Annotated in this window: 56 protein-coding genes and 1 tRNA gene (2 of these 57 cut by a window edge); 39 read left to right on the top strand and 18 right to left on the bottom strand. The window is 68.2% G+C overall.

Annotated features, from left to right (window positions below; genetic code table 11):
- The 3 genes in view from AACL56_RS26330 to AACL56_RS26320 are tightly spaced (each overlapping or abutting the next) and all read right to left on the bottom strand, a layout consistent with a single transcriptional unit that may run on beyond the window.
- Positions 1-1095 carry the 5' portion of an MBL fold metallo-hydrolase gene (locus tag AACL56_RS26330; protein ID WP_339092738.1) on the bottom strand. 132 nt of this gene lie to the left of the window's left edge, so 1095 of the gene's 1227 nt are visible here — the first part of the coding sequence; it begins with the start codon at positions 1093-1095; its stop codon lies off the left edge, out of view.
- Positions 1092-1400, bottom strand: coding sequence for a YbeD family protein (locus tag AACL56_RS26325; protein WP_339092737.1), 309 nt, complete (start codon positions 1398-1400; stop codon positions 1092-1094). Before AACL56_RS26325 ends, AACL56_RS26330 begins: the two co-directional genes overlap by 4 nt.
- Complete coding sequence (locus tag AACL56_RS26320; RefSeq protein ID WP_339092736.1) at positions 1397-1720, bottom strand: hypothetical protein; 324 nt, start codon at positions 1718-1720, stop codon at positions 1397-1399. The genes AACL56_RS26325 and AACL56_RS26320 overlap by 4 nt, the downstream gene beginning before the upstream one ends.
- 158 nt (positions 1721-1878) lie before the next feature.
- On the opposite strand from AACL56_RS26320, the gene AACL56_RS26315 reads away from it, so the two are divergent.
- The 20 genes from AACL56_RS26315 to AACL56_RS26220 all read left to right on the top strand — a co-directional run bounded on the left by AACL56_RS26315 (position 1879) and on the right by AACL56_RS26220 (position 23785).
- On the top strand, positions 1879-2364 hold the full coding sequence (locus AACL56_RS26315; protein WP_339092735.1) for an ATP synthase subunit I: 486 nt from the start codon (positions 1879-1881) through the stop codon (positions 2362-2364).
- Between the two features lie 4 nt (positions 2365-2368).
- Complete coding sequence (atpB, locus tag AACL56_RS26310; protein WP_339092734.1) at positions 2369-3238, top strand: F0F1 ATP synthase subunit A; 870 nt, start codon at positions 2369-2371, stop codon at positions 3236-3238.
- 60 nt (positions 3239-3298) lie between these two features.
- On the top strand, positions 3299-3562 hold the full coding sequence (atpE, locus tag AACL56_RS26305; protein ID WP_019657641.1) for a F0F1 ATP synthase subunit C: 264 nt from the start codon (positions 3299-3301) through the stop codon (positions 3560-3562).
- Positions 3563-3646: 84 nt separating this feature from the next.
- On the top strand, positions 3647-4117 hold the full coding sequence (locus AACL56_RS26300) for a F0F1 ATP synthase subunit B (protein ID WP_339092733.1): 471 nt from the start codon (positions 3647-3649) through the stop codon (positions 4115-4117).
- Between the two features lie 8 nt (positions 4118-4125).
- On the top strand, positions 4126-4656 hold the full coding sequence (locus tag AACL56_RS26295) for a F0F1 ATP synthase subunit delta (protein WP_339092732.1): 531 nt from the start codon (positions 4126-4128) through the stop codon (positions 4654-4656).
- Positions 4657-4694: 38 nt separating this feature from the next.
- A complete protein-coding gene (atpA, locus tag AACL56_RS26290; RefSeq protein ID WP_339092731.1) occupies positions 4695-6248 on the top strand; it encodes a F0F1 ATP synthase subunit alpha in 1554 nt (517 codons plus the stop codon).
- Between the two features lie 33 nt (positions 6249-6281).
- On the top strand, positions 6282-7157 hold the full coding sequence (atpG, locus tag AACL56_RS26285) for a F0F1 ATP synthase subunit gamma (protein ID WP_339092730.1): 876 nt from the start codon (positions 6282-6284) through the stop codon (positions 7155-7157).
- Positions 7158-7246: 89 nt separating this feature from the next.
- Positions 7247-7630, top strand: a complete 384-nt coding sequence (locus AACL56_RS26280) for a hypothetical protein (RefSeq protein WP_339092729.1) — start codon at positions 7247-7249, stop codon at positions 7628-7630.
- Positions 7631-7752: 122 nt separating this feature from the next.
- Positions 7753-9153, top strand: a complete 1401-nt coding sequence (atpD, locus tag AACL56_RS26275; RefSeq protein ID WP_339092728.1) for a F0F1 ATP synthase subunit beta — start codon at positions 7753-7755, stop codon at positions 9151-9153.
- Positions 9154-9165: 12 nt separating this feature from the next.
- Positions 9166-9585 (top strand): F0F1 ATP synthase subunit epsilon, encoded by a 420-nt coding sequence (locus AACL56_RS26270; protein ID WP_339092726.1) that lies wholly within the window; start codon positions 9166-9168, stop codon positions 9583-9585.
- A gap of 225 nt (positions 9586-9810) precedes the next feature.
- Positions 9811-10980 carry an ROK family protein gene (locus AACL56_RS26265; protein WP_339092951.1) on the top strand — a complete coding sequence of 390 codons (1170 nt, stop codon included), beginning with the start codon at positions 9811-9813 and terminating at the stop codon, positions 10978-10980.
- A complete protein-coding gene (locus AACL56_RS26260) occupies positions 10977-12584 on the top strand; it encodes a sugar ABC transporter ATP-binding protein (RefSeq protein WP_339092725.1) in 1608 nt (535 codons plus the stop codon). Before AACL56_RS26265 ends, AACL56_RS26260 begins: the two co-directional genes overlap by 4 nt.
- Before the next feature lie 161 nt (positions 12585-12745).
- Positions 12746-13756, top strand: coding sequence for an ABC transporter permease (locus tag AACL56_RS26255; RefSeq protein WP_339092724.1), 1011 nt, complete (start codon positions 12746-12748; stop codon positions 13754-13756).
- Positions 13757-13914: 158 nt separating this feature from the next.
- Entirely contained in the window at positions 13915-14877 is a 963-nt protein-coding gene (locus tag AACL56_RS26250) for a substrate-binding domain-containing protein (protein ID WP_339092723.1), read from the top strand.
- A 182-nt stretch (positions 14878-15059) separates the two neighbouring features.
- Positions 15060-16223, top strand: coding sequence for a Gfo/Idh/MocA family protein (locus AACL56_RS26245; protein ID WP_339092722.1), 1164 nt, complete (start codon positions 15060-15062; stop codon positions 16221-16223).
- A gap of 25 nt (positions 16224-16248) precedes the next feature.
- Positions 16249-16947 carry a phosphatase PAP2 family protein gene (locus tag AACL56_RS26240; protein ID WP_339092721.1) on the top strand — a complete coding sequence of 233 codons (699 nt, stop codon included), beginning with the start codon at positions 16249-16251 and terminating at the stop codon, positions 16945-16947.
- 76 nt (positions 16948-17023) lie between these two features.
- A complete protein-coding gene (locus tag AACL56_RS26235; protein WP_339092720.1) occupies positions 17024-17563 on the top strand; it encodes a DUF3617 domain-containing protein in 540 nt (179 codons plus the stop codon).
- A 72-nt stretch (positions 17564-17635) separates the two neighbouring features.
- Positions 17636-18766, top strand: a complete 1131-nt coding sequence (locus AACL56_RS26230) for a ligase-associated DNA damage response exonuclease (protein ID WP_339092719.1) — start codon at positions 17636-17638, stop codon at positions 18764-18766.
- On the top strand, positions 18763-20418 hold the full coding sequence (locus AACL56_RS26225; RefSeq protein ID WP_339092718.1) for an ATP-dependent DNA ligase: 1656 nt from the start codon (positions 18763-18765) through the stop codon (positions 20416-20418). The genes AACL56_RS26230 and AACL56_RS26225 overlap by 4 nt, the downstream gene beginning before the upstream one ends.
- A 718-nt stretch (positions 20419-21136) precedes the next feature.
- Complete coding sequence (locus tag AACL56_RS26220; protein WP_339092717.1) at positions 21137-23785, top strand: ligase-associated DNA damage response DEXH box helicase; 2649 nt, start codon at positions 21137-21139, stop codon at positions 23783-23785.
- Positions 23786-23820: 35 nt separating this feature from the next.
- Here AACL56_RS26220 and trxC read toward each other — a convergent pair whose 3' ends face one another.
- Complete coding sequence (gene trxC, locus AACL56_RS26215; RefSeq protein WP_339092716.1) at positions 23821-24270, bottom strand: thioredoxin TrxC; 450 nt, start codon at positions 24268-24270, stop codon at positions 23821-23823.
- Positions 24271-24347: 77 nt separating this feature from the next.
- Between trxC and pdeM the strand changes: the two genes are divergently transcribed.
- Positions 24348-25025 carry a ligase-associated DNA damage response endonuclease PdeM gene (gene pdeM / locus AACL56_RS26210; protein ID WP_339092715.1) on the top strand — a complete coding sequence of 226 codons (678 nt, stop codon included), beginning with the start codon at positions 24348-24350 and terminating at the stop codon, positions 25023-25025.
- A gap of 46 nt (positions 25026-25071) precedes the next feature.
- Here pdeM and AACL56_RS26205 read toward each other — a convergent pair whose 3' ends face one another.
- The 3 genes from AACL56_RS26205 to AACL56_RS26195 form a co-directional block, all read right to left on the bottom strand.
- Positions 25072-25605 carry a TPM domain-containing protein gene (locus AACL56_RS26205; RefSeq protein ID WP_339092714.1) on the bottom strand — a complete coding sequence of 178 codons (534 nt, stop codon included), beginning with the start codon at positions 25603-25605 and terminating at the stop codon, positions 25072-25074.
- Between the two features lie 10 nt (positions 25606-25615).
- The gene (locus AACL56_RS26200; protein ID WP_425337078.1) at positions 25616-26539 is read right to left on the bottom strand and encodes a TPM domain-containing protein; all 924 of its coding nucleotides are present in this window, start codon (positions 26537-26539) and stop codon (positions 25616-25618) included.
- 114 nt (positions 26540-26653) lie between these two features.
- Positions 26654-27253: a LemA family protein gene (locus tag AACL56_RS26195; RefSeq protein WP_339092713.1), complete on the bottom strand. Its 600-nt coding sequence runs from the start codon at positions 27251-27253 to the stop codon at positions 26654-26656.
- 70 nt (positions 27254-27323) lie between these two features.
- Between AACL56_RS26195 and AACL56_RS26190 the strand changes: the two genes are divergently transcribed.
- The 4 genes from AACL56_RS26190 (at position 27324) to AACL56_RS26175 (ending at position 30387) form a co-directional block, all read left to right on the top strand.
- On the top strand, positions 27324-28100 hold the full coding sequence (locus AACL56_RS26190; RefSeq protein WP_339092712.1) for a hypothetical protein: 777 nt from the start codon (positions 27324-27326) through the stop codon (positions 28098-28100).
- 103 nt (positions 28101-28203) lie between these two features.
- On the top strand, positions 28204-28656 hold the full coding sequence (locus AACL56_RS26185; protein ID WP_339092711.1) for a YybH family protein: 453 nt from the start codon (positions 28204-28206) through the stop codon (positions 28654-28656).
- A 65-nt stretch (positions 28657-28721) separates the two neighbouring features.
- Complete coding sequence (locus AACL56_RS26180; protein ID WP_339092949.1) at positions 28722-29708, top strand: YheT family hydrolase; 987 nt, start codon at positions 28722-28724, stop codon at positions 29706-29708.
- A gap of 118 nt (positions 29709-29826) precedes the next feature.
- Positions 29827-30387: a DUF2946 family protein gene (locus tag AACL56_RS26175; protein WP_339092710.1), complete on the top strand. Its 561-nt coding sequence runs from the start codon at positions 29827-29829 to the stop codon at positions 30385-30387.
- Between the two features lie 79 nt (positions 30388-30466).
- Here the strand turns inward: AACL56_RS26175 and AACL56_RS26170 are convergent, their stop codons facing one another.
- From AACL56_RS26170 to AACL56_RS26155, 4 genes are all read right to left on the bottom strand, one after another.
- Complete coding sequence (locus tag AACL56_RS26170) at positions 30467-31096, bottom strand: c-type cytochrome (protein ID WP_339092709.1); 630 nt, start codon at positions 31094-31096, stop codon at positions 30467-30469.
- Positions 31097-31209: 113 nt separating this feature from the next.
- Positions 31210-32649, bottom strand: a complete 1440-nt coding sequence (locus tag AACL56_RS26165) for an efflux transporter outer membrane subunit (RefSeq protein WP_339092708.1) — start codon at positions 32647-32649, stop codon at positions 31210-31212.
- Between the two features lie 160 nt (positions 32650-32809).
- Positions 32810-35971, bottom strand: a complete 3162-nt coding sequence (locus AACL56_RS26160; protein ID WP_339092707.1) for an efflux RND transporter permease subunit — start codon at positions 35969-35971, stop codon at positions 32810-32812.
- Between the two features lie 17 nt (positions 35972-35988).
- Complete coding sequence (locus AACL56_RS26155) at positions 35989-37281, bottom strand: efflux RND transporter periplasmic adaptor subunit (RefSeq protein WP_339092706.1); 1293 nt, start codon at positions 37279-37281, stop codon at positions 35989-35991.
- 177 nt (positions 37282-37458) lie between these two features.
- On the opposite strand from AACL56_RS26155, the gene AACL56_RS26150 reads away from it, so the two are divergent.
- The 4 genes from AACL56_RS26150 to AACL56_RS26135 all read left to right on the top strand — a co-directional run bounded on the left by AACL56_RS26150 (position 37459) and on the right by AACL56_RS26135 (position 39474).
- The gene (locus tag AACL56_RS26150; RefSeq protein WP_339092705.1) at positions 37459-38133 is read left to right on the top strand and encodes a TetR family transcriptional regulator; all 675 of its coding nucleotides are present in this window, start codon (positions 37459-37461) and stop codon (positions 38131-38133) included.
- A gap of 43 nt (positions 38134-38176) precedes the next feature.
- Positions 38177-38251, top strand: a tRNA-Arg gene (locus tag AACL56_RS26145).
- Between the two features lie 326 nt (positions 38252-38577).
- Complete coding sequence (locus tag AACL56_RS26140; protein ID WP_339092704.1) at positions 38578-38832, top strand: hypothetical protein; 255 nt, start codon at positions 38578-38580, stop codon at positions 38830-38832.
- A gap of 315 nt (positions 38833-39147) precedes the next feature.
- Entirely contained in the window at positions 39148-39474 is a 327-nt protein-coding gene (locus AACL56_RS26135; RefSeq protein ID WP_339092703.1) for a hypothetical protein, read from the top strand.
- Positions 39475-39962: 488 nt separating this feature from the next.
- On the opposite strand, the gene AACL56_RS26130 is transcribed toward AACL56_RS26135, so the two are convergent.
- The gene (locus AACL56_RS26130) at positions 39963-40727 is read right to left on the bottom strand and encodes an AraC family transcriptional regulator (protein WP_339092702.1); all 765 of its coding nucleotides are present in this window, start codon (positions 40725-40727) and stop codon (positions 39963-39965) included.
- Positions 40728-40857: 130 nt separating this feature from the next.
- Between AACL56_RS26130 and AACL56_RS26125 the strand changes: the two genes are divergently transcribed.
- Positions 40858-41676, top strand: coding sequence for a sulfite exporter TauE/SafE family protein (locus AACL56_RS26125; RefSeq protein WP_339092701.1), 819 nt, complete (start codon positions 40858-40860; stop codon positions 41674-41676).
- 71 nt (positions 41677-41747) lie between these two features.
- Complete coding sequence (locus tag AACL56_RS26120; protein ID WP_339092700.1) at positions 41748-42476, top strand: glutathione S-transferase; 729 nt, start codon at positions 41748-41750, stop codon at positions 42474-42476.
- On the opposite strand, the gene AACL56_RS26115 is transcribed toward AACL56_RS26120, so the two are convergent.
- Positions 42473-42988, bottom strand: a complete 516-nt coding sequence (locus AACL56_RS26115) for a hypothetical protein (protein WP_339092699.1) — start codon at positions 42986-42988, stop codon at positions 42473-42475. The genes AACL56_RS26120 and AACL56_RS26115 overlap by 4 nt on opposite strands.
- 105 nt (positions 42989-43093) lie before the next feature.
- Here AACL56_RS26115 and AACL56_RS26110 point away from each other — a divergent pair, with 105 nt between their 5' ends.
- Both AACL56_RS26110 and AACL56_RS26105 read left to right on the top strand, forming a co-directional pair.
- Positions 43094-43987 (top strand): LysR family transcriptional regulator, encoded by an 894-nt coding sequence (locus AACL56_RS26110; protein ID WP_339092698.1) that lies wholly within the window; start codon positions 43094-43096, stop codon positions 43985-43987.
- Positions 43984-44520, top strand: a complete 537-nt coding sequence (locus tag AACL56_RS26105) for an RNA 2'-phosphotransferase (protein WP_339092697.1) — start codon at positions 43984-43986, stop codon at positions 44518-44520. Before AACL56_RS26110 ends, AACL56_RS26105 begins: the two co-directional genes overlap by 4 nt.
- Positions 44521-44651: 131 nt before the next feature.
- Here AACL56_RS26105 and rsmI read toward each other — a convergent pair whose 3' ends face one another.
- Positions 44652-45602 (bottom strand): 16S rRNA (cytidine(1402)-2'-O)-methyltransferase, encoded by a 951-nt coding sequence (rsmI, locus tag AACL56_RS26100; RefSeq protein ID WP_339092696.1) that lies wholly within the window; start codon positions 45600-45602, stop codon positions 44652-44654.
- Positions 45603-45648: 46 nt separating this feature from the next.
- Here rsmI and AACL56_RS26095 point away from each other — a divergent pair, with 46 nt between their 5' ends.
- From AACL56_RS26095 to AACL56_RS26085, 3 genes are all read left to right on the top strand, one after another.
- Positions 45649-46026: a YraN family protein gene (locus tag AACL56_RS26095; protein WP_339092695.1), complete on the top strand. Its 378-nt coding sequence runs from the start codon at positions 45649-45651 to the stop codon at positions 46024-46026.
- A 99-nt stretch (positions 46027-46125) separates the two neighbouring features.
- Complete coding sequence (locus tag AACL56_RS26090; RefSeq protein ID WP_339092694.1) at positions 46126-46770, top strand: SIS domain-containing protein; 645 nt, start codon at positions 46126-46128, stop codon at positions 46768-46770.
- Positions 46767-47582, top strand: coding sequence for a BON domain-containing protein (locus AACL56_RS26085; protein WP_339092693.1), 816 nt, complete (start codon positions 46767-46769; stop codon positions 47580-47582). The genes AACL56_RS26090 and AACL56_RS26085 overlap by 4 nt, the downstream gene beginning before the upstream one ends.
- Positions 47583-48015: 433 nt before the next feature.
- Here the strand turns inward: AACL56_RS26085 and AACL56_RS26080 are convergent, their stop codons facing one another.
- Positions 48016-48924 (bottom strand): NAD(P)-dependent oxidoreductase, encoded by a 909-nt coding sequence (locus AACL56_RS26080; RefSeq protein WP_339092692.1) that lies wholly within the window; start codon positions 48922-48924, stop codon positions 48016-48018.
- An 88-nt stretch (positions 48925-49012) separates the two neighbouring features.
- Here AACL56_RS26080 and AACL56_RS26075 point away from each other — a divergent pair, with 88 nt between their 5' ends.
- A complete protein-coding gene (locus AACL56_RS26075; protein ID WP_339092691.1) occupies positions 49013-49495 on the top strand; it encodes a MerR family transcriptional regulator in 483 nt (160 codons plus the stop codon).
- Positions 49492-51045, top strand: coding sequence for an MFS transporter (locus AACL56_RS26070; RefSeq protein ID WP_339092690.1), 1554 nt, complete (start codon positions 49492-49494; stop codon positions 51043-51045). Before AACL56_RS26075 ends, AACL56_RS26070 begins: the two co-directional genes overlap by 4 nt.
- A gap of 31 nt (positions 51046-51076) precedes the next feature.
- On the opposite strand, the gene AACL56_RS26065 is transcribed toward AACL56_RS26070, so the two are convergent.
- Together AACL56_RS26065 and AACL56_RS26060 are read right to left on the bottom strand one after the other, a co-directional pair.
- Positions 51077-52213, bottom strand: coding sequence for a PilT/PilU family type 4a pilus ATPase (locus tag AACL56_RS26065; RefSeq protein WP_339092688.1), 1137 nt, complete (start codon positions 52211-52213; stop codon positions 51077-51079).
- Positions 52214-52277: 64 nt separating this feature from the next.
- A complete protein-coding gene (locus AACL56_RS26060) occupies positions 52278-53321 on the bottom strand; it encodes a type IV pilus twitching motility protein PilT (RefSeq protein ID WP_339092687.1) in 1044 nt (347 codons plus the stop codon).
- A gap of 52 nt (positions 53322-53373) precedes the next feature.
- Here AACL56_RS26060 and AACL56_RS26055 point away from each other — a divergent pair, with 52 nt between their 5' ends.
- Positions 53374-54075: a YggS family pyridoxal phosphate-dependent enzyme gene (locus tag AACL56_RS26055; RefSeq protein ID WP_339092686.1), complete on the top strand. Its 702-nt coding sequence runs from the start codon at positions 53374-53376 to the stop codon at positions 54073-54075.
- A 26-nt stretch (positions 54076-54101) separates the two neighbouring features.
- Here the strand turns inward: AACL56_RS26055 and AACL56_RS26050 are convergent, their stop codons facing one another.
- On the bottom strand, positions 54102-54524 hold the 3' portion of the coding sequence (locus AACL56_RS26050; protein ID WP_339092685.1) for an Lrp/AsnC ligand binding domain-containing protein. The gene runs 45 nt beyond the window's last position; only the last 423 of its 468 coding nucleotides appear in the window; the start codon falls outside the window, past its right edge; it ends in the stop codon at positions 54102-54104.

The following is a 54524-nucleotide window of genomic DNA, read 5'->3' as shown; positions in this document are numbered from 1 at the left end:
GGTGAGCGAGAAGGTCGCCCAGTGCACGCCCAGGCTGCGCTTGGCGTGCAGGTCGCGGTGGATGCGCACGCTCTCGTCGGGATTGGCGTGCTGGTCCGTCATGAACCAGCGCGGCTCGTAGGCGCCAACCGGCAGCAGGGCGAGGTCGAAGCCGCCGCCCTGGGCGCTGCCCTGGCGCGGCGCGAGGCGGGCCTGGATGTCGGCGAAGTCCTTCGAATAGCCGGTGTCGCCCGCATAGAAGAGGTGCATCTTCGGCGCGAGCAGCGCGAAGCCGCCCCAGAGCGTCTGCATCCTGTCGCCGAGGCCGCGCGCGCTCCAATGCTGGGCGGGCACGAGGAACACCTGTGGCGCGTCGGTCGCATCGGTGGCGATGCCCGCGCCGTTGCGCTGGATGCGGACCTGCGAGGCCTGCAGCGCGCCTGCGGTGCCGGTGGTGCCGGTCGAGGAAGGCAGCGTGATGCTGTCCCACCAGTCGAGTTCGACCGCGTTGGCAATGCCGCGCTCGGCGAGCCATGGCGCGATGCCCAGCGGCACCACGAACAGCGGCGGGCCGCCGGCCTGGGCGTTCAGCGCTTTCACGCTGCCTTCGTCGAGGTGGTCGTAATGGTTGTGGCTGATGAGCACCAGGTCGATGTGCGGCAGGTCCTTCAGCGCAATGCCCGGAGGCTGGAAGCGCTTCGGACCCGCGAACGAGAAGGGCGAGGCGCGTTCACCGAACATCGGATCGGTCAGCACGTTGAGGCCGCCGTTCGCGGTGGGCACCTGCACGAGCACGGTGGCGTGGCCGATGAAGGTAGCGGCGGGCTGCGTGGCGGGGCCGGCATTGGCGTTGATGAAGGCCATGTCGGGCGGCACCACCGGAGGCGGCGCGCTCGGAGGCGGCGGCAGCCCCTTGAACCACGACGGCAGTTGCCAGCCCAGCAGCACGTCGGTGAAGAAGTTCTTCGGCTTGAACGCGATGTAGTTGTCCTGGAAGCCGTCGGGCCGGTGGTGCCTGCGGCTGGCGTCGTAGTAAGGGTTGGGCGCCGTCGTGCAGGCGGCCGCGACGCTGCCGGCGCACAGCGCCGCCGCGACGAGCCGCCAGCGCAAGGTCAAAGCACGACCTTGACCATCGGGTGCGAGGACAGCGCGCGATAGATGTCGTCGAGCTGCTCGCGGCTGGTGGCGGTGACGGTGATCGTCACGCCGAGGTAGTTGCCGGCCTTGCTGTCGCGCAGCTCGACGGTGGTGGCGTCGAAGGTCGGGTCGAACCGCTCGGCGATCTGCGTGACCGCATGCACGAAGCCGTCGACCTTCGCGCCCATCACCTTGATGGGGAACTGCGAGGGGTATTCGATCAGCGATTCCTTGCGCGGATCGGGAATCGAGGTGGTCTCGGTGGTGGTCGTGTCGTCGGTCATGCCGGGGCTCCGTGTTTCTGTGCGTTGCGTACCTTGGCCTGCTTGCAGGCCTCGTACAAGCTGTCGTAGATGGGGTTGGGACGGCCATTGCCAATAGCCTGGACGCCGGGTGCGACGATGGACGCCAGTTCCTCGAGGCGCGCCATGTGCTCCTCGGAGCGGAACGGCTGTCTTAGGTGGAAGGAGGGGACATACTCCCGGATGCCGTCGCCGAGAATGAGGCCGCGACCCGACGCGTCGGTCCCGGCATCGCGAATCGCCGAGTGTTCGCCACCGAGGTAACAAAGCGTGGCGGGCGGGGCGCCGGTGATAGGGTGCATCCCGGGAATTATGGTTCCGGCCGCCACGTCGGGTTCGCGTCAGGGAATGCGGTGCCGATTTGCATGTGCGACAGCGCAACTGGCGGGACGGGTTGGGTTTTTACTTATAATCAATGGCTTTGTAGAAATTCTGGGTCGTCATCCGGGCTTCATTCAAAATGAAAACAATCGCCCGCCAGGACTCGGAGGTCGCTGAAGACCTCGACGCAGAATTCAAGCCGTTGACCGCCGAAGAGGCGCGTGAACTGCGAGCAAAGAACCCTTCGATCTCCCCGTGGCGGGTGATCGCGTGTCAGTTGGTTGTCGGTCTGGTGGTGGCTTTGGCCGCCTGGGGGCTGACTGGGAGGCAAAATCTGGGTTGGTCCGCCGCTTACGGTGCGATCGCGGTGGTTGTTCCATCGGCGGTCTTTGCACGCGGGTTGACCGGCCGGTTTTCTTCCTTGAATCCGGGTACTGCGGTGTTCGGATTCTTCCTGTGGGAAATGGTCAAGATGGCCTTGTCGATGGCGATGCTGATCGCTGCGCCAAGGTTGATTACGGCGCTGAGCTGGCCAGCAATGCTGATCGGCCTGGTGGTGACAATGAAGGCGGCGTGGTTGGCGGTGATGTTCTCGCCCCGGCGCCGGAAACAGAGAGACGAGTAACGGAATGGCTGCTGAAAACGCTGCGGAACATGGTCAGACCGCGGGTGAATACATCGTTCACCACTTGACGCACCTGCAAAGCTCCAAGCCTGGGGGTGTTGCGGACCTGACGGTTTTCAATTTCGACTCGCTGTTCTTCTCGATTCTGCTCGGCATCCTGGGGTGCTGGCTGTTGTGGCTTGCTGCCCGCAAGGCTACTTCGGGCGTTCCTGGTCGTTTTCAAGCGGCTGTCGAGCTGCTCGTCGAAATGGTCGACCAGCAAGCCAAGGGCATCGTCCACAACGCCACGAGCCGCAAGTTCGTTGCGCCGCTGGCACTGACGATCTTCGTGTGGATCTTCCTGCTCAACGCAATGGACTTGTTCCCGGTCGATTTGTTCCCGGCGATCTGGGCCAAGATCTTCGGCATCGCCGGCGAAGACCCGCATCACGCCTACCTGCGCGTCGTGCCGACCGCCGACCTGTCGGTGACCATGGGCATGTCGGTGGCCGTGCTGCTGATCTGCATTTACTACAACATCAAGATCAAGGGTGCCGGCGGCTGGGTTCACGAGCTGTTCACCGCACCCTTCGGCAACCACTGGGCGCTGTACCCCTTCAACTTCGCCATGCAGATGATCGAGTTCGTCGCCAAGACGGTCTCCCACGGCATGCGGTTGTTCGGCAACATGTACGCCGGTGAGCTGATCTTCCTGCTGATCGCCTTGATGGGCGGTGCCTGGTCCGTGTCGGCCACCGGCATCGGCCTGGCCATCGGCCACATCATCGCGGGCACGGCCTGGGCCATCTTCCACATCCTGATCATCACGTTGCAAGCCTTCGTGTTCATGATGCTGACGCTGGTCTACATCGGTCAGGCCCACGATCACCACTGATCATCAGTTTTCGTTTCTGTTTTTTGTTTTCTCTTCAACCAAAGTCCTCTAGGAGTCATCATGGAAGTTATTAGCTTTGTTGCACTGGCCGCCGGCCTGATCATCGGTCTGGGCGCTGTGGGCGCATGTATCGGCATCGGCATCATGGGCAGCAAGTACCTCGAGTCGGCCGCACGTCAGCCTGAACTCATGGGCGAACTTCAAACCAAGATGTTCCTGCTGGCCGGTCTGATCGACGCTGCTTTCATTATCGGTACCGGTATCGCCCTGTGGTTCGCAACGGCCAACCCGTTCCTGTCGCAAATCGCCAACCTGCCGAAGTAAGTCTTTCTCGTCGGACCTGCGTCGTCGTTCTCTAGTCCTTTGCTAGCGAATGGCTTCGATTCAATCCCATAGAGAGGGTGAAAAGTGAGCATTACCGGTACCCTGATCGTTCAGATGATCGTGTTCCTGATCCTGGTCGGGTTCACGATGAAGTACGTGTGGCCGCCGATCGCGAAAGCGCTGGATGACCGCGCTGCGAAGATCGCCGAAGGCCTCGCTGCCGCCGACAAGGCCAAGTCCGAGCTGACCGCCGCCAACAAGCGCGTGGAAGCTGAGCTGGGCCAGGCGCGCAACGAGTCCGCACAACGTCTTGCTGACGCCGAACGTCGCGCCCAGGCCATCGTTGAAGAGGCCAAGGCCCGCGCGACCGAGGAAGGCAACAAGATCGTTGCAGCCGCACGCGCCGAAGCCGAGCAGCAGGCACTGAAGGCCCGCGAAGCCCTGCGCGAGCAGGTTGCCGCGCTGGCCGTCAAGGGCGCAGAGCAGATTCTGCGCAAGGAAGTGAATGCGGGCGTTCACGCCGATTTGCTCGCCCGTCTGCAGACCGAACTCTGATAGAAGCCATGGCAGAACTCGCCACCATTGCACGCCCCTACGCCGAGGCGCTCTTCAAGGCTTCGTCGTCCGACGTCGCCGGCACCAGCGCATGGCTCGAAAAGATGGCCGTCATCGCGGCCAATCCGGAACTCCAGCAATTCGCCGACAACCCCAAGGCCACGGCCGAGCAGGTGATCGGCGTGGTTGCTGGTGCATTCGGTGCACCGCTGGCCGCTCCTGCCCAGAACTTCCTGGCTGCGCTCATCGAGAACGGGCGTTTTTCGGTGCTGCCGGAAATTGCGAAGCAGTTCCGGACACTGGCCAACGCGAAGAGCGGCTCGTCCGACGCCGTTGTCTACAGCGCCTTCCCGATCGACGCCGCGGCCCTGGCCGGTGTGTCGGCTGCGCTCGAAAAGCGTTTCGGTCGCAAGCTCCAGGTCACGGTTCAGCAAGAACCCGAACTGATCGGCGGCATTCGTGTGGTGGTCGGCGACGAGGTGCTCGACACCTCCGTCAAAGCGCGCCTTGAACAAATGAAAGTTGCGCTGGCGGCCTGACGGTTCCCAGCCCCTTACAAAGAAAGAAGGAAAGAGTCATGCAACTCAATCCCGCAGAAATTTCCGAACTGATCAAGAGCCGCATCGAGGGCCTCGGGGTCAGCGCCAACATCCGCAACGAAGGCACCGTGGTGTCGGTGACCGACGGCATCGTGCGCGTGCACGGCCTGTCGGACGCGATGCAGGGCGAAATGCTCGAGTTCCCGCCGAGCGCCGACGGCACGCCGTCGTTCGGCCTCGCCCTGAACCTCGAGCGCGATTCGGTCGGCGCCGTGATTCTGGGCGAATACGAACACATCTCCGAAGGCGACACCGTCAAGTGCACGGGCCGCATCCTGGAAGTGCCGGTCGGCCCCGAACTCGTGGGCCGCGTGGTGAACGCCCTGGGCCAGCCGATCGACGGCAAGGGTCCGATCAATGCCAAGCTGACCGACGTGATCGAGAAGGTTGCACCCGGCGTGATCGCACGGAAGTCCGTCGACCAGCCGATGCAGACCGGCCTGAAGTCCATCGACTCGATGGTGCCGATCGGCCGTGGCCAGCGCGAGCTGATCATCGGTGACCGCCAGACCGGCAAGACCGCCGTGGCGATCGACGCGATCATCAACCAGAAGGGCCAAGGCGTGACGTGTATCTACGTCGCCATTGGCCAGAAGGCTTCGTCGATCAAGAACGTGGTGCGCGCGCTGGAACAAGCCGGTGCCATGGACTACACGATCGTGGTGGCAGCCTCCGCTTCGGAATCGGCCGCCATGCAGTACGTGTCGGCCTACTCGGGCTGCACGATGGGCGAGTACTTCCGCGACCGCGGCGAAGACGCGCTGATCGTCTATGACGACCTGTCCAAGCAAGCCGTGGCCTACCGCCAGGTCTCGCTGCTGCTGCGCCGCCCGCCGGGCCGCGAAGCCTATCCCGGCGACGTGTTCTATCTTCACAGCCGCCTGCTCGAACGCGCAGCCCGCGTGAACGCCGACTACGTCGAAGCCTTCACCAAGGGTGAAGTCAAGGGCAAGACCGGTTCGCTGACCGCACTGCCGATCATCGAAACGCAAGCCGGTGACGTTTCCGCCTTCGTCCCGACCAACGTGATCTCGATCACCGACGGCCAGATCTTCCTGGAAACCAACCTGTTCAACGCCGGTATCCGCCCCGCCATCAACGCCGGTATCTCGGTGTCGCGCGTGGGTTCGTCGGCTCAGACGAAGATCATCAAGGGCCTGTCCGGCGGTATCCGTACCGACCTGGCGCAGTACCGTGAACTGGCTGCGTTCGCGCAGTTCGCTTCCGACCTCGACGAAGCCACCCGCAAGCAGCTCGACCGCGGTGCACGCGTGACCGAACTGCTGAAGCAGCCCCAGTACAGCCCGCTGCCGATCTCGCTGATGGGCGCCTCGCTGTTCGCTGTGAACAAGGGCTTCATGGACGACCTCGAGATCAAGAAGGTGCTGCCGTTCGAACATGGCCTGCATCAGTTCCTGAAGTCCAGCCACGCTGCCCTGCTCGACAAGATCGAGAAGGCGAAGGCGCTCGACAAGGAATCGGAAGCCGAATTGCTGGCCGCCGTCACCGCGTTCAAGAAGTCGTTCGCCTGATCGACGCCTTGACCGACGCAAGAAGGAGCTCTCATGGCAGCTGGTAAGGAAATCCGCGGCAAGATCAAATCGGTGGAAAACACCAAGAAGATCACCAAGGCCATGGAAATGGTCTCGGTTTCCAAGATGCGCAAGGCGCAGGAACGCATGCGCGCCGCTCGCCCCTACAGCGAAAAAATCCGCAACATCGCTGCCAACCTTGGCAAGGCGAACCCGGAGTACACCCACGCATTCATGAAGACGACCGAAGCCAAGGGCGTCGGTTTCATCATCGTGACCAGCGACAAGGGCCTGTGCGGCGGCTTGAACACGAACCTGCTGCGTGCCGTGACGGCCAAGCTGCGCGAAGCGCAGGCAGCGGGCAACGCGATCGAGTCCGTCGCCATCGGCAGCAAGGGTCTGGGTTTCCTGAATCGCATCGGCGCCCGCGTGGTGGCCCATGTGACGCAGCTGGGCGACACGCCGCATCTCGACAAGCTCATCGGGCCCGTCAAGACGCTGCTGGACGCCTATGCCGAAGGCAAGCTGTCGGCGGTGTACCTGTGCTACACGAAGTTCATCAACACCATCAAGCAAGAGCCGATGGTCGAGCAGCTGCTGCCGCTGAAGGCCGAGACGCTGCAGACCGAGTCGGGACATCATTCGTGGGACTACATCTACGAACCCGATGCTCAGAGCGTGATCGACGAACTGCTGGTGCGCTACGTGGAATCGCTGGTGTACCAGGCCGTGGCCGAAAACATGGCGTCCGAGCATTCGGCGCGCATGGTGGCGATGAAGGCTGCGACCGACAACGCGGGTAATGTGATCAGCGAATTGAAGCTGGTCTACAACAAGACCCGCCAGGCCGGCATCACCAAGGAACTGTCGGAAATCGTGTCCGGCGCGGCCGCTGCCGCAGGCGTTTGATCGAGGCAGTGCAACAGGCCGCATTGCTGACCGGGTGCGCGATGCGCGCCCGGTAACCCAAGGCCTTTTTTTAGGGGACTCTGCGCAAAATGAAGAAGATTCTTGCTCTGGTGGCGATTGCTGCTGCTCTGACTGCCTGCTCCAAGAAGGAAGAGGCGCCTGCGCCCGCACCGGCCCCCGCCGCTGCACCGGCTCCGGCACCCGCTCCTGCTCCCGCAGCAGCGCCGGCGGCACCCGCCGCAGCCCCGACGGCCTCGGCCGCCGACCTGCCGCAGGAATGCAACGACTACCTGGCCAAGGTCCAGGCGTGCGTGTCCGCACAGAGCGGTGCCGCAGCCGATGCGATGAAGTCGAGCCTCGACCAGACGAAGGCCACCTGGGCTTCGATGGGTGCCGACAAGGCTGCGCTGGGTCAGGCCTGCAAGGCCGCCTCGGACGCCTTCGCCGCGCAAGCCACGGCCATGAAGTGCTGATCTGAACGATTCAAGGGTGCCGGCCCGTCCGGCATTCTTGCAAAAGCGGCCCGTTTTGGCACCAGGACGCTTCTGCAAGAACCTGTCGCAAATTTATTGAGATCCATCCAGAAGGAAACGCCATGGCTGAAGGAAAAATTGTCCAATGTATCGGCGCCGTGGTCGACGTGGAGTTCCCGCGTGACCAGATGCCCAAGGTGTACGACGCCTTGAAATTCGAAGGCAGCGCGCTGACTCTCGAAGTCCAGCAACAGCTCGGCGACGGCGTGGTGCGCACGATTGCTCTGGGCTCGTCCGACGGCCTGCGCCGCGGCCTGGTCGTGACGAACACCGGTGCCCCCATCACGGTGCCCGTGGGCAAGGCCACGCTCGGCCGGATCATGGACGTGCTGGGTTCGCCCATCGACGAACGCGGTCCTGTCGGTCAGGAACTCACCGCTTCGATCCACCGCAAGGCTCCCGCGTACGACGAACTCTCGCCGTCGCAAGACCTGCTGGAAACCGGCATCAAGGTGATCGACCTGGTGTGCCCGTTCGCCAAGGGCGGCAAAGTGGGCCTGTTCGGTGGCGCCGGCGTGGGCAAGACCGTGAACATGATGGAACTCATCAACAACATCGCCAAGGCTCACTCGGGTCTGTCGGTGTTCGCCGGTGTGGGTGAACGTACCCGCGAAGGCAACGACTTCTATCACGAAATGGCCGACTCCGGCGTCGTGAACCTCGAGAAGCTCGAGGACTCGAAGGTGGCCATGGTCTACGGCCAGATGAACGAACCCCCGGGCAATCGTCTGCGCGTGGCGCTGACCGGCCTGACCATCGCCGAGTCGTTCCGCGACGAAGGCCGTGACGTTCTGTTCTTCGTGGACAACATCTACCGCTACACGCTGGCCGGTACCGAAGTGTCGGCTCTGCTGGGCCGCATGCCTTCGGCCGTGGGCTACCAGCCGACGCTGGCAGAAGAAATGGGCCGTCTGCAAGAGCGCATTACGTCGACCAAGGTCGGCTCGATCACCTCGATCCAGGCCGTGTACGTCCCTGCCGACGACTTGACCGACCCGTCGCCCGCAACGACCTTCGCCCACTTGGACTCCACCGTGGTGCTGTCGCGTGACATCGCCTCGCTGGGCATCTACCCCGCCGTGGACCCGCTGGACTCGACCTCGCGCCAGCTCGACCCGAACGTGGTCGGCGAAGAGCACTACAACGTGGCCCGCGCCGTGCAAGGCACGCTGCAGCGCTACAAGGAACTGCGCGACATCATCGCCATTCTGGGCATGGACGAACTGGCTCCGGACGACAAGCTGGCCGTGGCCCGCGCCCGCAAGATCCAGCGTTTCCTGTCGCAGCCGTTCCACGTCGCTGAAGTGTTCACGGGCTCGCCGGGCAAGTACGTGCCGCTGGCCGAAACCATCCGCGGCTTCAAGATGATCGTCAACGGCGAAGCCGACCACCTGCCGGAACAAGCGTTCTACATGGTCGGTTCGATCGACGAAGCGTTCGAAAAGGCCAAGAAGGTCGCTTAAGAAGGAATCACCATGGCAGGCACCATTCATGTGGACGTGGTCAGCGCGGAAGAGTCGATCTTCTCGGGCGAAGCCAGGTTCGTCGCGCTGCCCGGTGAAGCCGGTGAGCTCGGCATCTATCCGCGCCACACCCCGCTGATCACGCGCATCCGCCCCGGCGCCGTGCGCATCGAAACGGCCGACGGCAACGAGGAATTCGTCTTCGTCGCCGGCGGCATTCTCGAAGTGCAGCCGAACGCCGTCACCGTGCTGTCCGACACCGCCATCCGCGGCAAGGACCTCGACGACGAGAAGGCAAACAAGGCCAAGGCCGCTGCCGAGGAAGCGCTGAAGAACGCGAAGAGCGACATCGACATCGCGATGGCGCAATCCGAGCTGGCCGTGATGGCCGCCCAGATCGCCGCGCTGCGCAAGTACCGTCAGAAGAAGTAATCGGGTCTCCGGTTGCCTCGACAGCAAGCCGCCCTCGGGCGGCTTTTTTGCGTCTGGACGCTGTGCAGCCCGATGCTGGTTTGACCTGAATATGGTCGAAGTTCAGCCTTGTCCGGCTGAAGACCTCCGCCTAGTATTCGGCTTCGCCCGAACCCAGGGGCGGCAAAGACAAGAACACTGGAGACGAGACGCGTGGCACGTTGGAGTGGCATCACCGCCGATGAGATGCGGCTGCTGGAGACGACCTTCTGGTCGGCCGGCGGTTCGCGCCATGCCATGGCCGAGCAGCTCGGCTTCTCCAAGAGCAAGGCCAACGGGTTGATTGCCGGCCTTGTCGAGCAGGGCCTTCTGGCCGAAGCCGGCCTGCAGCGCTCCTCGGGCGGTCGTCGCGCCGAGAACCTCCAGCTGCATGCCGGGCTCGGCGTGCTCGTGGGCATCGACATAGGCGCCACCAGCCTGGACGTGGCGGTGCTGCGCCCCGACCTCACGGTGCTCGCGCAGCATGATGAATCCGCCGACGTGCGCGAAGGTCCGGCCGTGGTGCTGGCGCGTGTGCGCAGCCTCATGCGCGAACTGCTGGCGCGCTGCGGCGCTGGAGCCAAGGACGTGCTCGGCATCGGCATCGGCGTGCCGGGCCCGGTGAATTTCGAGATCGGCCAGCTCGTCAATCCGCCGCTGATGCCTGCCTGGGACAGCTTCTCGATCCGCGACTACCTGCGCGAGGACTACAGCGCGCCAGTGTTCGTCGACAACGACGTGAACCTGATGGCGCTCGGCGAACTCTGGCGTCTCAAGCGCTCGCTGACCAATTTCCTCGTCATCAAGATCGGCACCGGCATCGGCTGCGGCATCGTCTGCCACGGCGAGGTCTACCGCGGTGCGGCAGGCTCGGCCGGGGACGTGGGCCACATCTGCGTCGACCAGGAGGGCCCGCGCTGCCATTGCGGCAACCTCGGTTGCGTCGAGGCGATGGCGGCGGGTCCGGCCATCACGCGCATGGCAGTGCAGGCGGCCGAAGCCGGCGAGAGCGCCGCGCTGGCCGAATGCCTGCGCGTGCATGGGCGCATCGACGCCATCGACGTGGGCCAGGCCAGCCGCGGCGGTGACACTGCGGCCAACGGCATCATCCAGCGCGCCGGCAGCCTGATCGGGCAGATGCTCGCGTCGGTCGTCAACTTCTTCAATCCGTCGCACGTGTTCATCGGCGGCGGCATCACGCGCATCGGCCCGCTGTTTCTCGCGGCCGTGCGCCAGAGCGTCTACCAGCGCTCGCTCGCGCTGTCCACGCGGCACCTCGAGATCCAGTACACGCCGCTGGGCATGCAGGGCGGCCTGGTCGGCGCCGGTGTGCTCGCGATGCACGAGACGCTGAAGGTCCGCGGAGTGGCGCCATGAGCATCGACAGCGCAACAGGCAGCAAGGCCAGCGTGGCCGTCGAGTTCGACGGCGTGGTGAAGGCCTTCGGTCCGGTGCAGGTGCTGCACGGCGTGAGCTTCGCGCTCGCGCCCGGCCGCGTGTACGGCCTGCTCGGCGAGAACGGCGCGGGCAAGTCCACGCTGATGAAGATCCTGGCGGGCTACGAGCCGCTCACGGGCGGCACGCTGCGCATCAACGGCGAGCCGCAGCAGTTCGCCAGTTCGCGTGACGCCGAGGCGCTGGGCATCGTGCTGATCCACCAGGAGTTCAACCTCGCCGAGGACCTGAGCGTGGCGCAGAACATCTTCCTGGGCCACGAAAAGAAGATGTGGCCCCTTGGCCGTCGCTTCGCGCCGTCCGTCCCCCAAGGGGAGCAAGGAAGCCTGGGGCGGCGCGGCGCTTCCTCGAAAGGCTGGCTGCTCGACGACGCCTCGATGGAGCGCGATGCCGCCGCAGCGCTCGCCGCGGTGGGCCTCGACATCGACCCGCGCACCAAGGTACGCCGCCTCATCGTCGCGGAGAAGCAGCTCGTCGAGATCGCCAAGGCCATCGCCCGCCATGCGCGCCTGCTCGTCATGGACGAGCCGACCGCCACGCTCACGCCGGGCGAGACCGAGCGCCTGTTCAAGCTCATCGCGCAGCTGCGCGCCGACGGCGTGACCATCGTGTACATCTCGCACAAGCTCGACGAGGTGGAGCGCGTGACAGACGACGTCGTCGTCATGCGCGACGGCCGCTTCGTGGCGCGCTCGGCCACCGCCGACGTCACGCGCCAGCAGATGGCCAACCTCATGGTGGGCCGCGAGCTGGCCGACCTGTACCCGCCGCGCGATGCGGTGGTGGCGGCCGACGCGCCCGCCATGCGCGTTCGCAACTTCAGCGTGCCCGGCTGGGCGCAGGACGCGAGCTTCGAGGTGCGCCCCGGCGAGATCCTCGGCTTCGCGGGTCTCGTCGGCGCGGGCCGCACCGAACTCTTCGAAGGCCTGCTGGGCCTGCGCCCGGCGAGCGGCAGCGTCGAGATGCTCGGCCAGCCCGTGGCAGGCGGCAAGGGTTGGCGCAACCCTCGGGACGCTGCGAAGCACGGCCTCACCTACCTCAGCGAAGACCGCAAGGGCAAGGGCCTGCACGTCGGCTTCGGCCTGCGCCAGAACCTCACGCTGATGGCGCTCGAGCGCTACGCGCAGCCCTGGCTCAAGCCCGAGGCCGAGCGCGACGCGCTGGCCGAGGCGGTGAAGGACTACGGCATCCGCACCGGCTCGCTCGACGTCAAGGCCTCGTCGCTGTCGGGCGGCAACCAGCAGAAGCTCGCACTCGCCAAGGTGCTGCAGCCGCGTCCCAGGGTCGTGGTGCTCGACGAGCCCACGCGCGGCGTCGACGTGGGCGCCAAGCGCGACATCTATTTCCTGATCCAGCGACTCGCCCGCGAGGGGCTCGCCGTGATCGTCGTGTCCTCGGAGCTGATGGAGCTGATCGGCCTGTGCCACCGCGTCGCGGTGATGCGCGCCGGCCGGCTCGTCGCGACGCTCGACGCGGACCACCTGACAGAAGAGGAGCTGATCGCTCATGCCACCGGAACACGATGAGTTCACCTCCAGCCTGCTCGCACTTCGTGTCGCTGCGCCCACCCCCTTGCAGGGGGAAACGTCCGCGGCCCGGCCGAGCCGGCTCCCCGGTGTTCCCCGAACGAGCTTCGCTGCGCTCGCTGCCAGGTCGCAACTGCATGCCCTAACGAATCGATAAAGACATGGCTTCCCCCACCGATTCCGCCGAAACAACGCATCGCGCCGAGACCAGGCCGCGCTGGACCGAGCGCCTGCACGGCTTCGGCCCGGTCATCGGGCTGGTGCTGCTGTGCATCGCCGGCACGCTGCTGAACGGCGACTTCGCAACGCTCGACAACGCGATGAACGTGCTCACGCGCACGGCCTTCATCGGCATCATCGCGGTGGGCATGTGCTTCGTCATCATCTCGGGCGGCATCGACCTGTCGGTGGGCTCCATGGCCGCGCTCATCGCGGGCAGCGTGATCATGTTCATCAACTGGGCCGGCCCGGCCTCAGGCTCGCCGCTGCTGGCGGTGGTGATGGGCGCGGTGCTCGCTGTGGTGCTCGGCGCGGTGTTCGGGCTCGCACACGGCCTGCTCATCACCAAGGGCCGCATCGAGCCCTTCATCGTGACGCTGGGCACGCTGGGCATCTTCCGCGCGTACCTCACCTACTTCGCCGACGGCGGCGCGCTCACGCTCGACAACGACCTGTCGGACCTCTATGCGCCGGTGTACTACGCGAGCCTCGCAGGCATCCCGGTGCCGGTGTGGGTGTTCGTGATCGTCGCGGTCATCGGCGGCGTCATCCTGAACCGCACGGCGTACGGGCGCTACGTGCAGGCCATCGGCTCGAACGAGCAGGTCGCGCGCTACGCGGCGGTCGATGTCGACCGCGTGAAGATCCTCACCTACGTGCTGCTCGGCGTGTGCGTGGGCATTGCCACGCTGCTGTACGTGCCGCGCCTGGGCTCCGCCTCGCCGACCACCGGTCTGCTGTGGGAACTCGAGGCCATCGCGGCAGTGATCGTCGGCGGCACGGCGCTGAAGGGCGGCGCGGGCAGCATCACCGGCACCGTGGTGGGCGCCATCCTGCTCTCGGTCATCAGCAACATCCTGAACCTCACCAGCATCATCAGCGTGTACCTCAATGCGGCGGTGCAGGGCTTCGTGATCATCATCGTCGCGTTCCTGCAGCGCGGAAGAAGATGAGCTCGGCCCCAGTCTTCGCGCACTTCGTGTCGCTGCGCCAACCCCCTCGCCGGGGGCAACGCCAGCGGCCCGGCAAAGCAGGTTCCGCGGCGTTCCACGAACAAGCTGTTCACTCAGTTTTCCATTCCCGTTCCATCAACCACAAGGAGACATCCAGCATGACAAGCCTCACACGTCGTATCGCGCTCACGGCCGTTGCCGCCGCTGCGTTCGCCAGCCTGCCCGCGCTCGCCGCGGAGAAGGTCAACCTCGGCGTTTCGATTCCCGCGGCCACGCACAGCTTCATGGGCGGCATCAACTACTGGGCCAACCAGGCGAAGAAGGACCTCGAGAAGGAACACAAGGACCTGAAGATCACGATCAAGACGGCCGCCAACGCGCCCGAGCAGGCCAACCAGTTGCAGGACCTGTCGACCGTGACCAAGATCAACGCGCTGGTCGTGTTCCCGTTCGAGTCCGCCGCGCTGACGAAGCCGGTGGCGCAGGTCAAGGCCAAGGGCGCCTACGTGACCGTTGTCGACCGCGGCCTGACCGACACCAGCGCGCAGGATGCGTACGTGGCCGGCGACAACACCGCCTTCGGCAAGATCCCGGCCGAGTACATCGTGAAGCAGCTGAACGGCAAGGGCAACGTGGTGGCGCTGCGCGGCATCGCGACCACGCTCGACAACGAGCGCATGGACGCCTTCAACGCCGTGCTCAAGGGCAGCCCCGACATCAAGCTGCTGGACGCCAAGTACGCCAACTGGAACCGCGACGACGCCTTCAAGGTCACGCAGGACTACCTGACGCGCTTCAAGCAGATCGACGCCATCTGGGCGGCCGACGACGACATGGCCGTGGGCGTGCTCAAGGCCATCGAGCAGGCCAAGCGCGACGACATCAAGATCGTGTTCGGCGGCGCGGGCGCCAAGGGCATGGTCAAGACCATCATGGACGGCAAGGACAAGCGCATCGGTGCCGATGTGAGCTACTCGCCCAAGTTCATCTACGACGCGATCAAGCTCACGGCCGAGGCGCGCCTGAAGGGCGAGAAGCTGCCGGCGACCACGATCATTCCCTCGGTGCTGATCACCAAGGAAAACGCCAAGGACTTCTACCACCCCAACTCGCCGTTCTGAGGCGCTGACCCTCTGAAGAGCGGCGGCCCTGACTTGCTCCCTCTCCCCTTGGGGTGAGGGTTGGGGTGAGGGTCGGCGGCGATGGCAAAGGCGGTGCGTGTGCGAGTGCCGCGGCCCTCACCCTAGCCCTCTCCCCCAGGGGAGAGGGAACAGTCACCAAGCCAGGAACACCGAGGAGATCGATGAGCGATACACCGCTTCGCCAACTGCGCTACGCCATGGTGGGCGGCGGGCGCGACGCCTTCATCGGCGCCGTGCACCGCAAGGCCATGGCGCTCGACGGACAGATCGAGCTTGTCGCGGGCGCGCTCTCGTCGAGCCCGGAGAAGGCGCGCGCTTCGGGCCGCGACCTCGGCCTGGCCGAAGGACGCAACCACGGCGACTGGCAGGCGCTGCTGGCCGACGAACTGAAGCGGCCGGTGGATGAGCGCATCGACTTCGTGTCGATCGTCACGCCCAACCATGTGCACTTTCCGGTGGCCCAGGCCTTCGCCGACGCGGGCTTCCACGTGGTGTGCGACAAGCCGCTGGTGCACACGCGCGAGCAGGCCGACGCGCTGGTGGCCACCGTGGCCAGGCGCGGCACGGTGTTCGGCGTCACCTACAACTACACCGGCTACCCCATGGTGCGGCAGGCGCGCGAAATGGTGCGCTCGGGCCAGATCGGCGAGGTCCGAAAGATCGTCGTCGAATACAACCAGGGCTGGCTTGCCAGCCACGTCGAGGGCGGCACCAACAAGCAGGCCGACTGGCGCACCGACCCCGCGCGCAGCGGCGCGGCGGGCGCCATCGGCGACATCGGCTCGCATGCCGAGAACCTCGTGGCGACCGTCACCGGCCTCGAGCTCGAAAGCCTGTGTGCCGACCTGGGCGCGCTGGTGCCGGGCCGCACGCTCGACGACGACGGCAGCCTGCTCCTTCGCTTCCACGGCGGCGCGCGCGGCGTGCTCATCGCCTCGCAGATCAACACCGGCCTGGAGAACGACCTGCGCCTGCGCGTGTCGGGCACGCTGGGCACGCTCGAGTGGCACCAGGAGCAGCCGAGCCAGCTGGTGCACCTGCCGCACGACGGTCCCAAGCGCATGCTGACGCGCGGCGCGCCCTGGCTGTGCGAGTCGGCGCAGCGTGCGAGCCGCTTGCCGGCGGGGCATCCCGAAGGCTTCATCGAGGCCTTCGCGAATGTGTACGCGGGCGTGGCGGCGGACATCCGCGCGCGGCTCGCGGGCCGCACCGCCGACCCGCTGGATGCCGACTACCCCCGAGTGACAGACGGCGCGCGCGGCGTGCGGTTCATCGAACGCACGGTGGCTTCGGCGAAAAGCGAATTAAAGTGGACGCCCTGGTAGCGCGCGGCGCGCTGCCCAGGCTTCCATGACACCCTCTGCACCCGACCGACGGCCTTCCCGCGCGCCTGCATGGCCAGCGGCCCTCTGGCGCCGCTGCATCACGCTGCTGCCGCTGAAGCTGGTGGGCAACACGGTCGCCACGCTCGGCTTCTTCCCGCTCTACTTCTGGATCATGAAGAACGCCGGGCAGGCCCGGGTGCTGCCGCTCACGGCGGTCGACCATCTCATCGCGTTCCAGCCGGCGCTGCTGCCGGTGTACCTCTCGCTGTGGGGCTACATCGCGCTGCCGGTGCTGCTGGCCAAGGACAGGCGCGAACTGTGGAGCTTCTCGCTTGGCTGCGCAGCCATGACGGCGCTGGCGCTCGCGGTGTTCTGGTTCGTGCCCACCGCCATTCCCAACTTCGCGGTCGAGACCACGCCGGGCACGTCGCTGCAATTTCTCAAGATGGTCGATTCGGCCGGCAATGCCTTTCCCTCGCTGCACGTCTCGTTCTCGGTGTTCGCGTGCGTGGCGCTGGCGCGGCAGTTGCGCGCGGCAGGCGCGCCCGCGTGGCTGCGCATCGTCAACGTGGCGTGGGCCGCGGGCATCGTCTATTCGACGATGGCGGTGCGCCAGCATGTGCTGATCGACGTGATGGGCGGCTTCGCGCTGGGCGTGGCGCTCGGCGTCGCCACGCGGCAGCGCGCACCGGGGCCGATGGCTGCGCAGGCCCGTCCGGCGTAGGCCGATTGCGGTATTCCGCCGCCCCCGTGCGCGCGGTACAACCCGGGCATCACCGTTCACCGATGCGGAGCCTGCAATGAAGATCCGTCTGCGCGCCAGCCTGCTCTGCCTGCCGTGTGTTCTGGCCGGGGCCTTCGCATGCCCCGCCTTCGCGCTCGACTTCCCCTCGCGAAAGCCCGGCCTCTGGGAGATCCAGACCGGCGACGGCACCGCCAGGGGACCGGCCGGCGCGCACACCATGCAGCAGTGCATCGACGCGGCCAGCGACAAGGCACTGCGCGACATGGGCCAGGGCATGGGCAAGGACATGTGCTCGAAACAGGAGCTGCGCGCCGATGGCGGCAAGCTGGTGATGGACTCGGTCTGCAAGATCGGCAACACCACCGCCACCTCGCACGCCGTCATGAGCGGCGACTTCAGCACCGCCTACCGCATGGAGAGCAAGTCGAGCTACAGCCCGCCGCTCATGGGCCGGGCGGAGGGCACCAGCGTCATGGAAGCCAGGTGGATCGGCCCCTGCAAGGCCGACCAGAAGCCGGGCGACATGGTCATGCCCAACGGCATGAAGATGAACGTGCTCGAGATGATGAGCAACCGCCCCGGCCCGCGGAAGTAGGCGCCGGACCACAGCGCCTCGCGGCTCGCGCTCGGCGCCGCGGCAACCGGGCAGCGCCTACGATGGCGTGCCATGCCCGCACTGCGTGAAGAAGACCTTGTCGTCGCCCGGCCCGAGGGGCTGTACTGCCCGCCGGGCGATTTCTACATCGACCCCTGGCGGCCGGTGGAGCGTGCCGTCATCACGCACGCGCACTCGGACCATGCCCGCGTCGGCCATGCGCACTACCTGGCCCACACCGACAGCGAAGGCACCCTGCGCACGCGGCTGGGCGCCGACATCAACCTGCAGACGCTGCCGTACGGCAAGGCCATCGAGCACCACGGCGTGCGCGTGTCGCTGCATCCGGCGGGCCATGTGCTGGGCTCGGCGCAGGTGCGGCTCGAACACGGCGGCCGCGTCTGGGTGGCCTCGGGCGACTACAAGACCGAGCCCGACGGCACCTGCACGCCCTTCGAGCCGGTGCCCTGCGACACCTTCATCACCGAGTCGACCTTCGGCCTGCCGATCTACCGCTGGCCCACGCAACTGGCGCTGTTCGCCGAGATTGACGCATGGTGGCGCGCCAATGCCGAAGCGGGTCGCGCGTCGGTGCTGTTCTGCTACGCCTTCGGCAAGGCGCAGCGCATCCTGCATGGCGTGGACGCCAGCGTCGGGCCGATCGTGGTGCATGGCGCGGTCGAGCCGCTCAATGCGGTGTACCGCGCGGCCGGCGTGGCCCTGCCGCCCACCTTCCGCGTGAGCGACGAGGGCGTCGACGCCGCCATGCTGAAGCGCGCACTCGTGCTTGCGCCGCCTTCGGCGCAGGGCACGCCATGGATGAAGCGCTTCGGCAACTACGCCGATGCGTTCGCGAGCGGATGGATGCAGCTGCGCGGCACGCGCCGCCGCAGGGGCGTGGACCGCGGCTTCGTCATGTCCGATCACGCGGACTGGCCCGGCCTCCAGAAGGCCATCGCCGGCACGGGCGCCGAGCGGGTGTTCGTCACGCACGGCAGCGTGCAGGTGATGGTGCGGTGGCTGACCGAGAACGGGCTCGACGCACAGGGTTTCAAGACCGAGTACGGCGACGAGGACGACCAGGAGGCGCCTTCCGCTTCCGCGGGAGGGCAGGGAGCCGCGCCCGCGGCGCCGGATGGAGAGGCAGCCAGCGCCCGACCCGGCCTTCCCCCGGAAGGGGAGAGCGAAGAGGCAGGGACATGAAGGCCTTTGCCGCGCTGTACCGCGAGCTCGACGCGAGCACATCGAACCTTGCCAAGCAGGCCGCGCTGCAGCGCTACCTGCGCGAGGCCGGCGCGGACGATGCCGCATGGGCCGTGTACTTCCTGGCCGGCGGCAAGCCGCGCCAGCTCGTGCCCACCAAGCTGCTGCGCCTGCTCGCGCAGGAATCCGCGGGCCTGCCCGAGTGGCTCTTCGACGAAAGCTACGACGCCGTGGGCGACCTGGCCGAGACCATCGCACTGTTGTTGCCTCCGCCGAGCGAGGTGCACGACCTCGGCCTCGCGGCATGGGTCGAGCAGCACCTGCTGCCCTTGCGCGAAGCCGCGAAGGCCGCGCCCGAGCAGCTTGCGGACCGCCTGCGTGCGCAATGGCGGCAGTTGGCTGCCGAAGAACGGCTCGTGTACTTCAAGCTCATCACCGGGGCGTTCCGCGTGGGCGTGTCGAAGCTGCAGGTCACGCAGGCGCTCGCGGCGGTCGGCGGCATCGACGCCAAGCGCGTCGCGCAGCGCCTCATGGGCTACACGCACATCGGCGCGCGGCCGCAGCAGGGCGACTACCTCGCGCTGATCGCGCCCGAGTCGAGTTCCGAGCAGGTGCAGAAGACCAGCGGGCAGCCGTACCCGTTCTTCCTCGCGCATCCCTTCAACATTCCGGTCGGGCAGTTCGACGCGGTGCTCGGGCCTCCGGCCGGCTGGATCGTCGAGTGGAAGTGGGACGGCATCCGCGCGCAGCTGGTGAAGCGCGCCGGCGTGGCCTGGGTGTGGTCGCGCGGCGAAGAGCTGGTGACCGAGCGCTTCCCCGAACTTGCGGTGCTCGGCGAGGCCCTGCCCGACGGCACCGTCATCGACGGCGAGATCGCCGTGTGGCGCGAGGACAGGGTTCAGCCTTTCGCCGAGCTGCAAAGGCGTATCGGCCGCAAGACCCTCGGCCCCAAGCTGCTGCGCGAGATTCCCGTGGTGCTGCTGGCCTACGACCTGCTCGAATGGGAGGGGCGCGACCTGCGCGCGCTGCCTCAGTCGCAGCGGCGCGTGCTGCTCGATGAACTCGTCGTGCGCCTGCAGCATCCGTCGCTGCTGCCCAGCCCGATGCTCGAGGGCGCCGACTGGACCGATCTCGCCAGGCAGCGCGAAGCCGCGCGCAGCATGGGCGTCGAGGGCATGATGCTCAAGCGCCGCGACGCGCAGTACGGCGTGGGCCGCACCAAGGACGTCGGTGTCTGGTGGAAGTGGAAGATCGAGCCGCTGAGCATCGACGCCGTGCTGATCTACGCGCAGCGCGGCCACGGCCGGCGCGCGAGCCTCTACAGCGACTACACCTTCGCGGTGTGGGACGGCCCGCCCGGGCAGGAGGACCGCAAGCTCGTGCCCTTCGCCAAGGCCTACTCGGGCCTCACCGACGCGGAGATGGGGCGCGTGGACGCGGTCATCCGCAAGACCACCATCGAGAGCTTCGGGCCGGTGAAGAGCGTGAAGCCGACGCTGGTGTTCGAACTGGGCTTCGAAGGCATCGCGCGCAGCACGCGGCACAAGAGCGGCATCGCCGTGCGCTTTCCGCGCATGCTGCGGTGGCGCGAAGACAAGCCGGTGTCGGAGGCGGACACCTTGCAGACGCTCGCTGCGCTGCTGCCCGGATGACCGACCCCACGGATCCCGGATTTCTCCCTCCCCCTCTGGGGGAGGGCGGAAGTGGGGGCAAGCGGCGTCGAAGTCCGCGCGATGTCGAAGGCCGCGTGCCCCCATCCCAGCCTTCCCCCAGAGGGGGAAGGAGCAAGGTATCCGGGGGTGTTCAAGTGAGCGAGCCAGAGGATCCCGTATTGCTCCCTCCCCCTCTGGGGGAGGGCAGGGGTGGGGGCAAGCGGCGTCGAAGTCCGCGCGATGTCGAAGGCCGCGTGCCCCCATCCCAGCCTTCCCCCAGAGGGGGAAGGAGCAAGGCATCCGGGGGTGTTCAGTGACCGAGCCAGAGGATCCCGTATTGCTCCCTCCCCTCTGCGGGAGGGCGGGGTGGGGGCAAGCGGCGTCGAAGTCCGCGCGATGCCGAAGGCCGCGTGCCCCCATCCCAGCCTTCCCCCAGAGGGGGAAGGAGCAAGGCATCCGGGGTGTTCAAGTGACCGAGCCAGAGGATCCCGTATTGCCCCTCCCTCTGGGGGAGGGCGGGGTGGGGGCAAGCGGCCTCGAAGTCCGCGCGATGTCGAAGGCCGCGTGCCCCCTTCCCAGCCTTCTCCCAGAGCGGGAAGGAGCAAGACATCCGGGGTGTTCAAGTGAGCGAGCCAGAGGATCCCGTATTGCTCCTCCCCTCTGGGGAGGGCGGGGTGGGGGCAAGCGGCGTCGAAGTCCGCGCGATGTCGAAGGCCGCATGCCCCCATCCCAACCTTCCTCCAGAGGGGGAAGGAGCAAGAGCGTCAAGGCCGCCCTCGATGCATGGTTCGAGGTGCGCGGCTGGAAGCCGTTCAAGTTCCAGCGCGAGGTGTGGAAGGCCATCGCCGAAGGCCGGTCGGGCATGCTCCACGCGACCACCGGCGCAGGCAAGACCTATGCAGTCTGGCTCGGCGCGCTGCAGGCCTTCTCGCAGGCCCGCAAGACAACAGCGCGTCCTGCGCCGCCGCCGCTCACCGTGCTGTGGATCACGCCCATGCGCGCGCTGGCCGCCGATACGCTGCGCGCGCTGCAGCAGCCGCTCGAAGCCCTCGGCGATGAAGTGCAACCATGGAGCGCGGGCGCGCGCAGCGGCGACACATCTTCCACCGAGCGCAGCGCGCAGAACCAGCGGCTGCCCACGGTGCTCGTCACCACGCCCGAAAGCCTCTCGCTGCTGCTCGCGCGCGCCGATGCCCGCGAGGTGCTCGGCCATGTGCGCATGACGGTCGTCGACGAGTGGCACGAGCTGCTGGGCAACAAGCGCGGCGTGCAGGTGCAGCTCGCGCTGGCGCGGCTGAAGCGATGGAATCCGGGCCTGGCCGTCTGGGGCATGTCGGCGACGCTGGGCAATCTGCAGGAAGCCATGCACGCGCTGCTGGGCCACGGGGAGGGCGTGCTCGTGCAGGGCCAGGTGCCCAAGACGCTCGTCATCGATTCACTGCTCCCCGGCCGTGCCGAACGCTTCCCGTGGGGCGGCCATCTCGGCCTCACGATGCTGTCGCAGGTGATCGACGAGATCGCCGCGAGCAGCACCACGCTGGTCTTCACCAACACGCGTTCGCAGTCGGAGATCTGGTACCAGGCGCTGCTCGAGGCGCGCCCCGAGTGGGCCGGCACGATCGCGCTTCACCATGGCTCGCTCGACCGCGCGGTGCGCGAGTGGGTCGAGCGAGGCCTGAAGAGCGGCGAGCTCAAGGCGGTGGTGTGCACGTCGAGCCTGGACCTGGGCGTCGACTTCCTCCCGGTGGAACGCGTGCTGCAGATCGGCTCGCCCAAGGGCGTGGCGCGGCTGCTGCAGCGCGCGGGCCGTTCGGGCCACGCACCGGGGCGGCCCTCGCGCATCACGCTCGTGCCCACGCACAGCATCGAGATGGTCGAAGGCTCGGCTGCGCGCACCGCGATCGCGCAGGGGCACATCGAGGCGCGCCACTCGCCGGACCAGCCGCTCGACGTGCTGGTGCAGCACCTGGTGACGGTGGCGCTCGGCGGCGGCTTCGTGCCCGACGACCTGTACGACGAAGTGCGCGGCACCGCGGCCTACGAACGCCTGTCGCGCGAGAGCTGGCAGTGGTGCCTCGACTTCGTGGCGCAGGGCGGCCCTTCGCTCGCGGCCTATCCCGACTACCGGCGGGCCGTGCCCGATGCCGAAGGCGTGTGGCGCGTGCCCGATTCGCGGCTCGCGCGGCGGCATCGCATGAACATCGGCACCATCGTGAGCGACGCGAGCATGGCGGTGCAGTTCGTCGGCGGCGCGAAGATCGGCAGCGTGGAAGAGGGCTTCGTCGCGCGCATGAAGCCCGGCGACTGCTTCCTGTTCGGCGGCCGCCTGCTGGAGCTAGTGCGCATCCACGACATGACCGCCTGGGTGCGGCGCGCCAGCGGCAAGCGGGCCGCGGTGCCGCGCTGGAACGGCGGGCGCATGCCGCTGTCGAACACGCTGGCCGATGCGGTGGTCGAGCAGCTCGCGCTGGCTGACGAAGGACGCTACGACTCGCCCGAGCTGCAGTGCGTGCGGCCGCTGCTGGAGATCCAGCAGCAGTGGTCCGCGCTGCCGACGCCGCGCACGCTGCTGGCCGAGACACTGCGCACGCGCGAGGGCTCGCACCTGTTCCTCTATCCCTTCGCCGGACGGCATGTGCACCTCGGGCTGGCCAGCCTGCTGGCGTGGCGCGTGGCCCAGCACGAGGCCCGCACCTTCTCCATTGCGGTGAACGACTACGGCTTCGAGCTGCTGAGCGCGACGGACGTCGACTGGCCCGCCTTGCTGCCGCAGGCGCTGCGCCTGCCGGACGGCACGCAGGAGGGCGGCGAGGCGCGCACGCTGCTGCTGCACGAAGTGCTGGCCTCGCTCAATGCCGGCGAACTCGCGCAGCGGCGCTTTCGCGAGATCGCGCGCGTGTCGGGCCTGATCTTCCAGGGCTACCCGGGCGAGAAGCGCAGCAGCAGGCAGCTGCAGGCCTCCTCGTCGCTCTTCTGGGAGGTGTTCCGCAAGTACGACCCTGCCAACCGGCTGCTGCTGCAGGCCGAGCAGGAACTGCTTGCGCAGGAACTCGAGATCGGCCGCCTGCAAGCCAGCCTCGCGCGCATGGCCACGCAGGCGCTGGTGCTGAAGCCGCTGGTGCGGCCGACGCCGTTCTCGTTTCCGTTGATGGTCGAGCTGTTCCGCGAGAAGCTGTCGAACGAGAACGTGGCGGACCGCATCGCGCGCATGGTCGAGCAGCTGGAGAAGGCCGCGGGTGGCGCGGTCACGGCCGGCGGCGCGGAGCGCGTGCGCAGCACGCTGGCGTTCGGACAGGAAGGCGCCGGCAAGCCGCCCGCGCCGCGGCGCGAACGCAGGAGGCCGTCCAGGCCGCTGCCGCCGCTGTGAGCGCCGCGCGTGATGTCCCGCGAGTGAAGTGCCGGTCAGCCCGCGCCGTGCGCCTTGACCCAGCGCACGATGTCCGCCGCACCCATCGCACCGGCCTGCCGCGCCACCTCGCGCCCGCCGCGGAACAGTGCCAGCGTGGGGATGCTGCGGATGTTGAAGCGGGCCCCGAGCGCGGGCACGGCCTCGGTGTCGACCTTGGCCAGGCGCACCTTCGGCTCGAGCTGCGCCGCGGCCTGCTCGTAGCCCGGCGCCATCTGGCGACAGGGGCCGCACCACAGTGCCCAGAAGTCGACCAGCACCGGGACCTCGTTGCGCGCGATGTGCCGGTCGAAGGTGGCTTCGTCGGGCAATACAGTCGAATGGGCGGTGAACAGCGGGCGGTGGCAGCTGCCGCAGTCGGGCGCGCTGCCCAGCTGTGCCTCGCGCACGCGGTTGGTGGTGTGGCAATGCGGGCAGACGATGTGCAGCGAGGTCGATTCGGTCATCCGCAAAAAATAGGGCCTGCAGGAGCCAATTGCAAGCCGGCCGCGGCTGCGGTCGTCTTTTGCGACACTTCCACGCCGTGACGCCAACCGATCCTTCCTCCACGTCGCTCCAGGTCCGCTGGGCCGGCGAACTGCTGCAACTGCTGCCCGAGCGCGCGCTGTGGTGGCCCGCCGAAGGCGTGCTGTTCGTGGCCGATCTGCATCTGGGCAAGGCCGCGACCTACCGTGCGCTCGGCCAGCCGGTGCCGGGCGGCACCACGCTCGAGAACCTTGCGCGGCTCGACGCGCTGATCGCTCGGCTGGGGCCGCGGCGCATCGTGTTCCTCGGCGACTTCCTGCATGCGGCACGGGCGCGCAGCGTGCTGGCCACCGTCGAGCCCTGGCGCGAGCGCCATGCGGGCATCGCGATGACGCTGGTGCGCGGCAACCACGACAGCCGCGCGGGCGACCCGCCGGCCACGCTCGGCATCGAGACGGTCGACGAGCCGTACCTGCTGGGCCCGTTCGCCTGCTGCCATCACCCGCAGGTGCATGCCACGCATTTCGTGCTCGCGGGGCACCTGCATCCGGCCTGCAAGCTCCATGGCCCGGGTCGCGACAGCGTGCGCTTGCCGTGCTTCGTGAGCGACACGCAGCAGGCCGTGCTGCCGGCGTTCGGAGAGTTCACCGGCGGTTGGCTGATGGAGACGGCGCCGGGCCGGCGCTTTCATGCCGTGGGCGGCTCGGCCGTGTGGGCGCTGCCCGCCGCCGACTGACTGTCCTGCGCCTTCCCCCGACGGGGCGAGGACGCAATCCAATGGCTCAGAGCACCACGGGCTCGTCCGGCAGTTCGTTCACGTCGAGTTCGCCTTCGCCCAGCGGGAAGTACTCGACCAGCAGCGCCGAGATCTCTTCCAGCGCCTGCGTCAGCCCGTCTTCGAAGCGCCCTTCGCGAAACGCCAGGCCCATGCGCTGCGTCATCGCAGCCCATTCGGCCGCGCCGACGTGCGCGTTGAGGCCGCGGTCGGCCACGATCTCGATGGCGTGCTCGGCCAGCAGCAGGTAGATCAGCACGCCGTTGTTGTGCGCGGTGTCCCATACCCGCAGCTTGCCGAACAGCGTCACCGCGCGCTGCCGGGCCGGCGCGTCGCGCCGCAGGTACGACATCGGCAGGCCGGCCTCGATGCAGATGCGGATCTCGCCGCTGTGGCGGCGCTCGCTCGCACCGACGCGGGCGGTGAGGCGGTCGAGCACATCGGGCGGCAGCACGCGGTGCGTCGCGGCGGCATCGTCGATCCATCGGTGGCGCCAGATGCGGCGCAGCCGCGAGAAGAGGGTGGGTCGGGTGTTCTTCATGGCTGCCTGCTCACCAGTCTCCCGAGGCGCCGCCGCCTCCGAAATCGCCGCCGCCCCCGGAGCTGAAACTGCCGCTGCTGCTGCTACTGCTGCTGCTCGACCAGTCGCTGCTGCCGGAACTGCTCGCGCCGCCCCAGCTGCTGCCGCTGCTGCTGCTCCTGCGCCGCACCGACGTCCCCGAGCCGCCTGCGCCGCCGAATGCCGGCCGCGAACCGGCGAAGGCCGAGGCGATCAGCGCGACCAGGCCCGCGATCACCGAGATGAACATGTTGTGCGTGATGAAGAACGAGACCGCGCCCATGCCGCCGCCCATCACCATCGTGCCGAAGGCCTTGCCCAGAATGGCGCGCACCACGGGCGCGACCGCGAAGAAGCCGAAGAAGAGAAAGATCGCGAAGTCGCCCCAGTCGATGCTGCGGTCGTCGCTCCCGCTGCCGGCGCGTTGCTCGGGCTGCGGCAGCGGCTCGCCGTCGACCAGGCCCACGAGCCGGTCGACCGCCGCGTTCAGCCCGCCCGCGAAGTCGCCGTTGCGAAAGCGCGGCTTCATTTCCTCGTCGATGATGCGCGCGGCCGCCAGGTCGGGCACCGCGCCCTCGAGCGTCTTGGCGACCTCGATGCGCATCTTGCGGTCGTCCTTGGCCACGATCACCAGCATGCCGTCGCCGACGTCCTTGCGGCCGATCTTCCATTCGTTGCCCACGCGGTTGGCGTAGCTCGCGATGTCCTCGGGCTGCGTGGTCGGCACCATCAGCACCACGATCTGCGAACCCTTGCGCTGCTCGAAGGCCGCGAGCCTGGCTTCGAGGCCGGCGCGCTGCGCGCTGTCGAGCGTGCCGGTCTGGTCGATCACGCGCGCGCTCGGCGCGGGCACAGCCAGCGGGCGCGGCCGCGCGGCCTCGGTCGGCATCTGGGCCCGTGCGGGCAGGGGCAGCATCGCCGCGAAGGCCAGCGCCAGCAGCAGCCATGCCGCGAGCCTGTGCCAGTGCGGCTTCGAGCGCCAGGCGGGCGCGTGCGTCGTCGGGTCGGTCGCCACGGGCGTGCGCGCCGCTTACTTCTTCGGCGCGTTGAAGTCGACCGTGGGCGGCGTGGAGATCTGCGCCTCGTTCTGCACAGAGAAGTTCGGCTTGGGCTCGTAGCCGAAGACCTTGGCCGTGAGGTTGCTCGGGAAACTGCGCGCGAGCACGTTGTACTCCTGCACGCTTTCGATGTAGCGGTTGCGCGCCACGGTGATGCGGTTCTCGGTGCCCTCGAGCGTCACGCGCAGGTCGCGGAACGACTGGTTGGCCTTCAGGTCGGGGTAGCGCTCGGACACCACCATCAGCCGCGACAGCGCCGAGGAGAGTTCGCCCTGCGCCTGCTGGAACTTCTGGAAGGCCTCGGGGTTGTTGAGCGTCTCGGGCGTGACCTGGATCGAGGTGGCCTTGGCGCGCGCCTCGATCACCTTGGTAAGCGTGTCCTGCTCGAAGGCGGCCTCGCCCTTCACGGTGGCGACGATGTTGGGCACGAGGTCGGCGCGGCGCTGGTACTGGTTGAGCACCTCGCTCCACGCCGATTTGCTGGCTTCGTCGAGGGCCTGGAACTGGTTGTAGCCGCAGCCGCTGAGCGACACGACGGCCGCAAGAATCAGGAACCAGCGCTTGATCATCATTTGCTTTACCTCCGCAGTTGGGGGCCGAAGTTAGCATAGGACCCGCCCGTCCCCTCCGCTGTCGACCGCCATGGCGTCCTATCCAGTCAGTCCCCTCCAGGCCCTGCAGGCCGCCAGCCGCGCGGCACCGCCCGCCGCTTCCGATGCCTTCGGGACACTGCTGTTCGCCGGCGCAACCGGCGCGCTGGGCGCCGAGCTGCTGCGCCGGCTGGCGGGCAGCCACCGGCATGCGCACACCCGCGTGCTGGCGCGCGAGCCGATGCGCGACGGCCTGCGCGGCGTGGAAACCTGCCTGAGCCCGGCCGGCCCGATCGATGAATGGCCCGTCACTTCGGCGCATACCGCCATCGTCGCCTTCGATCCGCCGCGGCTGTACCACGACCGCGAACGCGCGCTGTGGGTGCCGGAGCCCGCCGACCTGCCCGCGCTCGCGCGCTGGCTGCGCGCCTGCGGCGTGCAGACGCTGGCCATCGTCCAGCCGCACGACCAGGGCAAGCTGCCCGAGGCGCTCAAGCGCGGCCTCGCCAGCCTCGACGAGCAGGCGGTGGTGGCCTGCGGCTTCGAGCGCGTGATCCTCGTGCGCTCGGCGCGCAAGCCGGTGAACGCGACGTTCGCCAATCCGCTGGAACGGCTCGCCGCGTGGATGCTGTCGGTCGTGCGCTTCATGGTGCCGACCAGCGAACAGCCGGTGCGCGCGTCGAAGGTGGCCGAGCTGGTCGACCTGGCGCTGCGCATCGCGCCGCCGGGCGTGCACGTGGCCGCGCCCGAGCTGGTGTGGCAGGCCGCGCAGGGCGACATGCCCGGCGTGGCGGCCCGGTGGCTGCACGCGCCGCACGTGGACTCCTGAGCCGGAGGGCCAAGGCCACGCGCCACCCGCTGGCGCTTTCTGTTTCAGGGCCAATCGGGGCCATGCAGTACCGCCGTCACGGTCCGCGCGGCAGAATCACGCCATGCCCAAGACCCCACTCCGCGCCGCCGCGGCCATCGGCGGCACCGCCGACGACGCCGAAGCGGCCTTCTACGAAGCGCTGCAACGCGGCGACATCGATGCGCTGATGGCCTGCTGGGCCGACGAGGACGAGGTGTTCTGCGTGCACCCCGGCGGCCCGCGCCTGGTGGGCGCGGTGGCCATCCGCGCGGCCTTCGAGCAGATGTTCGGCAACGGCGCCATCCACGCCACGCCGGCGCGGGTGCGCAAGATCGAGTCGCTCGCGAGCGCGGTGCACAACGTGCTCGAGCGCATCGAGGTGCTCACCGCCGAAGGCCCGAAGCACGCCTTCGTGCTGGCCACCAACGTCTATCACAAGACCGCCGAAGGCTGGCGCCTGGTTGCCCACCATGCGAGCCCGGGCAGCGCGCGTGAGCCGGACGACGCCAACGATCCGCCCCAGACCCTTCATTGATGCCGTCCTTCGCTTCTTCCCCGTCTCCTTCACCTTCGGCTGCCTCTTCCTCCTTCCAGCCGCTGCTGGACTACGCCGCGCCGCGCTGGCTGCCCGGCGGCAACCTGCAGACCATCTGGGCCGCGCTGTATGCGCGTCGCTTCGACGGGCTGGCGCCCATCTACCGGCGCGAGCGCTGGCCCACGCCCGACGGCGACTTCATCGATGTCGACTTCGTCGACGCGCCGGCGTCCGCGGGGGCGCATGCACCCCTGCTGGTGCTGTTCCACGGCCTCGAAGGCTCATCGCGCAGCCACTACGCGGAGGCCTTCGCGGTCCTCGCCGCCTCGCGCGGCATGGCTTTCGCGGTGCCGCACTTCCGCGGCTGCAGCGGCGAACTGAATCTGGCGCCGCGCGCCTACCACTCGGGCGATTTCGAGGAGATCGGCTGGATCCTCGCGCGCATGCGCGACCAGCATGCGGCCAAGGGCGGCGGGCCGGTGCTGGCCGCGGGCGTGTCGCTCGGCGGCAATGCGCTCATGCGATGGGCTTCTGAAGCCGGAGAAACCGCTTCGGCCGTGGTGAGTGCCGTGGCCTCGGTCTGCGCGCCGCTCGATCTCGCGGCGGGCGGCGACGCCATCGGCCGCGGCTTCAACAAGCTCGTGTACACGCGCATGTTCCTCAACACCATGAAGCCCAAGGCGCTGGCCAAGCTGGCGCAGTTCCCGGGCCTGTTCGACCGCGAACGGCTGGTGTCGGCCCGCAACCTCTACGAGTTCGACAACGTCTTCACCGCGCCGCTGCACGGCTTTCGCGACGCCGAGGACTACTGGGCGCGCGGCTCGGCCAAGCCGCACCTGGCGTCGGTGCGCGTGCCCGCGCTGGTGGTGAATGCGCTCAATGACCCGTTCATTCCTGCGCGCAGCCTTCCCGCCCAGCGCGAGGTGGGCTCGCACGTGACGCTGTGGCAGCCCGCGCACGGCGGTCACGTCGGTTTTCCGACGGGGCTGCCGCCGGGGCATGTGCGGGGCATGCCGGAGCGGGTCGGCGGCTGGTTGGCCGAGTTCGCGTAGCTGGCGCATTCGTGAGGGCCGCCGCGCATGGTCGCCCGAAGCGGCCGGCCTGCCCCCGGCGGGGTGCCGGCGAAGTGACACGAAGTGCACGGAGCCTGGGGGGGAGCAAAATGCAGCCATGGACGACATCGTCAGACAAGCATTGGCCAAATGGCCCAACGTGCCGCACTGCTACGGCTGGCTCGGCCTCGATGCACGCGGCAACTGGTACATGCGCGACGACCGCACCCAGGCGCAGGGACCGTTCCGCACGGCCAAGGGCTCGATGCTGCGGCACGACAAGCTGATCGAATTCATCCACCGCAACTACGAGCACGACGACGAGGGCCAATGGTTCTTCCAGAACGGGCCGCAGCGCGTGTACGTGGAGCTCGAGGCCGCGCCGCTGGTCTGGCGCGTGGCCGAGGAGGGCGACGGCTTCACAGTGACCTCGCACACGGGCCAGCCGGTCGAGGTGTCGGCTTGCCTGCTCGACGCGGAAGGCCGGCTCTACCTGGACTCGCCGATCGGCCTGGGCCTCGTGCACACGCAGGACGTGGGCATTGCGGCCGAAGCGGTCGAGCGCGGGCTCTGGACGCCCGAAGCCGTGCTGGCCGACGAGCTGCCGCGCCGCTTCGGGCATGTCCTGAGCCCGGCGCAACGCCATGCCGAAGCGGCTGCGGCATCTTCGAAACCCTGAACCTGTCCATCCTGCGTGGGCGACGCCCATGAAAAAAGCCGGCGCTGGGCCGGCTTTTTCGTGGGACTAGGGAAAACGCTTACTTGGCAGCAGCGCTGGCCTCGGAGGCCGCGCCTTCCGCCGGCGCTGCGCCCGAGGCGCCTTCCGCAGGTGCCGCGGCGGCGGGACGGTCGGGCACCGGGAACTTGGCGCCGCCGGCATTGGCCATGTAGACCACCGCACGGCCGATCTCGAGGTCTTCGAAGTCGCCACCGCCCTGTGCGGGCATCGCACCCTTGCCCTTCAGGGCGTGTTCGAGCAGTGTCGGGTAGCCCTGGCCGATGCGAGGACCCCAGGCGGCTGCGTCCTGGAAGTGCGGTGCGCCGGGGATGCCGGGCGCGCCGTGGCAGGTGGCGCACTGGGCCTTGAACACGGCCTCGCCGGTGGCCAGCGGGCGGTTGGCGTCGCGGATCTCGATGGCGCCGATCTTCTTGAGTCGCTCGGCCACTTCGCGGTCCCGCGCTTCCTTCGTCACGCCGTAGAGCGCCATGTTGTCGCCCTCTGCGGTACCGGCGGGCTTGTTGCCCGAGACCACGTAGGACACGAGACCCACGATGATCAGGATCGGTGCGATGAAGGAAAAAAACACCGCGAGCAGCAGTTGCTTCGGGTTCTTGATCGGCCCGGTGTGGGCTTCTTCTGTGGCCTGGTAATGCGGGTCTGCGCTCATTGGCGTCCTCAATATCGGGGGCTCGTCGGGGGGCGTTTCCTAACCAACCGGCGATTATAGAGAGACCCCTTGCCCGGAGGGGCAAGGGAGCACCCTTAGAGGACGCGTTTGCGTCAGCCCTTGCTGGCGGCGCTGACGGCGCTGTCGCGCGTGGCCCAGCCGCCGCCCAGCGTCTTGTAGAGCGTGACCTGGTTCTGCAGCTGCAGCAGCCGCGTGGTCACGGCAGACTGCTGCGCAGTGAAGAGCGAACGCTGCGCGTCGAGCAGGTCGAGCGCACTCGCGATGCCGTTGCGGTAGCGCAGGTCGGAGAGCTTGAAGCGCACCGACTCGGCCTCGGCCTGCGCACGCTGCGCGCGCACCTGTTCGCCCAGCGTGGCGCGGCCCGCGAGCGCATCGGCCACCTCGCGGAACGCGGTCTGGATCGACTTCTCGTACTGCGCTACCGCGATCTCGCGCCCGGCCTTGGCCGAGTCGAGCGTGGCGATGTTACGGCCCGCGTCGAAGATCGGCAGCGTCACCGTGGGCGCGAACGACCAGGCCTTGGAGCCGCGGTCGAACAGGCCCGAGAACTCGGAACTCGCGGTGCCGATGCTGCTGGTGAGCGACACGCGCGGGAAGAAGTTCGCGCGCGCCGCGCCGATGTTGGCGTTGGCCGCGATCAGCTGCTGCTCCGCGGAGCGGATGTCGGGGCGTTCAGCCAGCAGGTCAGAAGGCAGTCCGGCGGGCACGTCGGGCATCGGCGTGATGCCGTCCAGTCCCTTGGTGCCGCCGGCGGTTGCTTCGGCCGGCACCGGCGCACCGAGCAGCAGCGCCAGCGCGTTCTCGTCCTGCTGGCGCACGCGCAGCTGCTGCGCATACGAAGCACGCGCGGTTTCCAGCAGCGAGTTCGCGGCCTGGAAGTCGAGCTCGGACGACACGCCGTTGTCGAAGCGCAGCTTCGTCAGGCGCACCGACTCTTCGCGCGTGTTCAGCGTCTGGCGCGTGATCTCGAGCAGCTCGTCGTCGGCCAGCAGCGTAAGCCAGCCGTTGGCGACCGAGGCGACGAGGCTGATCTGCACCGCCTTGCGGGTCTCGTCGGTGGCCAGGTACTGCGCCAGGGCCTGGTCCTTCAGCGCGCGGATGCGGCCGAAGAAGTCGATCTCCCAGGCGGTGAAGCCGAAGTTGACGCTGTACTGCGACGCCACGCTGCCCTGGCTCGGGTCGATCGCCTGGTAGGCGTTGGGACTCGAGCGCGAGCCGGTGCCCGTGAGGCCCAGCGCCGGGAACAGCGCCGAGCGCTCGATCTGGAACTGCGCGCGCGCCTGCTCGATGTTGAGCACCGACACCCGCAGGTCGCGGTTGTTGGCCAGCGAGGTCTGGATCAGGCCTGCCAGGCGCGCATCGGTGAAGAAGTCCTGCCAGGGCAGGTTGGCCGCGGCCTGGCCGGCCGGCTGTGCCGGGTCGCCCGGGTAGGTGGTCGGCACCGGCGCGGCGGGACGCTCGTAGGTCGGGATCAGCGAGCAGCCGGCCAGCAGCAGGGCTGCTGCCAGGGCGGTGGGAATCAATTTCGTCATTGTCATAGCGACTCCATGGCCGTTCGCGCTGCAAGCACAGCACGGCCTGTTCGGGAAACACCGCGGAACCGGCTCTGCCGGGCCGCTGGTGTTGCCCCCTGCAAGGGGCTGGGCGCAGCGACACGCAGTGCGCGAAGCCTGGGGGTGTGCCCGGGTTCGGTCATTGTTGGGGTTCCTCCGCGACGCCGGCGGCTTCGGCATGCCGCTTGTCGGCCTCGCGCTGTCGTGCACTGCCCTTGAACAGCGTGCGCACCACCACGAAGAAGATCGGCACGAAGAACACCGCCAGGGCAGTGCCCGTGACCATGCCGCCGATCACGCCCGTGCCGATGGCGCGCTGGCTGGCCGAACCTGCGCCGGATGCGAGGAACAGCGGCAGCACGCCGAGGCCGAACGCCAGCGACGTCATCACGATCGGACGGAACCGCAGGTGGGCCGCGGTGAGCGCCGCCTCGACGACGCCCTTGCCCTGGGCCTGCAGGTCCTTCGCGAACTCGATGATCAGAATCGCGTTCTTCGCGGACAGGCCGATGATGGTGATCAGGCCCACCTGGAAGTACACGTCGTTCGAATACGAACGCAGCATGGTCGCCAGCAGCACGCCGATGACGCCGAGCGGCACCACCAGGATCACCGCGAGCGGAATCGTCCAGCTCTCGTACAGCGCGGCCAGGCACAGGAACACCGCCAGGATCGCGAAGCCGTAAAGAATGATCGACTGCGAACCCGCGAGCTTTTCTTCGCGCGACTGGCCCGTCCATTCGAAGCCGAAGCCTTGCGGCAGCTGCGCGGCGAGCTTTTCCATCTCGGCCATGGCGGCGCCCGTGCTGTAGCCGGGGGCCGCGTCGCCGCTGATGCGGATCGCCGGGTAGCCGTTGTAGCGCACCGTCTGCGTCGCGCCCTTCACCCAGCGGGTGGTCGCGAATGCCGCGAGCGGCACCGGCTGGCCCTGGCTGTTGGCTGCGTTCAGCTTCAGCAGGTCGTCCGGCTGCATGCGGGCCGGTGCGTCGGCCTGCACCACCACGCGCTGCAGGCGGCCGCGGTTCGGGAAGTCGTTCACGTAGCTGGAGCCCAGCGCCGTCGACAGCGTCGAGTTGATCGAGTCGAAGGTCACGCCCAGTGCGTTGGCCTTGTCGCGGTCGATGTCGATCTGCAGCTGCGGCGCATCTTCCAGGCCGTCGGGGCGGACCTGCGCCAGGATCTTGCTCTGCCCGGCCATGCCCAGCAGCTGGTTGCGTGCGTTCACCAGTGCCTCGTGGCCCGCGCCGGCGCGGTCCTGCAGGCGGAAGCTGAAGCCGGTCGCGTTGCCCAGTTCGGGAATGGGCGGCGGGCTCAGCGGGTAGATGAAGGCGTCGCGGATGCCCGAGAGCGCACCGAAGGCACGGCCGGCCAGCGCGCTGGCGGAGTGGGCCGGGTCCTTGCGTTCGTCCCAGTCCTTCAGCGTCACGAAGGCGAGGCCCGCGTTCTGGCCCTGGCCCGAGAAGCTGAAGCCCATCACGCCCACCATGCTCTGCACTTCGGGCTGCTTCAGGATGAAGCCCTCGACCTGCTGCATGACCGACAGCGCACGCTCCTGCGTGGCGCCCGGCGGCAGCTGCACGTTCACGATGATGTTGCCCTGGTCTTCCTGCGGCAGGAACGAGCTCGGCAGGCGCAGGTAGGCCACCACGACCGCGCCGATGATCGCCGCATAGATGATCAGGTAGCGCGCGGCACGGCGCAGCAGGCGCGAGACCACGCTTTCATAGCCCTTGGCCGTGCGCGTGAACACCCGGTTGAACCAGCCGAAGAAGCCGCGCTTCTCGTGGTGGTGGCCGGCTTCCACCGGCTTGAGCAGCGTGGCGCACAGCGCGGGCGTGAGCGACAGCGCCATGAACGCCGAGAACGCGATCGACGCGACCATCACCGCCGAGAACTGGCGGTAGATGTTGCCGGTCGAGCCGGCGAAGAACGCCAGCGGCACGAACACCGAGATCAGCACCACGGTCACGCCGATGATGGCGCCCGAGATCTGCTTCATGGCCTTGCGCGTGGCTTCGAGCGGCGACAGCCCCTCTTCGCTCATGATGCGCTCGACGTTCTCCACCACCACGATCGCATCGTCCACCACGATGCCGATCACCAGCACCATGCCGAACATGGTCAGCACGTTGATCGAGAAGCCAAGCGCCAGCAGCGTGGCGAAGGTGCCCAGCAGCGCCACCGGCACCACGATCGTCGGGATGATCGTGTAGCGCCAGTTCTGCAGGAAGATGAACATCACCACGAACACCAGCGCCACGGCTTCCAGCAGCGTCTTGACCACTTCGGTGATCGAGATGCTCACGAAGCGCGAGCTGTCGTACGGAATCGCCCACTTCACGCCCTGCGGGAAGTACCTGGAGAGCTCGTCCATCTTGGCGCGCACGGCCTTGGCCGTCTGCAGCGCGTTGCCCGAAGGCGTCTGCTGGACGCCGATGCCCACCGCCGGCGCGCCGTTCAGGCGTGCCGAGGTGGCATAGGCCTGGCCGCCCAGTTCGATGCGGGCCACGTCCTTCAGCCGCACGGTCGAGCCGTCGGTGTTGGCGCGCAGCACGATTTCCTTGAACTGGTCGACGTTGGCGAGCTGGCCGTTCACCACCACCGTGGCGGCAATGGCCTGGCCGGGCACGTTCGGCAGGTCGCCGATGGTGCCCGATGCCACTTGCGCGTTCTGCGCCTTGATGGCGTTGTTCACGTCGTTGGCCGACAGGTTGTAGCCCTGCAGCTTGGCCGGGTCGATCCAGATGCGCATCGCGTTCTCGGTGCCGAACAGCTGCGCCTGGCCAACGCCGGGAATGCGCTGCAGCTCGGGGACGATGTTGCGCGAGGCGTAGTCGCCCAGCGCCACCGGGTCGTATGCGGGGTTGTCGGACGAAAGGATCGTGAACAGCAGGAAGTTGTTGCGCGACTTGTCCACGCGCACGCCCTGCTGCGTCACCACGGCCGGCAGGCGCGGCGTCGCGCGCGACAGCCGGTTCTGCACGTCCACCTGCGCGAGGTCGGGGTCGGTGCCCTGCTCGAAGCTGATCGTGATGGTGCCGGTGCCGTCGGCCTGGGCCACCGATTCCATGTAGATCAGGCCCGGCGAGCCGTTCATTTCGCGTTCGATCACGGACAGCACGCTGTCCTCGAGCGTCTGCGCCGAGGCGCCGGGGTACGCGGCGTTGATCACGATGGCCGGCGGAGCCACCGGCGGGTACTGCGAGATCGGCAGCTGGGTGATTGCCACACTGCCCATCACCAGGATGAACAGCGCGATCACCCAGGCAAAGATCGGGCGGTCGATAAAGAATTTGGCCATGCGGGCTCGCTCCTAACTTACTTCTTCTCGGCCGGGGCCGAAGCCTGGCCACCGGCTGCGGGAGCCGCTGCCGCTGCCGGAGCCGATGCGGCCGCCGCGGGCGCGGCTGCTGCGTTCGGGTCCGGCTTCTTCCAGGGCACCGCCTTCACCGGCGTGCCGGGCGGCATCATCTGCAGCTTCTGGAAGCCGTCGACCATCACCTGTTCGCCGGCCTTCAGGCCGTCGAGCACCACCCACTGGTTGTCCTTGGCGGCGCTGATCTTCACGTTGCGCTGGCTGATCTTGCCGTCGGCGCCCACCACCGAGACGGTGTCGCCCTGCTGCGTGCGCGTCACGGCCTGCTGCGGCACCACGATCGCGTTGGTGGCCTGGGCCTGTTCGAGCTTCACGCGAACGTAGAGGCCCGGCAGCAGCTCGCCCTTCGGGTTGGGCACTTCGGCGCGCAGCGTCACCTGGCCGGTGGTCGAGTCGACCGTGAGGTCGGAGAACAGCAGCTTGCCTTCCAGCGGATAGTCGGTGCCGTCCTCGAGCACCACGCGGATGCTGGCGGCCTCGCCGCCGCCGGCGCGCTTGTACTGGCCATCGGCCACGGCGCGGCGCAGCTTCAGCACGTCGGTGGCCGACTGAGTGAAATTCACGTACACGGGGTTGATCTGCTGCACCACCGCCAGCTCCGTCGCGTCGCCCTGGCCCACCAGCGCGCCTTCGGTCACCAGCGCACGGCCGATACGGCCCGAGATGGGCGAGGTCACGTCGGCATAGCCGAGGTTGATCTTGGCGGTCTGCACGGCAGCGCGGCCGGCGGCCACGTCGGCCTCGGCCGTCTTCTGCGACGCCACGGCGGTGGCGTATTCCTGCTTGCTCACTGCGTTGGCTTCCACCAGCGGCTTGTAGCGATCGGCCAGGGCCTTGGCCTGCACGGCGTTGGCTTCGGCGCGCGCCAGCGTGGCCTGCGCGTTCTGCGAGGCGGCCACCAGCGGTGCGGGATCGATGCGGAACAGCAGCTGGCCGGCCTTCACGTCGCTGCCTTCGCGGAATTCGCGCTTGAGCAGGATGCCCGCGGCACGGGCGCGAACCTGTGCGACGCGCGAGGCCTCGAGGCGGCCGGGCAGTTCTGTGACCAGTCCGACGTCGGTCGGCGCGGCCACCACCACGCCCACCTCGGGGGCGGGACGGGCGCCACCGCCGCCGCCCTGGGCGGCAGGCGCGTCACTCTTGCCGCACCCCGCGAGGACCAGCAGGACGACGGCGGCCACGGTCGCGAGACGCGGCGAAAAGGACGATTGACGCGAGACATGCAGGAGAGGCATGCGATTCCTTTGAAGCGAAGACGGGAGATGGCGCGTTCACGGGGCGAACCGCAAACCAGCACAGACAGGCGGGCCATCGGGAAAGCCGGGTAGTTTACATACATTCATGGATGTATAGTGACACCGCGCAATGGCCCCACGATACGTAAAGGGCGTTGGCTTTACAAATCAGGAGACTTGGTGGCACGTCGTACGAAGGAAGAAGCACTGGCTACGCGGAATCGCCTGCTCGATGCCGCGGAGTTGCTGTTTCAGGCGCAAGGTGTCTCGCAGACCACGCTGCAGCAGATCGCGCAGCAGGCCGGCGCGACGCGCGGCGCCATCTACTGGCATTTCAAGGACAAGGCCGACCTCTTCAACGCGATGATGGAGCGCGTCATCCTGCCGCTCGAAGCCGGCCCCCGCGCTGCCGCCGTGGCCGTCGGTACCGACGACCCGCTGGCCGAGATCGAGGACGGCATGGTCCACGCGCTCAACCTCATGGCCACCGATCCGCAGGTGCGCCGCGTGTTCGACGTGGCGACCCACAAGGTCGAATACACCCACGACATGGCCTCGGTGCAGCAGCGCCACCTCGATGCGCGCAACGCCTGCGTGGTCGATTTCGAGAAAGCTTTGCGGCTGGCCGCGCGGCGCGGCCACATCAAGCTGCCCGTGCCCGGCTACGTGGCGGCACAGGGGCTTCACGCGCTCATCAGCGGCCTCATACAGAACTGGCTGCTCGACCCCGAGGCCTTCGAGCTCGTGCCCACGGGACGGCGCACCTTCAGGGTGTATCTCGCGGGGCTCGGCTTCGTTCGTCCGCAGCCCGGCGCCCCTGTTGCGGGCGAGCCCGAAACACTGGCCGCCTGATAGGCCATAATCACGGGCTCCGGCGCGCGCCGGAACCCCCAACCTCGCTGTATTTCAACGGATAGAATTCGGCCCTCCGAAGGCTGAGATCCAGGTTCGATTCCTGGCGGCGGGACCAGACACACATGGATGAATCCGGTAGAGCGAAGGCTCTTCCGGATTTTTTCATGTCCGCTCGGTACACGACGCATGGGGCCTGGGTCGATCGCCCCGCAATCGTCGGACATCGCCGCAATGCGATATCGCCGCCACGGGCATCTGGTCTTGCCCGGCAGGCAACGCCTTTTGAGCGTGAACAAAGTCACAAATCTCAAAAAACGCCTTCCTGAATGTAATCCATTGGTATTGGTTTTGCGTAAAAAGGGTTCGGCTTCGGTTTCGAAGCGCTTGCGCTCCACAAGGGCGCCAACCCTGAGAGCACCGTCAAAGGACGGTCGAAGAACAATGACGCACGAAGATCAACTATTGGCTGCCGAGGCTGCCGGGCGCCTCGGCCACATCGATGTACTGGACACGCAGATCTCCGGCATCTGCTCGATGCTGCACGCTCTCTACATGGCGCATCCGGCCCAGGAAAAGGTTCGTCGCCAGTTCGACCGGCTTCTGGCCAACCTGCTCGACTCGCCCGACGTGGTCGACGAGCCCGATCGCGCGCTCGTCCTGCAGGCGACGGCAGCCGCGCTCCTGACGAACCGCTGAGGCCGGGCCGGACTTCGCTCGAGCCTCGGCCTGCCGTCCGGCAAGGCCCGTTGCGCGCCGTCGATATACTGCGCGCGTCACACGAAAGCGTGACCGGGATTGGTCTCCCGAAGCATCTCTGCGACGCAAGCCGCAGTTCCCCGCAGGGTCTGCGGCTTCGTCGTTCGTGCCTCCATTTTTTGGCGGCTCGACGGGCGGGCGCAAGCCCGGCCGGTTCTCGCAAGAGGTGCCCGGTAGACCAACCCGTCGAGCTGCCGCCTTCGATTGGTCTCGGATGCGGCGGTTTCAGCAAACCGCACCTCTTGGAGGCCATCCATGGCTGATTCCTCACGCGCATCCGCGCCCGCTCCCGCTTCTTCCGAATTCCTCGAATCGATCGAGTCCCTTGTCCTGCAGGCAGACGACGACATCGAATCCATCCGCAACGCGCACGGCGCGTACGCGTGCCTCGAGAAACTGATTCTTCCGCAGCGCGTGAACGACACGGAGCACATGCATCCGACGCGCTCCGAGCTTGGCGCGCTGATGGGCCTGCTCAACGAGGAACTGCGGCGCTGCATCGACGCGGCCGGCACAACGATCGCGTCCCTGCACCACGCCGCGCGCCAGCCCTCGCAGCAGGTCCTCGTCGACCACCAGTGACAGCAGCGACCAGCGCAGCCGCTGCGCCCAGGTCGACTCGGGCTCCTGGTGCAGCACCCGGCGCTGCCCGCCGCGCAGGAAGCTCCACTGCAGCCCGCCAAGCTCCGGCGCCTCGCTCACCGCGAAGCTCGCGGGCATGCGCTCGCGCTCGAAGTAGGGCGGCACGACGAGCAGCGCGGAACAGGGCGAGGTTGGCGGCCATGACCGCGCCTTCGGTCGCGCTGCTCGAACTGCTGCGCGACACCACGGCGCGGCATGTGGTGGTGCTGTCGGGCGACCGCCACATGTCGAGCGTGGCGAGCCTCTTCCTGCGCGGCGCACACGGGCCGGTGGAAGTGGTCTCGGTGGTGTCGTCCGGCCTGTATGCGCCATGGACCTTCGCCGATTCGTGGCCCGACGAGTCCTGGCTCGGGCGACCGATGGACGGTGTCGGGACCCGCGCGCCTCGCGCCGACATGGCGTTCGTCAGCGTGGCCCGGCCGGCGCGGTCACAACATGCCGAAGTGCGAGGGCGGCCGCCCCAGCGTCTTGCGGAACATCGTCGAGAACGCACCGGGGCTGTCGTAGCCCATGTCGAGCGCCACCGCGGTCACCGGTTCGCCCGCGGCGAGCCGCGACAGCGCCACCAGCACGCACGCGCGCTGGCGCCATTTGCCGAAGGACATGCCGGTCTCCAAGCCGAAACGCCGGTTGAAGGTGCGCTCGCTCACGTTCAGGCGCGCGGCCCACGCGGCCGGCGCCGCGTGCACGTCGGGCTGGCGCAGGAAGTCCACGCACAGCATGGCCAGCGCGGCGTCGCGCGGCAGCGGCACATGCAGTGGCAGCACCTCGGCACGCGACAGTTCGTGCAGCACGAGGCGCATCAGCACGCCGTCGCGGCTCTGCCGGTCGTACTCGGGCGGCAGGTCGACGGCCTCCATCAGCAACTGGCGCAGCAGCGGCGACACGTTCAGCACCTGGCACTGGTCGCCCTGGCGCGGCACGGCGCGCGGCTCGATGTAGAGGCTGCGCGTGCTCACGCCGAGCATGCGCACGCGGTGCGGCTTGCCGGCCGGTATCCATACGCCGCGCTGCGGCGGCACGACCCATGCGCCGTCGTCGGAGCCGACCTCCATCACGCCCGTGGCGCCGTACAGGAACTGCGCGCGGCGGTGGCTGTGCGTGTGCAGCAGGTGGCCCGGCGGGTAGTCGGTGCCGATGGCCAGCACCGGGCGGTCGATGGCGTCGACGGTGTCGATGGAGATGTTGCGCATCGGAAGCGGGCAGCGAATGGCGTGGCCGGAATGAAAACATCATTGTCGAACATGCGCAAGCGCGCCAGCCGATGGACGCCTATCTTCAAGGCCTTGCCTTTCCCGACTTCAACCTTGCAGGAGCTTCTTCGTGTCGATCTATCTCGTGCTCGTGGCCTTCGGCGGCCTCGCGGGCGTCACCACCGTGCTGTTCGGCTTCGGCGGCGGCTTCGTCGTGGTGCCGTTGCTCTACCGCGCGCTCATCCTCGCGCACGGCGCCGACAGCGCCGTCGGCCGCTCCGCCATGCATATCGCCGTGGCCACCTCCACCTGCGTGATGATCGTGAGCGCGCTGCTCGCCACGCGGCGCCACCAGCGCGCCGGCACGATCGACTGGACGCTGATCCGTCCGCTGCTGGGCGTCATCGGCATCGGTGCGGCGGCGGGTGCGGCGCTGGCCGTGGCCGCCGACGGCGAACTCGTGCGCTGGGCCTTCATCGCCTACCTGGGCCTGACGATTCTCGATTGCGTGTTCCGGCCGGGCTTCATGACGCACGACGCGGCGGCCGTGGTGCGTCCGCTGTCGAGGCCGGTGGCCACCGCGGGCAGCTTCGTCATCGGGCTGGTCGCGGCTTTCCTCGGCGTGGGCGGCAGCGTGATGACCGTGCCGCTGATGCGGCGCCGCGGCATCGTCATGACGCGCGCCACCGCCATGGCCAATCCGCTGTCGCTGCCCATCGCGCTGGCGGGCACCGCCACCTACATGGCGCTGGCGTGGCGCTCGGGCGCGGCGCTCGAGGGCTGGCACATCGGCTATGTCGACGTGCCGGCGTTCGCCGCGCTGGTCGCCGGCTCGCTGGCCGGCGTGCGCGCCGCCGCGCCGCTGATCGGCCGCATGCCGGACCGGGTGCATGCCTGGGGCTACATCGCGCTGCTCGTGCTGGTGCTGGCCGGCATGGCGCTGCGCTGAGCGCGTAGGCGAAGTTCGACACTTCGGCCGCACCCGTTGCGGCGCCGTGACGGGCCTGACACCATGGCCGCATGCCTTACCAACTCCACTACTGGCCCACCATCCAGGGCCGCGGCGAATTCGTGCGGCTCGCACTCGAGGCGGCCGGTGCCGACTATGTCGACGTGGCGCGCCTGCCGGAATCGAAGGGCGGCGGCGGGTCCGCGCTCGGCGAGCTGCTCGACGATCCGCACAACGCGCGTCCGGCCTTTGCGCCGCCGTTCCTGGTGGACGGCGACATCGTCGTCGGGCAGACCGCCGCGATCCTGCTGTACCTGGGGCCGCGGCTCGGGCTGGCGGGCGTGGGCGAGTCGGACGGGCTGTGGACGCACCAGCTGCAGCTGACCATTGCCGACGTGGTGGCCGAGGCGCACGACACGCACCATCCGATCTCGACCGGCGCCTACTACGAAGACCAGCGCGAGGCGGCCGCGCAGCGCGCGAAAGGCTTTCGCGACGAGCGCATCCCGAAGTTCCTGAACTGGTTCGAGCGGGTCCTGCAGCGCAACCCCGCGGGCGACCTGCACCTGGTGGGCGACACGCTCACCTACGCGGACCTCTCGCTGTTCCAGTTGATCGACGGGCTGCACTACGCCTTTCCGAAGGCCACGGCGAGGGCGCTGGCCGCCACGCCGGCGGTCGAGAAGCTGCACGCCAACGTCAGGCGTCGTCAGCGCGTGCACGAGTACCTGCAGAGTCCGCGCCGCATCGCGTTCAACGAGGACGGCATCTTCAGGCGCTACGCCGAACTCGACGGCTAGGCCCCGACGCGCCGGTCGACCAGCGCGGCTGCGTCCTTCCACGCAGGCAGCAGCACCAGGCCCTCGACCGTCACCGGCTTTCGCTGCGGGCCGAACAGGTACCGGTGCGGCACGATGCCTTCGAGATGGCGCAGCACGTCGGTGCGGTCGTCGATGAAGTGCGTGATGTGCAGCTGGCGGCAATGGTCCGCCTTCTGCGGACGCTGCAGGCAGAAGCGCAGGTTGTCGGGCGCCATGCCTGTGCGCTCGAAGAAGGCGTGGTGCCGCAGCCAGGCGCGGCTCTTGGCCTGCACGCTCGGGCCGCACTTCGACACCAGCCAGACGCGGCCTTCGAACCGTTCGACCAGCGGTGCCACGGCGTCGAACATGCCTTCGTAGGGCGGGGTGTCCAGCGCGTCCTGCAGCGATCCGCCGATGAAGGCGGTGTCCGCACCGTCGGCGCCTTCGGCCGCGATGAGCACGCGGCCGATGTCGATGCCGAGGCGTGGAATGGATGCCTTTTCTTTTTTCATTTCTCGTTCCTCTTCTTTCTTGTGTGTTGATGCAGCGCAATCGTAGGAACGAAGGCAATCCACGGGAACTACTGATATTGAATGTGCTATCCATAAAATGGATAGATGGAAATTCCACGCACCAACCTCGATGCCTTGCAGTCGTTCGCCGTGTTCGCCGACACGCTGAACTTCAGCGAGTCGGCGCGGCTGCTGCACATCAGCCAGCCCGCGCTGCATGCCAAGGTGCGCAAGCTGTCGGAGCAGCTCGACGCCAGGCTGTATGTGCGCGTGGGCAGCGCCCTCGAACTCACGAGCGCGGGCGAGCAGGTGGCGCGGCATGCGCGCGAACTGCTGCTGCTCAACCAGCGTTTCGTGAAGGGGCTTGCCGACGGGCAGGACAAGCCGGTCGCCACGCTGGCCGCCGGCGAGGGCGCCTACCTCTACCTGCTGGGCAAGGCGCTGTCGAAATTCTCGGGACCGGGCGCATCGCCGCACCTGCAGCTGCTCACGCGCAACCGCGACGAGGCCATCCAGGCCGTGCGTGCAGGGCAGGCGCAACTGGGCATCGCACCGCTGGGAACGGTGCCGGCCGACCTGCATGCGGTGCGCCTCACGGTGGTGGGGCAGGTGCTGGTGATGCCGCGCGCGCATGCGCTGGCATCGCGCAAGCACGTTAGGCTTCGCGACCTGAGGGACGCGCAGCTGATCGTGCCCCCGGTGGGCCGGCCGCACCGCGAAATGCTCGGCAGGCTGCTGCAGGCCGAGTCGGTGCCTTGGCAGCCTTCGCTCGAGGCCAACGGCTGGGAGCTGATGCTGCGCTTCGCCCAGCTGGGTTTCGGCCTCGCGGTGGTCAATGCCTGCTGCCGCATTCCCAAGGGGCTGGTGGCGGTGCCGCTGCAGGGCTACCCGCCGCTCGAATACCACCTGTTCCACGCCCACGACCGGCCACGGAGCGTGCACGTGCAGCGCCTGTGGGACGAACTGCTGGCGCACGCCGACCACTGGAAGACCGCATGACACCCGAAGACGCGAGCAAATTCATCGCCTACGTGCTGCGGCATGCGCCGGAATCCATCGGGCTGCAGCTCGACGCAGAGGGATGGGCCGCCATCGACGCGCTGGTGGCGGGCGCGCTGGCCGCGGGGCGCGACCTGTCGCGGACCGACGTGCTTCGTGCGGTCGATGCGGGAACCAAGAAGCGCTATGAGCTGTCGGCCGACGGGCAGCGCATTCGCGCGCTGCAGGGGCATTCGACGCCGCAGGTCAGTCGCAGCTTCGAAGCCGTGGCGCCGCCCGCCGTGCTCTTTCACGGCACGGCAACGCGCTTTCTCGATGCGATCCGCGCACAGGGGCTGAAGCCGGGCTCGCGCCAGCACGTGCACCTGTCCGCCGACGAAGCCACTGCGGTCCAGGTGGGACGGCGCCATGGCAAGGCGCATGTGCTCAGCGTCGACGCGGCCCGCATGCATGCGCGGGGCCACGCATTCCATCGCGCGGAGAACGGCGTGTGGCTGACCGACGCCGTGCCGCCCGAGTTCCTGTCGGGCTAGGGCCTGACACGGCAGGCCGTTCGGTGTTGCGCTCCTTGCACGGGCACGGGCACGGGCACCTGCAGCGTCGCGTGCCTTGACCGGCCCGCCGTGACAGGCCTTCGCGACGCCGGCAACAGGGTGGACAGGCCCTAGCTTTCTTCCTCGGTGCCGTTGCGGATGCGCAGCGCGGTGTCGTACAGCGTGTTGCGCGGCGCACCGCTGATCTCGGCGGCCAGCTTCACGGCCGTCTTCACAGGCAACTCGGCCAGCAGCAGGCGCAGCACGCGCTCGCCCTCCGCGCCGCCGTCGCCGCTCACGGCGACCGGATGCAGCACCAGCGCGAATTCGCCGCGCGTGCGGTCGCGGTCGGCACCGAGCCAGTCGGGCAGGGCGCTCGCGGCCACGGTGGCGATCTCCTCGAACTGCTTGGTGAGCTCGCGGCCCACGGTGACGGCACGGTCGCCGAGGACGGCCAGTGCGCGCGCCAGCTGCTCGATGCGGTGCGGTGCCTCGAGCAGCACCACGGCGCGCGGCTCCTGCGACAGCGCTTGCACGGCGGTGTCGCGCTCGCCGGCCTTGCTTGGCAGGAAGCCTGCGAAGACGAAGGCGCTGCTCGCGTTGCCGTCGCCACCGTCGGCCACCAGGCCGGCTGCACCGACCAAGGTGGTCACGGCGCTGGCGCCCGGCAGCGGCAGCACGCGCTGGCCGGCGGCACGCACTGCGGCGGCCAGCCGCGCGCCGGGGTCGCTCACGCCGGGCGTGCCCGCATCGCTGACGTAGGCGATGCGCTCGCCCTGCGCGAGCCGCGCCACCACGCCCTGCGCGGCCTCGGCCTCGTTGTGCTGGTGCACCGCCAGCAGGCGAGCGCCGGGACGGTCGATGCCGTAGGCGCGCAGCAGGCTCTGCGTGTGGCGCGTGTCCTCGCAGGCGATGGCGTCGACCAGCTGCAACACATGCAGCGCACGCAGCGTGATGTCCGCCAGGTTGCCGATCGGCGTGGCCACGATGTAGAGGGTGCCCTGCGGATAATGCTGCGCACCCGCAGCGTCGTGCGCTGCCGCGAGGGCGGCGCCGAAGGAGGCAGGGGCGAGTGAAGCCAAGAGGTTTCTCCGACAGAACGAACTAAAAGATTGCAGGCAGGGAGCCATGAAGACCACCACCACCACGAAGGGCCGCGGCGATGCGGCGGAAGATGCCGCGCTCGCGCATCTGCAGGACGCCGGCCTCGTGCCGCTGGCGCGCAATTATCGGACGCCGGGGCGCGGCGGCGGCGAGATCGACCTGATCATGCGCGATCCCCGGGGTGCGGGCGGCGGCACGCTCGTGTTCGTCGAGGTGCGCCAGCGCAGCACCGGCCTGCACGGCGGCGCGGGAGGCAGCATCACCGCGGCGAAGCGCCGGCGCATCGTGTTCGCGGCGCGGCACTACCTCGGCCAGTTGCGCACCGTGCCGCCATGCCGCTTCGACGTCGTGCTGGTCGAGGAGAAAATCACCTGGATGCAGGCTGCGTTCGACGCGGACTGACAACGCCTCCTCGGCGCCCGTGCAAGGGAACTGAAGCCTCTCGCGAGGCTCCACAACTCACACGTCTTGTTTCACAACCCCCAGTTATCATCCCGCCTCATGCTCGAGCAACGGATTCAGCAGCACTTCATCGACAGTGCCGACCTCAAATACCAGACCGGACCGGTCCTCAGCAAACCCATCTCCCAAGCGATGCAGGCCATCCTTGCCTGCGTGACCAGCGGCGGCAAGGTGCTTGCCTGCGGCGCCGGCGTGTCGGGCCTGTTGGCGGCGCAGTTCGCCGCGCAGTTCGTGGGCCGCTTCGAACGCGAACGGCCCGAGCTCGGTGCCATCGCGCTGCCCGGAGACAGCACCGACCCGGATGCCGACAGCAGCAACGCCGGCGATGCCGACCGCTTCGCCCGCCAGGTGCGCGCACTGGGCCAGGCTGGCGACGTGCTGCTGGCACTGAGCGCCAGCGGCCAGTCGGCCGCGGTGCTGGCCGCGGTGACCGCCGCGCACGAACGCGACATGACGGTCGTCGCGCTGCTGGGCAATGCCGTTTCCGGCCCGGCCGGTGCGAGCGTTGCGGGAAGCAGCGGCACCGGCGGCGCCATCGGCCGCGCGCTGCGCGAGACCGACGTCCAGATCAGCGTGCCGCACGAGCGTGCGGCGCGCATCCATGAAATCCACCAGCTCGCACTGCATTGCCTGTGCGACGGCGTGGATGCCCAGCTACTCGGAGAACAGGAAGTTTCCCCATGACCATGACGACCATGACGAAGACATCGACCCAACGTTTCGCCATCGCACTCACGCTGGGTGCCGCGCTGGTCACCGGCCTCTCTGCCTGCGTGCCGCTCGTCGTCGGCGGCGCGGCCGTGGTCGGCGTGGGCATGGTCGCGACCGACCGCCGCAGCTCCGGCGCACAGCTGGACGACCAGGGCATCGAGCTGCGTGCCGCAGCCCGCGTGCGCGACATCGCCAACGACAACATGTACGTGAGCGTCACCAGCTACAACCGCCAGGTGCTGCTGACCGGTGCCGTGGGCAGCGACGCCGACCGCCGCCGCGTCGAGGACGAGGTGAGCCGCATCGTCAACGTGCGCTCGGTGGTCAACGAACTGACCGTGGGCTCGTCGAGCACCTTCCAGGACCGTTCGAACGACCTCTACATCACCGGCAAGATCAAGGCCTCGCTGCTCGACGCGAAGGACATCTTCGCCAACTCCTTCAAGGTCGTGACCGAGCGCGGCGTGGTCTACATCATGGGCATCGCCACGCGGCGCGAGACCGACCGCGCGACCGAGATCACGCGCGGCGTGTCGGGCGTGGTGAAGGTCGTGCGTGTGGTCGAGATCGTGTCCGAAGCCGACCTCGCCGCCACCCAGGCCGCCAACCAGGCGGCCGCGCAGCGCGGCGGCCAGGGCCCGGCGCCCGTGACCTCCGCCTCCCCGTCGCAGCCTTCGCCTTCTTCATCGTCGCGCGTGCCGCTGCCCCCGATGGAGCCACTGCCCGCGCCGGGGTCCACCTCGACGCAGCCCTCGTCGGGCGTGACCACCTCGCCCGTTCGCTGACCCCCGACGCCCCATCAAGAAAGCCCGCAGTCGCGGGCTTTTTTTTCGTTCAACATCGCGGAAGCGCTCTACCCGGCCTTAGGTGTTGCCCCCGGCAGGGGAAGGCGAAGCGACACGAAGTGCGCGAAGCCTGGGGCCGAGCCAGAAACACCAAGGAACCGGCTTCGCCGGGCCTCCGGTGTTGCCCCCGGTAGGGGGAAGGAGAAGCGACATGAAGTGCGCGAAGCCTGGGGGCGAGTCCAGAAACACCGAGGAACCGGCTTTGCCGGGCCTCCGGTGTTGCCAACGGCAGGGGGGAGAAGAAGCGACACGAAGTGCGCGCATCCTGGGGCCGAGCCAGAACACCAAGGAACCGGCTTCGCCGGGCCTTAGGTGTTGCCCCCGGTAGGGGGAAGGAGTAGCGACACGAAGTGCGCGAATCCTGGGGGCGAGCCTATTTCAATCGGGTAATGAGACTGGAGGTGTCCCAGCGCCTGCCGCCGGCCTGCTGCACGTCGGCATAGAACTGGTCGACCAGCGCCGTCACCGGCACGCGCGCGCCGTTGCGCTTGGCTTCGTCGAGCACGAGGCCGAGGTCCTTGCGCATCCAGTCGACCGCGAAGCCGAACTCGAACTTGCCCTCGATCATGGTCTTGCCGCGGTTTTCCATCTGCCAGCTCTGGGCGGCGCCCTTGCTGATGACGCCGAGCACCGCTTCCATGTCGAGGCCGGCGCGCTGGCCGAAGGCCACGGCTTCCGACAGCCCCTGCACCAGGCCCGCGATGGCGATCTGGTTGACCATCTTTGCCAACTGGCCCGCGCCGCTGTCGCCCAGCAGCGTCACTGCGCGCGAGAACGCCATGGCCACCGGCTTGATGCGCTCGAACACGGCCGCGTCGCCGCCGCACATCACGGTGAGAGCGCCGTTCTGCGCGCCGGCCTGGCCACCGGACACCGGTGCGTCGATGAAGTGCAGGCCCAGCGCCTGCGCCGCCTTCGACAGCTCGCGCGCCACGTCCGCCGACGCGGTGGTGTGGTCGACGAAGGCCGCGCCCTTCTTCATGCCGGCGAAGGCGCCGTCGTCGCCCAGCACCACGGAGCGCAGGTCGTCGTCGTTGCCGACGCAGCAGAACACGATGTCGGCGCCGGCCGCGGCCTCGCGCGGCGTCGGGGCGTGGCGCCCGGGTGCGCCGAACTCGGCGACCCAGTCCTGTGCCTTCGCGGGCGTGCGGTTGTAGACCGTGACGGTGTGGCCGGCCTTGGCCATGTGGCCGGCCATGGGGCCGCCCATGACGCCGAGGCCGAGGAAAGCCACGGGCTGCGCCGGGACGGATTCGTAGGTGCGGGTGTTGATGCTGCTCATGGGGCGACAGCTTAAAGCCATTCCGCGACAGGTGCGATAGGCGTCAACCTGTACGTGAACGTACAGGTTTGGCTAGACTGGAACCGACATGACCGCCTCGAACACCGCAAGAACCATCACCGTGCGCGACGCCGCGGCCCGCCTCGGCGTCACGCCGCGCACGCTCAAGTACTACGAGGAGCTGGGCGTCGTGGTGCCGGTGCGCAGCGAGGGCGGCTACCGGCTGTACGAGCAGGCCGATCTCGACCGGCTGGCGCGCGTGCTGCGCATGCGCTCGCTGGGATTCTCGCTGCCGGTCATCACGGCCATGCTGCAACAGCCGGCGGAGCTGCCGGCCGACGGAGGCCGCCCGCGGCTGTCGAACGCCTCGCTCAAGGCCCTGCGCGAAACGCTGACCGAGCAGCTCGGCACGCTCGATGCGCGGGTGGCGCAGGTGCGGCGCGAACTCAAGGAGGCCGCCGCATTGCAGGTGCAGCTGCGACGCGACCTCGACTATGTGGAGCGGCGCCTCGCCGGCGAGCCGGTGGAAGAAGCGCTGGAGCAGCGCCGCAAGGAGCGGCCGGCACCATGAACACGCCGGCCCTGGCGTGGCCCTCGCGCGGCAGCCATGCCGCGGCGGCGGTGCTGCCCTGGGCGATCGGCCTCGTCACGGCCATCGACTATTTCGACAATGCGCTGTTCGCCTTCTTCGCGAGCTACATTGCCGGCGGCGTCAACGCCTCGCCCGACGAACTGGTGTGGGCCTCCAGCGCCTACGCGCTGGGCGCGGTGCTCGGCATCCTGCACCAGCATGCGTGGATCGAGCGGCTGGGCTACCGGCGCTACCTGGCCATCTGCATGTTCGCCTTCGCGGCGGGCGGTATCGCTGCTGCGCTGTGCGACAGCTCGATGCAACTGACGGCCGCGCGCGCGATGCAGGGCTACTTCGTCGGCCCGATGCTGGGCGCCTGCCGCATCCTGATCCAGATCGGCATTCCGCTGGCGCGGCGCGCCAAGGCATTGAAGGCCTTCATGGTGCTGATCGTGTTCGGCGGCGCGCTCGCCCCCATCGCGGGCGCTTTCCTGGTCACCGATTTCGACTGGCGCTGGCTGTTCGCTAGCACCGCGCCGGTGGCCGTGATGATCGGCCTGCTGGTGCTGTGGACGCTGCCCGACATCGGCGACGTGGAGCCGCACGAGCGCACCGAGCCGCACTACCTCGCCTACTTGGTGTTCGCACTGGCGCAGGCCGCGCTGCAGGTGGTGCTCACGCGTTCGCACTTCGAGCTCTTCACCGGCTCGCCCGCGCTCATCGGCCTGACGCTGGCCGGCGTGGGCGGGCTCGCGTGGTTCGGCTGGCAGCAGTGGCGGCACCCGGCGCCGCTGGTGCGGCTGCATGCGCTGCGCAGCGCGCCCTTTCGCGTCGGGCTGGCGCTCTACGTCGTCTACTACTACCTGTCGACGGGCTTCAGCTACCTGCTGCCGCGGCTGATGGAAGGCGGGCTCGGGTTCACGGTGGGCAGCACCGGCTACTTCATTGGCGTGGTCTCGCTCGCCACGGGGCTGCTGGTGTTCGTGTACCTGAAGTATTCGGCACGCCTGGCGCGCAAGAAGTGGCTCATCGTCACAGGCTTCGGCATCGCCGCGCTGGCGGCGTGGTGGCTGTCGCGCGTCACGCCGCAGGCGGGGCGCGAGGCCCTGCTCGGGCCGTTGCTGCTGCGCGGGCTGCTGATGCTGTTCGTGGTGTTGCCGGTGGCCAACCTGACCTTCAGGCCTTTCGCAGCCGATGAGTTCGCGCACGGCTACCGGCTCAAGAACCTCGTCCGGCAGCTCGCGATCTCGTTCGCGACCTCCACCGTGATCGCCCTGCAGCAGCACCGGCTGGCGCTGCACGAGGTGCGGCTGAGCGAGTCGGCCAACGCCGCGAACGCGAGCTTCATGCAGGCGCTGGACTCATTGACCCGCGGCTTCGCCGCGGCGGGCCATGCGGCGGGCGAGGCGCACGCGATGGCGCTGGGCACGCTGTGGCGCACGCTCGAGCAGCAGGCCACCTTCATGGCCTCGCTCGACGGGTTCACCGCGATGGCGGTGCTGGCGCTGGCGGCCGGCGTGTTCGCGGCCTGGCAGAAGACGATCGACTGAGCGCCGGTCGTGCGGCGGCCCGCCCGCGCTGTCAGACGATGGCGAAGTGCTCCGTGCCCGCCGACAGATCGGTGCTGCGCGCGCGCTGGCTGTTGAGCTTGATCTGCAGGCGCAGGTCGTTCGCCGAGTCGGCGTTGCGGATCGCGTCCTCGAAGGTGATCGAGTGGCCTTCGAACAGGTCGAACAGCGCCTGGTCGAAGGTCTGCATGCCGAGGTTGCGGCTCTTCTTCATGATTTCCTTGATCTCGCCCACCTCGCCCTTGAAGATGAGGTCGGAGATCAGCGGCGTGTTCAGCATCACCTCGACGGCGGCCACGCGGCCCTGGCCGTCCTCGGTGGGCACCAGCCGCTGCGACACCAGCGAGCGCAGGTTCAGCGACAGGTCCATCAGCAGCTGCGCGCGGCGTTCCTCGGGGAAGAAGTTGATGATCCGGTCGAGCGCCTGGTTGGCGCTGTTGGCGTGCAGCGTGGCCATGCACAGGTGACCGGTCTCGGCGAAGGCCACCGCGTGCTCCATGGTCTCGCGGTCGCGGATCTCGCCCATCAGGATCACGTCGGGCGCCTGGCGCAGCGTGTTCTTCAGCGCGGCTTCCCAGCTGTCGGTGTCGATGCCCACTTCGCGCTGCGTCACCACGCAGTTCTTGTGCGGATGCACGAACTCGACCGGGTCTTCCACCGTCACGATGTGGCCGAAGGAGTTCTCGTTGCGCCAGTCGATCATGGCGGCCAGCGTGGTCGACTTGCCCGAGCCGGTGGCGCCTACCAGGATGGTGAGGCCGCGCTTGGTCATGGCCACTTCCTTGAGCACCTGCGGCATGCCCAGGCCGTCGATGGTCGGCAGCTTGGCGGGGATGGTCCGCAGCACCATGCCGACCTTGCCCTGCTGCACGAACGCGTTGACCCGGAAGCGGCCGATGCCGGTGGGCGAGATCGCGAAGTTGCACTCCTTGGTGCGCTCGAACTCGGCCGTCTGGCGGTCGTTCATGACCGAGCGCGTGAGCGCCAGCGTGTGCTGCGCGCCCAGCGCCTGCTGCGACACCTTGGTGACCTTTCCGTCGACCTTGATGGCCGGCGGAAAGTCGGCCGTGATGAACAGGTCGCTGCCGCTGCGGCTCACCATGAGCTTGAGCAGGTCGTTGATGAACTGGCTGGCTTGATCGCGTTCCACGAGAGCGCTCCTTGATCTGGTTGGATTGAACCCGTCGGCGGCCGGCCGCCGGGCGGCCTCATGACTAGCCGGGGAAGTTTTCGGGGATCTTCGCCTTGCCGCGGGCTTCGGCTGCCGAGATGGTATTGCGGCGCACCAGCTCCGTCAGGTTCTGGTCGAGCGTCTGCATGCCCTGGCCCTGGCCGGTCTGGATGGTGGAGTACATCTGCGCCACCTTCGCCTCGCGGATCAGGTTGCGGATGGCCGGCGTGCCCAGCATGATCTCGTGCGCCGCCACGCGGCCCTGGCCGTCCTTGGTCTTGCACAGCGTCTGCGAGATCACGGCCTGCAGCGACTCCGACAGCATCGCGCGGATCATTTCCTTCTCTTCGCCCGGGAACACGTCGATGATCCGGTCGATGGTCTTGGCGGCCGACGAGGTGTGCAGCGTGCCGAACACCAGGTGGCCCGTTTCGGCGGCGGTCATGGCGAGGCGGATGGTCTCGAGGTCGCGCAACTCGCCCACCAGGATGGCGTCCGGGTCTTCGCGCAGCGCGGAGCGCAGTGCGTTGGAGAACGACAGCGTCATCGGGCCGACTTCACGCTGGTTGATCAGGCACTTCTTGGACTCGTGCACGAACTCGATAGGGTCTTCCACCGTGAGGATGTGGCCGTACTCGTTTTCGTTGAGGTAGTTGACCATTGCCGCCAGCGTGGTCGACTTGCCCGAACCCGTGGGACCGGTCACCAGCACGAGGCCGCGCGGCTTGAGCGCGAGATCGCCGAAAATCTTCGGCGCATTGAGCTGCTCCAGCGTCAGGATCTTCGATGGAATGGTCCGGAACACCGCGGCCGCGCCGCGTGCCTGGTTGAAGGCGTTCACGCGGAAGCGCGCGAGGCCGTCGATCTCGAACGAGAAGTCGACCTCCAGGAACTCTTCGTAGTGCTTGCGGTGGGTGTCGCTCATGATGTCGTACACCATGGCGTGCACGCCCTTGTGATCGAGCGCATCGACGTTGATGCGGCGCACGTCGCCATTGACGCGGATCATGGGCGGAAGACCGGCGGAAAGGTGCAGGTCGGAGGCTTTGTTCTTGACGCTGAACGCCAGCAATTGGGTGATGTCCACAGGGCTCCTCGGCTCGGGTGCGGTGACGTTTTGATACGATTTTTGGACGATTATGACGATGATTGGTGACGACCTCCAGCAAGTAAACAACCGGATCGCGAAGGCATGTGTAACGGCCGGGCGCAACCCGGGCGACGTGCGGCTGCTGGCGGTCTCCAAGACCTTCGACCCCGAGGCCGTGCGAGAGGCGCACGCGGCGGGCCAGTCTTCCTTCGGTGAGAACTACGTGCAGGAAGGCCTCGACAAGATCGAGGCGCTGGCCGATCTTCGCGCCGCCCTCGAGTGGCACTGCATCGGGCCGCTCCAGAGCAACAAGACGCGGCCCGTCGCCGAGCAGTTCGACTGGGTCCACAGCATCGACCGGCTGAAGATCGCCGAGCGCCTGTCGGCGCAACGGCCGGCGCAACTGGCGCCGCTCAATGTATGCCTTCAGGTTAATGTGGACGGCGGTGCGAACAAGTCGGGCGTGCCGCCGGAAGAGGCCGTGGCGCTCGCGCGCGCTGTGGCGGCTTTGCCACAGCTTCGGCTTCGCGGGCTCATGGCCATCCCCGAACCGGCCGACGGCTTCGAGGCGCAGCGAGAACTGTTCCTGCGTGCGCATGCGGTCTACCGGTCGATCTGCGATGCGGGCATTGCACTCGACACGCTCTCGCTCGGCATGAGTGCCGATCTCGAGGCGGCGATCAGCGCGGGCAGCACGATGGTGCGGGTGGGCACGGCGATCTTCGGCGGGCGCGCGCGCAAGCCGGGCTGATCCGCCCCCGGTGCGGCGCGTCTTCCTCAGATGCCGAGCGGAAGCCGCGCGCTGCTCTTCACTTCTTCCATCACCGCATAGGTCCGCGTCTCGCGCACGCCGGGCAACTGCCACAGCACGGTGCCGGCGAACTCGCGATAGGCGGCCATGTCGGCCATGCGGGTCTTGAGCAGGTAGTCGAAGCCGCCCGCGACCATGTGGCATTCCATGATCTCGTCGCGCACCTGCACGGCCGCCTTGAACTGGTCGAACACGTTGGCCGTGGTGCGGTCGAGCAGCACTTCGACGAACACCGTGAAGCCGCGGCTGAGCTTCTGCGGATCGAGCCGCGCCTCGTAGCCGAGGATGAACCCTTCGCGCGTGAGCCGCTGGACCCGCGCCAGCACCGCCGTGGGCGACAGCGCCACCGCCTCGGCCAGCTTGAGGTTGGTGATGCGGCCATCCTCCTG

It is taken from the genome of Variovorax paradoxus (genome assembly GCF_902712855.1).
In the GTDB taxonomy this organism is placed as follows: domain Bacteria; phylum Pseudomonadota; class Gammaproteobacteria; order Burkholderiales; family Burkholderiaceae_C; genus Variovorax; species Variovorax paradoxus_Q.
The sequence above is the reverse complement of the archived record's forward strand: the minus strand, read 5'-3'. Positions and strand labels throughout refer to the sequence as shown.

Excerpts from the sequence above, each read along its gene's own strand:
- AACL56_RS26325 (WP_339092737.1), bottom strand. The coding sequence starts at position 1,400 with ATGACCGACGACACGACCACCACCGAGACCACCTCGATTCCCGATCCG.
- AACL56_RS26320 (WP_339092736.1), bottom strand. The coding sequence starts at position 1,720 with ATGCACCCTATCACCGGCGCCCCGCCCGCCACGCTTTGTTACCTCGGT.
- AACL56_RS26315 (WP_339092735.1), top strand. The coding sequence starts at position 1,879 with ATGAAAACAATCGCCCGCCAGGACTCGGAGGTCGCTGAAGACCTCGAC.
- atpB (WP_339092734.1), top strand. The coding sequence starts at position 2,369 with ATGGCTGCTGAAAACGCTGCGGAACATGGTCAGACCGCGGGTGAATAC.
- atpE (WP_019657641.1), top strand. The coding sequence starts at position 3,299 with ATGGAAGTTATTAGCTTTGTTGCACTGGCCGCCGGCCTGATCATCGGT.
- AACL56_RS26295 (WP_339092732.1), top strand. The coding sequence starts at position 4,126 with ATGGCAGAACTCGCCACCATTGCACGCCCCTACGCCGAGGCGCTCTTC.
- atpA (WP_339092731.1), top strand. The coding sequence starts at position 4,695 with ATGCAACTCAATCCCGCAGAAATTTCCGAACTGATCAAGAGCCGCATC.
- atpG (WP_339092730.1), top strand. The coding sequence starts at position 6,282 with ATGGCAGCTGGTAAGGAAATCCGCGGCAAGATCAAATCGGTGGAAAAC.
- AACL56_RS26280 (WP_339092729.1), top strand. The coding sequence starts at position 7,247 with ATGAAGAAGATTCTTGCTCTGGTGGCGATTGCTGCTGCTCTGACTGCC.
- atpD (WP_339092728.1), top strand. The coding sequence starts at position 7,753 with ATGGCTGAAGGAAAAATTGTCCAATGTATCGGCGCCGTGGTCGACGTG.
- AACL56_RS26270 (WP_339092726.1), top strand. The coding sequence starts at position 9,166 with ATGGCAGGCACCATTCATGTGGACGTGGTCAGCGCGGAAGAGTCGATC.
- AACL56_RS26265 (WP_339092951.1), top strand. The coding sequence starts at position 9,811 with ATGCGGCTGCTGGAGACGACCTTCTGGTCGGCCGGCGGTTCGCGCCAT.
- AACL56_RS26260 (WP_339092725.1), top strand. The coding sequence starts at position 10,977 with ATGAGCATCGACAGCGCAACAGGCAGCAAGGCCAGCGTGGCCGTCGAG.
- AACL56_RS26255 (WP_339092724.1), top strand. The coding sequence starts at position 12,746 with ATGGCTTCCCCCACCGATTCCGCCGAAACAACGCATCGCGCCGAGACC.
- AACL56_RS26250 (WP_339092723.1), top strand. The coding sequence starts at position 13,915 with ATGACAAGCCTCACACGTCGTATCGCGCTCACGGCCGTTGCCGCCGCT.
- AACL56_RS26245 (WP_339092722.1), top strand. The coding sequence starts at position 15,060 with ATGAGCGATACACCGCTTCGCCAACTGCGCTACGCCATGGTGGGCGGC.
- AACL56_RS26240 (WP_339092721.1), top strand. The coding sequence starts at position 16,249 with ATGACACCCTCTGCACCCGACCGACGGCCTTCCCGCGCGCCTGCATGG.
- AACL56_RS26235 (WP_339092720.1), top strand. The coding sequence starts at position 17,024 with ATGAAGATCCGTCTGCGCGCCAGCCTGCTCTGCCTGCCGTGTGTTCTG.
- AACL56_RS26230 (WP_339092719.1), top strand. The coding sequence starts at position 17,636 with ATGCCCGCACTGCGTGAAGAAGACCTTGTCGTCGCCCGGCCCGAGGGG.
- AACL56_RS26225 (WP_339092718.1), top strand. The coding sequence starts at position 18,763 with ATGAAGGCCTTTGCCGCGCTGTACCGCGAGCTCGACGCGAGCACATCG.
- AACL56_RS26220 (WP_339092717.1), top strand. The coding sequence starts at position 21,137 with ATGCCCCCATCCCAACCTTCCTCCAGAGGGGGAAGGAGCAAGAGCGTC.
- trxC (WP_339092716.1), bottom strand. The coding sequence starts at position 24,270 with ATGACCGAATCGACCTCGCTGCACATCGTCTGCCCGCATTGCCACACC.
- AACL56_RS26205 (WP_339092714.1), bottom strand. The coding sequence starts at position 25,605 with ATGAAGAACACCCGACCCACCCTCTTCTCGCGGCTGCGCCGCATCTGG.
- AACL56_RS26200 (WP_425337078.1), bottom strand. The coding sequence starts at position 26,539 with ATGCTGCCCCTGCCCGCACGGGCCCAGATGCCGACCGAGGCCGCGCGG.
- AACL56_RS26195 (WP_339092713.1), bottom strand. The coding sequence starts at position 27,253 with ATGATGATCAAGCGCTGGTTCCTGATTCTTGCGGCCGTCGTGTCGCTC.
- AACL56_RS26190 (WP_339092712.1), top strand. The coding sequence starts at position 27,324 with ATGGCGTCCTATCCAGTCAGTCCCCTCCAGGCCCTGCAGGCCGCCAGC.
- AACL56_RS26185 (WP_339092711.1), top strand. The coding sequence starts at position 28,204 with ATGCCCAAGACCCCACTCCGCGCCGCCGCGGCCATCGGCGGCACCGCC.
- AACL56_RS26175 (WP_339092710.1), top strand. The coding sequence starts at position 29,827 with ATGGACGACATCGTCAGACAAGCATTGGCCAAATGGCCCAACGTGCCG.
- AACL56_RS26170 (WP_339092709.1), bottom strand. The coding sequence starts at position 31,096 with ATGAGCGCAGACCCGCATTACCAGGCCACAGAAGAAGCCCACACCGGG.
- AACL56_RS26165 (WP_339092708.1), bottom strand. The coding sequence starts at position 32,649 with ATGACGAAATTGATTCCCACCGCCCTGGCAGCAGCCCTGCTGCTGGCC.
- AACL56_RS26160 (WP_339092707.1), bottom strand. The coding sequence starts at position 35,971 with ATGGCCAAATTCTTTATCGACCGCCCGATCTTTGCCTGGGTGATCGCG.
- AACL56_RS26155 (WP_339092706.1), bottom strand. The coding sequence starts at position 37,281 with ATGCCTCTCCTGCATGTCTCGCGTCAATCGTCCTTTTCGCCGCGTCTC.
- AACL56_RS26140 (WP_339092704.1), top strand. The coding sequence starts at position 38,578 with ATGACGCACGAAGATCAACTATTGGCTGCCGAGGCTGCCGGGCGCCTC.
- AACL56_RS26135 (WP_339092703.1), top strand. The coding sequence starts at position 39,148 with ATGGCTGATTCCTCACGCGCATCCGCGCCCGCTCCCGCTTCTTCCGAA.
- AACL56_RS26130 (WP_339092702.1), bottom strand. The coding sequence starts at position 40,727 with ATGCGCAACATCTCCATCGACACCGTCGACGCCATCGACCGCCCGGTG.
- AACL56_RS26120 (WP_339092700.1), top strand. The coding sequence starts at position 41,748 with ATGCCTTACCAACTCCACTACTGGCCCACCATCCAGGGCCGCGGCGAA.
- AACL56_RS26115 (WP_339092699.1), bottom strand. The coding sequence starts at position 42,988 with ATGAAAAAAGAAAAGGCATCCATTCCACGCCTCGGCATCGACATCGGC.
- AACL56_RS26110 (WP_339092698.1), top strand. The coding sequence starts at position 43,094 with ATGGAAATTCCACGCACCAACCTCGATGCCTTGCAGTCGTTCGCCGTG.
- AACL56_RS26105 (WP_339092697.1), top strand. The coding sequence starts at position 43,984 with ATGACACCCGAAGACGCGAGCAAATTCATCGCCTACGTGCTGCGGCAT.
- AACL56_RS26095 (WP_339092695.1), top strand. The coding sequence starts at position 45,649 with ATGAAGACCACCACCACCACGAAGGGCCGCGGCGATGCGGCGGAAGAT.
- AACL56_RS26090 (WP_339092694.1), top strand. The coding sequence starts at position 46,126 with ATGCTCGAGCAACGGATTCAGCAGCACTTCATCGACAGTGCCGACCTC.
- AACL56_RS26085 (WP_339092693.1), top strand. The coding sequence starts at position 46,767 with ATGACCATGACGACCATGACGAAGACATCGACCCAACGTTTCGCCATC.
- AACL56_RS26080 (WP_339092692.1), bottom strand. The coding sequence starts at position 48,924 with ATGAGCAGCATCAACACCCGCACCTACGAATCCGTCCCGGCGCAGCCC.
- AACL56_RS26075 (WP_339092691.1), top strand. The coding sequence starts at position 49,013 with ATGACCGCCTCGAACACCGCAAGAACCATCACCGTGCGCGACGCCGCG.
- AACL56_RS26070 (WP_339092690.1), top strand. The coding sequence starts at position 49,492 with ATGAACACGCCGGCCCTGGCGTGGCCCTCGCGCGGCAGCCATGCCGCG.
- AACL56_RS26055 (WP_339092686.1), top strand. The coding sequence starts at position 53,374 with ATGACGATGATTGGTGACGACCTCCAGCAAGTAAACAACCGGATCGCG.